The organism is Planomonospora alba (genome assembly GCF_039534085.1).
Taxonomy (GTDB): Bacteria; Actinomycetota; Actinomycetes; order Streptosporangiales; family Streptosporangiaceae; genus Planomonospora_B; species Planomonospora_B alba.
The window spans coordinates 1-42904 of the sequence record NZ_BAAAUT010000056.1 but is presented as its reverse complement, the minus strand read 5'-3'; the positions used below and the strand labels follow the sequence as shown (position 1 = coordinate 42904).

Here is a 42904-nt window from a genome sequence, read left to right as displayed (position 1 = left end):
GGCGGCCAGGGGCACCGGGCGGGCGACCGTGCGCGCCGGGCGCGGCGCCGCCGGCGCGACCCGCGGGCTCGGCCGGACGGCCCGGCGGCTGACCCACGCCCAGGGTGCCGGCCGCACCGGCCTCGGCCAGCTGATCGAGCTGACGGCCGCGCACAGCGCGGGCGACGCGCTGGTCACCGCCGCGCTGGCCGGCACACTGTTCAAACTGCCGGTGAACGAGGCCCGGGGCCAGGTCGCGCTCTACCTGCTGATCACGATGATCCCGTTCGTGGTGGTCGCGCCGTTCGTCGGACCGGTCCTCGACCGGTTCCGCTCGGGCCGTCGCCTCGTCATGGCGGGCACCCTGTTCGGCCGGGGGCTGCTCTGCTTCGCCATGGCCGCGGCGGTCGTCCCCGGCGACGTCTTCACCATCTTCCCGGCGGCGCTGGCCGTGCTGGTGCTGTCGAAGGCCTACAACGTCTCCCGCGCCGCGATCATGCCGAGCGTGCTGCCCGCCGACATCGCGCTGGTCACCGCCAACGCGCGGGTCGCGCTGTTCGCGCTGGTCTCGGCGGGGGTCGCGGCGGGCGCGGGCGCGGGCGTCAGCGCCTGGCTCGGCGCCGAATGGGTGCTGCGCGCCGCCACGCTGCTGTTCCTGCTCCAGGGCGTGCTGGCCGTACGGCTCCCGCGCCACGTGGACTCCCCCGACCTGGACGAGCTCCAGGAGGGCGAGGAGCGGCCGCCGCGCTGGCGCACCATGCTGAGCATCGGACCGGTCGTGGCCGAGTCGATGCTGGCCAACGTCGCCATCCGGTTCTACTCCGGCTTCCTGCTGTTCTACCTGCTCTTCCTGGTGCAGGAGAAGAAGCTCCCCGGCATGCCCGCGGCGGCCACGATCGGCGTGCTGCTCCTCGCCGCCGGGGCCGGCGGCCTGGCCGGGGCCGGGATCGCCTCCTGGGCGCGCAGCCACTCCCCGCAGGTGATCGTGCTGGTCACGCTCGCGGTGTCGGCGGCGGCCACGGTCGCGGCGGCCGCCGTGTTCACCCTGTGGACCGCGGTGGCCGTCGCGCTGACCGCCGCGTTCGCGCAGGGGCTGGGCAAGCTCGCGCTGGACGCGATCGTGCAGCGCGAGATCGGCGAGGAGGTGCGCTCGTCCACCTTCGGCGTGGTCGAGGCGCTCCTGCAGGTCGCCTGGGTGGTCGGCGGGCTGGTCGGGCTGCTGCTCTCGCTGTTCGCGCGCGGTCCCGGCGGACTCGCGACGATGGCCGCGGTGCTGGCGGGCTCGCTCGGCTGGCTGCTCCTGCGGCGCCGTCGCCGCCTGGAGACGACGGAGGCCCGGGCGCGGGCCGCCCGCGCGCAGACCGCAGCCGCCCGGACACCGGAACCGACCGGGCAGGAGGACGCGGCGGCGCCGCCGGAGCGGGTGCCGGACAAGCCGGTGCACCGCAAGCGGCCCGCGGGCACCACGACCGCCGTCATCCGGCACGACGACGCGCCCACCGAGAAGCGCACCAAACCGCTGACCAACCCCCACGGCTGAGCCGCCGCCCCGGGGGCCCGGCCTCCCGCCCGGGAGCGGGCGGGCCTGCCCCGGGCGGGCGCGCGCGGACGGCGGGCGCGCGCGAACGGCGGCGCGGAGAGGCGGCGGCCCCGCGGGCGGGGCCGCGTGCTCAGGCGTCCAGGTCGTCGGCCACCGCGCGGAGCACGGCCGCGATCTTCTTGGCGTGCGCCGCGTCCGGGTGCTTGCCCCTCTGGTAGGAGGTGGAGACCCCGTCGAGGAGCTTGATCAGGTCCTCGACGATGACGACCATCTCGTCGGGTTTCTTGCGCTTGCCCCTGGGCTTGGCGGTCCTCTCCAGGGTGGGCTGGTCGATCACTCGGACCGAGAGCGCCTGCTGGCCGCGACGCCCCTCGGCCACGCCGAACTCGACCTTCTGACCGGGCTTGAGGGAGTCCACGCCACCGGGCAGCGCGGAGGAATGCACGAAGACCTCACCGCCGTCGTCGCGGGTGAGGAAGCCGAAACCCTTGTCGGCGTCGTACCACTTGACCTTGCCACTCGGCACAGGGGTGACCTCGTTCAGACTGTGGTGTAGGGGATGGGAGTAGGTTATGCCCACACGCGGCTGAGGGCGACCGTGTAAACGGGTGCGAGTCACGCGATCTCCGCGGTGCCCCGCGCGGCCCGCCACCCGTCGAACCACCCGGCGAACTCCGTCAGATCCTCCAGCACGACCTCGGCTCCGTGTGCACGCAGCTCTCCCGCCGGGTAGGGACCGGTCGCCACCGCCACGCTGACGGCGCCTCCTGCTCGCGCCGCCTCGATGTCGGCGACGTGATCTCCAACATAGGCCGCCGCGCCGAATGACGCGAGAGCCGGGCCCTTGGCCGAGCCGAAAAGCGACCCGGCGATCCCGTCCACCTCCAGGCCGAGGAATCCCACCGTCCGCTCGGCGTCCCCGGTGCTCTTCCCGGTGACCACGATGACCCTGCCGCCCGCCCGCCGTACGGCCTCGACGGCCTCGCGGGCGCCGGGCAGGAGGGTGGTGGCGGGCACCGCGATCGAGGGGTACAGCGAGCGGAAGACGGCGGCGGCCGCGGGGATCTCCTCCGCGGGGAGCCAGTTGGCCAGTTCGAGCTCCAGCGGCGGCCCCAGCCGGGCCACCACCGCGGCGCTGTCGATGGGCACCCCGATCCGCAGCGACAGCTCGTCGTAGACGGCGGCGATCCCCGCACGGGTGTCCGCGAGCGTCATGTCCAGGTCGAATCCCACCGAGTGCATGAATAGCAGCATGCCAAACCGACATATCCCGCTGGTAATCCACCGTGCCGGCGGTGCCCCTCGCTGTACGCCGCGACCCCGGCTGTGGAACCCTTTGCAAAGGAGTCACTTACTCCCCGCCGTCGGGCCCATCGGCACCTGCCACCGCCCGGACCCGCCGGTTTCGTCCGGTGATCCCGCGACCTGCCGGGTTGTGCACTGGATAGGGTCATGACGGAGGTATCGGCAGAAAGATGAGCAGATCGACGCGCGAGCGGATCATCGACGAAGCCCTGCGCCTGTTCGCCGAGAAGGGCTACGCGGCGACCTCGGTCGCCGAGATCGAGGCCGCCGCCGGGCTGTCGCCCGGCGCCGGGGGGCTGTACCGGCACTTCAAATCGAAGTACGAGGTGCTGGCCGCGGCGATGCACGAGCACGCCAACCGGACCCGGCTGCAGATCGCCGAGACCCTGGCCGAGCTGAACGCCATGGACGCCTCCCTGGGCATCGAGGCCCGCCTGGCCCACCTGTGCCGGGCCGGACTCGCCAAGGTCCGCGAGGAGAGCGAGCTGACCCGCGTCTTCTTCCGCGACCTGAGCCAGTTCCCCGAACTGGTGGCCGTGGTGCGCGAGGGCCTGCTGCAGCCCATGTTCGACGCGTTCACCACCTGGATGCGGTCGCAGCCCGAGTACGCCGGGGCCGACCACGACTGGGCCGCGATCGGCGCGGTGCTCGGTGGCGCGGTCGTCCACTACCGGCTGTTCCAGGACACCGTGAGCGAGCCCCCCGGCCACGCCGGCAAGGACCGCTTCGTCGAGTCCTGGGTACGGCTCGCGCTCGGCCTCATGCCGACCCCCGCCGTCCAGACGATCGGCTGACGGCCCCCACCGGCCCTGTCAGCCGGTCCGCCCCCGATCCCGGCGGCCGGTCCCCCGGCGGCCCTGTCAGCGGGACCGCCCGGGCCGGGACCGTCCGGGGTCCGGGAGCGGCGGGTCCAGCAGCCGGCGGACCAGCCGGAACACCCCCGCCGCCGTCCCGAGCACGAACATGGGCCCGCTGACGTCGAAGAACTCGGCGACCGTCCGATCGGACCCGCCGCCGCTCCTGACCAGCGCCACCAGCGCGCCTCCGGCGGTGTAGGACAGCACCGGGGCCGCGACGCCTGCCACCCTGTCCGCCCGCTCCCAGCCGGGTGCGGACAGGACGACCAGCGCCCCGGCCGCCCACACCAGGAGGGGCAGGGGGACGATCCCGACCGGGACCGGCGCGAGCGGGACGAGCAGCCCGGCCAGGACGAGCACGGCCACCCCGGCCGTCTCGTGCCGGTGCGCGGCGAGCACCTCCACCGCGTCCAGCCGGTTCCGCGCCGCGCCGCCGGGCGGCGACCACGGTTCGCCGGGCCCGGCCGGGCCCGGCGGGGGCACGGAGGTGCGCCGCCACGGACCCGCACGCCGCACGATGCCGGGCCGCCGGACGGGCCGGGCGCCGGGCCCGTGGTCGGCCAGCCACCTCAGCGCCTCCTCCCGGGAGCGGGCCGCCTCCGGCGGCACCTCCCGACCGCGCCGCGCGGACGCCGGCGGCACCGGTGGCGGGGCCGGCGGAACCGGTGGCGGGGCCGCCGGGGCCGGGTTCTCCGCCCGGTCCGCCGGCGGCGGGGCCGCCTCCTCGGACAGGCGCCGGGCCTCGCGCCTCACCAGGGCCACCGGATCGCCGAACCCGGCGAGCACCTTCGCGACGGCGGCGGGGCTGTCGGCCCCCCGCCGCTCGGCGTCGATCCGCTCGCGGAGCCGCCGGACGAAGTCGAGCCGCTGGTCCTGGCGGAGGACGCCGTGCGCGGCGTCGGCCGCCCTGCTGACATACTCCAGGACGAGCTGGTCGGCACGCTCGATCACGCCGCCATCCTCCCCCGCCGCGCCGCCGCCCGCGAGCCCTTTCCCCGACCGCACGCTGTCGGTGAGGGCTCCTACCATTGGGTGAATGAGCACGGAGTTCACCAAGTGGCTGCGCGGCCGGAGCGACGAGCAGCTGCGGGAGCTGGTCGCCCTCCGTCCCGAGCTCATCACCCCCGTCCCCGCCCACGTCGAGGGGCTGGCCGGGCGGGCGAGCAGCCCGTCGGCGATCGGCCGGGTGCTCGACCGGCTCGACCGGTTCGCCTTCGCGGTCGTCGAGACGCTCGTCGTGCTCCCCTCCCCGATCGCCTACCGGTCGCTCCGCGCCCGGCTGGCCCGCGCGCTGTCCGGCCCGGCGGACCCGGTGTTCGAGGCCGGGGTCAGAAAGACCGTCGACCGGCTGCGGACGCTGGCCCTGGTCTACGGGCCCGACCGCGCCCTGCAGCCGGCCCCCGGCGTGCGGGAGGTCCTGGACGGACCCGCGGGCCTCGGCCCGCCGGCGCAGGACGCGTTCCGGCACTACCACCGGGAGCGGCTGGCCGAGCTGATCGACGACCTCGGCGGCACGGGCGACTCGGCGGAGGACCTCGCCGCGCTCCTGGCCGACCAGGACGTCGTGGCGCGGCTGGTCGAGGAGGTCTCGCCGCAGGCCCGCGCCGCGCTCGACGAGCTGGCCTGGGGCCCGCCCAGCGGCCGGGTGGCCAACGCCCGCCGGGACGTGCGGACGGCCACCGCCCGCTCGCCGATCGAGCAGCTCCTGGCCCGTGCCCTGCTCTGCGCGACCGGCGAGGAGTCCGTCGTGCTCCCCCGCGAGGTCGGGCTCTTCCTGCGCGGCGGCCGCGTCCACCGGGACCTGTGCCCCGTTCCCCCGCCGCTCGACGGCCCCGGGCGCAAGCGGGACCTCATCGACCGGACGGCGGCCGGGCAGGCGTTCGCGTTCACCCGCGCGGTGGAGGAGCTCTGCGAGCGGTGGGGCGCCGACCCGCCCGGCGTGCTCCGCGGCGGCGGGCTGGCCGTACGCGACCTGAAGCGCGCCGCGGCCCTGCTCGACCTGCCCGAGTGGGCCGCCGGGCTGGTCGTCGAGGTGGCGTACGCCGCCGGGCTCGTCGCCGCGAGCGGCGCGGTCGACGGCGACTGGCTGCCCACCCCGGTCTACGACGGCTGGCGGGTGCGCGGCACCGAGGACCGCTGGGTGACGCTGGCCTCGACGTGGCTGGCCATGGACCGGGCGCCGGGGCTGATCGGCGAGCGCGACGAGCGGGACCGGCTGCTCAACGCCCTCCACCCTGATCTGCGCCGCGCCGCCGCCCCGGAGGTCCGCGCCGCCGTGCTGCGCGTCCTCGCCGGAGCCGCGGACGCCGCGGGCCCGTCCACCGCGCCGACCCCGGAGTCGGTCCGCGAGCGGCTGGCCTGGGAGCAGCCGCGCCGCCGCGGCGCCCAGCGCGACCGGCTGGTGGAGCTCACGCTGCGGGAAGCCGAGCAGATCGGGGTCACCGGCCTCGGCGCGCTCTCCCGCCACGGCCGCGCCCTGCTGCCCGCGGAGGCGGGAGGGGGGGACGGCGCGGGATCGGCCGCCGGGCTGCTGGCCCCGCTGCTGCCCGTGCCGCTCGACCACGTGCTGCTCCAGGCCGACCTCACCGCGGTCGCCCCGGGCCCGCTCACCGGCGAGCTGAGCCGCTGGCTGGGGCTGGCCGCCGACGTGGAGTCCACCGGCGGCGCGACGGTCTACCGGTTCTGCGAGCGGTCGGTACGGCGGGCACTGGACGCCGGGCAGGGCGCCGACGAGATGCTGGCCGTGCTGGAGCGGCACTCGACCACGCCGGTCCCGCAGCCGCTCAGCTATCTGATCACCGACGTGGCCCGCCGCCACGGCCGCATGCGGGTCGGCTCGGCCAGCGCCTACGTGCGCTGCGACGACCCCTCGGCGCTCGACGAGGTGATGGCCGACAAGCGCGCCGCCCCCCTGCGGCTGCGCCGCCTGGCGCCCACCGTGATCGCGTCCAAGACCTCACGCGCGACCCTGGTCGACTCGCTGCGCGCGATGGGTTACGCCCCGGTGGCCGAGTCCCTGGAGGGTGACGTGATCATCACCCGGCTGGACGTGCGGCGGACCGAGGGCCCGCCGCAGTCCCGGACCCCGGCCGCGTTCACCGGCCTGGACGCCGAGGTGGTCACGGCGGCCGTGCGCGCCGTACGGGCCGGCGACGCCGCCCACCGGGCCCGCCGCAAGCCCGCCGACGCCCCCGACGGCCAGGTGCCCCGCTCCCCGGCGAACGCCACGATCAGCGCGCTGCGCGAGGCCATCCGGCAGGGGACGCAGGTCTGGATCGGCTACCTCGACTCGCAGGGCAACGCCACCAGCCGCATCCTGGAGCCCGCCCGGATGGAGGGCGGCTACCTCACCGCCTACGACGAGACCCGGGCCGCGGTGCACCGCTTCGCCCTGCACCGCATCACCGGGGTCTCCGAGCTCCGGCCGTAGCCCTCCGGCGGCCCCGGCAGCCGGGTCCCGGCCGTTCCGGCGAGCGGCGACCGGCCCCTCCGGGGCGTGGTATGTGTTGACGCAACCGGTTCCGCACAGGCGAGACGAGTCCCCCACGTGAGCAGTGACACCCCCGAAGGCTCCCAGGCGCGTCCTGGAGACCGGAACGGCTACGAGAGCTACGAGACGGTGCCCGTCGTCCGGCCGCCCGGGCCCGGTGGCCGGCCCCCGGGCGGGGACGACCCGTTCGCGCCGCCGGTGCACCCGTCCGGGCCCGCCCCGTCCCGGCCGTTCCACACCCCCGGGGAGCGGGTCCCCGGTCCCGCCGCGGTGCCGTACGGCCCGGCCCGGCGGCCCCACCCGGACGCCGAGGGCGTGCGCAGGCACGCGCTCGTCGCCCTGGCGGCCGGCATCGTGCTGGCGATGAGCTGCTTCCTGAGCCCCGGCGGCGGCGTCGTGACCGTCCTGGCGGCGAAGGCCCTGGGCGGGGTCGAGACCGACCCCGCCCACGCCCGGACCCTGCTCCGGTGGGCCTGGAGCGCCGTCGCCGTCAACGCTGGGCTGATCGTCGCGGGGGCCGCAGCCTTCGTCGTGGCGGGGCTCGGCGGCGCCTGGGCGGGGAGCTGAGCCGATCCGGGACTTCCGGCGGGCCCGGTTGTGTTGGATATGCGGTAGCCGTACACGAGGGAGAAGCCTGTGGCCGACGGCCCGCTGATCGTCCAGTCCGACAAGACACTGCTGCTCGAGGTCGAGCACCCCGCGGCCGACGAGTGCCGTAAGGCGATCGCTCCGTTCGCCGAGCTGGAGCGTGCGCCCGAGCACGTGCACACCTACCGCGTGACCCCGCTGGCGCTGTGGAACGCGCGGGCGGCGGGCCACGACGCCGAGCAGGTGATCGACGCGCTGATCACCTACAGCCGCTACCCGGTGCCGCACGCGCTGCTGGTCGACATCGCCGAGACGATGGCGCGCTACGGCAGGCTCCGGCTGGAGAAGCACCCCGTGCACGGGCTCGTCCTGACCAGCACCGACCGGGCCGTGCTGGAGGAGGTGCTGCGGTCGAAGAAGATCCAGCCGCTGCTCGGGGGGCGGCTGGACGCGGACACCGTGGCGGTCCACCCGAGCGAGCGCGGCAACGTCAAGCAGCTGCTGCTCAAGCTGGGCTGGCCTGCCGAGGACCTGGCCGGATACGTCGACGGCGAGCACCACCCGATCACGCTGGCCGAGGACGGCTGGAGCATCCGCCCGTACCAGCGGGAGGCCGCCGACGCGTTCTGGAACGGCGGCTCGGGCGTGGTCGTGCTGCCCTGCGGCGCCGGCAAGACGATCGTGGGCGCGGCGGCGATGGCGCACGCGCAGGCCACCACGCTCATCCTGGTGACGAACACGGTCTCGGCCCACCAGTGGAAGCAGGAGCTGATCAGGAGGACCTCGCTGACCGAGGACGAGATCGGCGAGTACACCGGGACCAAGAAGGAGATCCGGCCGGTCACCATCGCCACCTACCAGGTGATGACGACCCGGCGGCAGGGCGTCTACCGCCACCTGGAGCTGTTCGACGCCCGCGACTGGGGGCTGATCGTCTACGACGAGGTGCACCTGCTGCCCGCACCGATCTTCCGGATGACCGCCGACCTCCAGGCCCGGCGGCGGGTGGGGCTGACCGCGACGCTGGTGCGCGAGGACGGCCGGGAGGGCGACGTGTTCTCCCTGATCGGGCCGAAGCGCTACGACGCGCCGTGGAAGGACATGGAGAACCAGGGCTGGATCGCCCCGGCCGACTGCGTCGAGGTCCGGGTGACGCTCGGCGACGACGAGCGGCTGGCCTACGCGATGGCCGAGGCCGAGGAGCGCTACCGGTTCTGCGCCACCACGCCGGCCAAGCTCCGGGTCGCCGAGGCGCTGGTGCGGCGGCACGCGGGCGAGCAGGTGCTGGTCATCGGGCAGTACATCGACCAGCTCGACGAGCTCGGTGAGCACCTGGGCGCTCCGGTGATCAAGGGGGACACCAAGGTCAAGGAGCGGGAGCGGCTCTTCCAGGCCTTCCGCGAGCGCCAGATCCAGGTGCTGGTGGTCTCCAAGGTCGCCAACTTCTCCATCGACCTGCCGGAGGCGTCGGTGGCCATCCAGGTGTCGGGGACGTTCGGCTCACGCCAGGAGGAGGCGCAGCGGCTCGGCCGGGTGCTGCGGCCCAAGTCGGGCGGGGGCGGGGCGCGCTTCTACTCGGTGGTCAGCCGGGACACCGTCGACCAGGAGTTCGCCGCGCACCGGCAGCGCTTCCTGGCCGAGCAGGGGTACGCCTACCAGATCATCGACGCGGACGACGTGCTCGCCGGCGACTGAGGTCCGGTCTGGAGACGACGTGCTCGCCGGCGACTGAGACTCGCCGGCGAGCACCGTGTGGTCCGTGTCAGATCCACGAAATCCCGCGGGTCTTCGACAAAGAGACCACCCCCTCCTTTGGACCGCGACAATCAGTGGCGGCATACCCCACATTCTGCACACTTCACCAGATTTGCCCGCCTTTTTCGCCATACATCGAAGAATGACAGAGGGTTACTAATTAGTAACACAACGTGTATTCCTTCGATGGATCGCCCCCTTTTTCCGCGAACATCCCGGCGGGTGCGCTCCCCTGCCGGAGCCGTACGGCGGGTCGCGCCGCACCCGGCCCCGAGCGGTGGCCGGACCGGGGCCGCGGGCAGGCCACGGAACCGATCAAGGCATGTGAGCAGGGGGGCCGGCGACTCCGGCGGCACGGCCGACGCCGGACCGGAGGACACGCGCCCCCCGCCGGGATCGGCCTGGCTCGTTCCCGGAGACGGGCGGCTCCGGCGGACGGCGCCGGGGAGCAGCCCCCGCGCCACCGCCGAAATGCCCACGCCACCGGGCCCGCCGCCGGAGAATCAATCCTTTTGAGCGCCGTCCGGCCCCTCGGTAAGCTAGTCGATTCGCTGCCAGATGACCACCACCTCCGTTTACCGAATGAGAGGCGCTTTCCGCATGCCCGCCGAACAATTGCTGCCGGACATACCCTCCGGCCCTTCCGCCGCGGCCCTTCCCGAGGCCGGTCCCGCCCTCTCCGGTGCCCGCGGCGCCCCCACCGTCTCCGGCGGCGCCCCCGGCAGTGCCTCCGACGGCGCCCCCGGCAGTGCCTCCGACGGCGCCCCCGGCGGTGCCCCCGATCCGGGCGACGATCCCGCCCGGATCCTCGCCGCCGAGCGCGAGCACCTGGCCGTCTCCCGGGCCGCCCTGCGCGCGATGCGCGAGCACGCGCAGTCCCTGTCCGCCGACGCCGCCGGAGACTGGGTCTCCCAGCAGGTCCTGCAGGCGCTGCTGGACCAGCGGGTGGCCGCGCTCGCCGACCACGCCGGCACGCCGCTCTTCTTCGGCCGCCTCGACCGGACCGCCGGCGACGACCTGCCCGGCACCATCTACGTCGGCCGCCGGCACGTCCACGACGAACGCAGCCGCCCTCTGGTCGTCGACTGGCGCGCCCCGGTCTCCCGGGCGTTCTACCAGGCCAGCCCGGCCGACCCGATGGGCGTCGGGCTCCGCCGCCGGTTCGGCTACCACGGCGGCGACCTGACCGCCTTCGAGGACGAGCACCTCGGCCGCGGGGAGGCGCTCCGGCAGTCGAAGATCCTCACCGAGGAGATCGAACGCCCCCGCTCGGGCCCGATGCGCGACATCGTCGCGACCATCCAACCGGACCAGGACGAGATCGTCCGGGAGGACCTGGCCAGGACGGTATGCGTCCAGGGCGCCCCCGGCACCGGCAAGACCGCCGTCGGCCTGCACAGGGCCGCCTACCTCCTCTTCACCCACCGGGAGAAGCTCGCCCGCTCCGGCGTGATGATCGTCGGCCCCAACCGGGCGTTCCTGTCCTACATCTCCTCGGTGCTCCCCGCCCTGGGCGAGGTCAAGGTCGACCAGACCACGGTCGCCGGGATCCTCGGCGACCACGCCGCCGCCGAGGACCCCGCGGTCGCCGCGATCAAGGGTGACGCGCGGATGGTGCCGGTGCTGCGGCGGGCGCTGTGGGCGCACGTCGTCAAGCCCGCCGAGGGCCTGCTGTTCACCAAGGGCGCCAACCGCTACCGGGTGGCCGACCACGAGGTCCGCGAGATCGTCGCCTCCCTGCGCGGCACCACCCGCTACAACCCCGGCCGCGCGGCCCTCGCCCAGCGCCTGGCCCACCAGGTGCTCGTCCGGATGGAGCAGCGCGGCGAGTCCCCCGACGACCGGGTGCAGGACGCGGTCGCCCGCTCCAGGCCGGTCAAGCAGCTCGTGGAGCAGGTCTGGCCCAAGCTCACCCCCCAGCAGGTCCTGCACCGGCTGCTGAGCGACCCCGCGTTCCTGGCCGCCGCAGCGAAGGACGACCTGTCCGCGCAGGAGCAGGCCGCGCTGCTGTGGGCCAAGCCGCCCAAGTCGTTCCGCTCGGCGAAGTGGTCGGCGGCCGACGGCGCGCTGCTGGACGAGCTCGGCGACATGATGGAGCGCACGCCGTCCCTCGGCCACCTGGTCGTGGACGAGGCCCAGGACCTGTCGGCGATGCAGCTGCGCGCCCTCGGCCGGCGCTGCCGCAACGGGTCGGCCACCGTCCTGGGGGACCTCGCCCAGGGCACCACGCCCTGGGCGGCGCGCTCCTGGAGCGAGGTCCTCGAGCACCTCGGCTTCCCCGAGGGCGGCTCCGCCGGGGACGGCGGCAGCGGGGGCACGGTCACCGAGCTCACCCTGGGCTTCCGCGTGCCGCGCGAGGTCCTCGACTACGCCGCCCGCCTGCTGCCCTCCGTCGCCCCCGGCCTGGCCGTACCCCGCTCCCTGCGCCCCGGCGCGGGCTCGTTGACCGTACGGCACGCGCCGGACCTGGCCGCGTCCCTGGCCGAGGCGGCCGGGCAGGCGCTGCGGCGCGAGGGCTCGATCGGCGTCATCGTCCCCGACGCCCGCGTCTCCGCCGTCTCCGAGGCGCTGGCGGACCTCGACCACCGCGTGCTGGCCCCGGACTCCGTCGAGGAGCACCGCCTCCTGGTCGTCCCGGCCACCCTGGCCAAGGGTCTGGAGTACGACCACGTCATCGTGGTGGAGCCGGCCGACATCGTGGAGGCCGAGCCGCGGGGCCTGGCCCGCCTGTACGTGGTGCTGACCCGTGCGGTCACCTCCCTGACCGTGCTGCACTCCAGGGATCTTCCGGCCGAGCTGACCGGCTGATCCGGTTCCGAGGCGGCTGGTAGCGTGCCGCGCATGGAAGTGATCATCCGGCACGGGCGGATCGAGGACGTCGAGGCGCTGCTGGCCTTCTGGCTGACGGCCGCCGAGGGGACGGACCGGCACGACGATCCGGCCAAGGTGGCCGCGCTCATCGAGCGCGACCCCGAGGCGGTCCTCGTCGCCGAGGTCGACGGGGAGATGGCCGGCACGCTGATCGCGGGCTGGGACGGCTGGCGGGCGCACCTGTACCGGCTGGCCGTGGACCCCGCCCGGCGGCGCCGGGGCATCGGGAGCGCGCTGATCCGGGCGGCCGAGGAGCGCTTCGCGGCGTTCGGCGCGTTCCGCGCCGACGCCATGGTGCTGCACGGCAACGAGCTCGCCCACCGCGCCTGGGGCGCGGCGGGTTACGCCCCCCAGCCGCAGTGGGCCCGCTGGGTCAAGCCGCTGACCTGACGGGCCGCGGGAACGCGGATCACCGCCGCCTTCCCGCCGGAGGGGCCGGGGCCTCCGGCCGTCCGGGAGGGGCCGCGAGGAGCACCGGGGCGGAAAAGAAAGGGCCGGTCCCCGAGGGGACCGGCCTCTTCTGTCACGCGGGAGAGGGACTAGAAGTCCATGTCGCCGCCGCCACCGGGCATGGCGGGGGCCTTCTCCTTCTCGGGCTTCTCGGCGATGACGGCCTCGGTGGTGAGGAACAGCGCCGCGATGGACGCCGCGTTCTGCAGAGCGGAACGGGTCACCTTGGCCGGGTCGATGATGCCCGACTCGAACATGTTGACGTAGTCGCCGGTGGCGGCGTTCAGGCCCTCACCCGGGGTGAGGTTGCGCACCTTCTCCACCACGACGCCGCCCTCGAGGCCGGCGTTGACGGCGATCTGCTTGAGCGGCTCCTCCAGAGCCTTGCGGACGATCGCGGCACCGGTGGCCTCGTCGCCGTTGAGCTCCAGCTTGTCGAAGGCCTTGGCGCCAGCCTGCAGCAGCGCGACACCACCGCCGGGGACGATGCCCTCCTCGACCGCGGCCTTGGCGTTGCGGACGGCGTCCTCGATGCGGTGCTTGCGCTCCTTGAGCTCGACCTCGGTGGCGGCACCGGCCTTGATGACGGCCACGCCGCCGGCCAGCTTGGCCAGACGCTCCTGGAGCTTCTCGCGGTCGTAGTCGGAGTCGGTGTTCTCGATCTCGGTGCGGATCTGGTTGACCCGGCCCGCGATCTGCTCGGCGTCACCGGCGCCGTCGACGATGGTGGTCTCGTCCTTGGTGACGATGACCTGGCGGGCGCGGCCGAGCTGGTCGAGGGTGGTGCTCTCCAGCTTCAGGCCGAGGTCCTCGCTGATGACCTGGGCGCCGGTGAGGATGGCGATGTCGGTCAGCATGGCCTTGCGGCGGTCGCCGAAGCCCGGGGCCTTGACCGCGACCGAGCGGAACAGGCCGCGGATCTTGTTGACGACCAGGGTGGCCAGGGCCTCGCCCTCGACGTCCTCGGCGATGATCAGCAGCGGCTTGCCGGCCTGCACGACCTTGTCGAGAACCGGGAGCAGGTCCTTGTTGGCGGAGACCTTGGAGTTGACGACGAGGACGTACGGGTCCTCGAGAACCGCCTCCATGCGCTCCGGGTCGGTCACGAAGTAGGGCGAGATGTAGCCCTTGTCGAAGCGCATGCCCTCGGTGAGCTCCAGCTCCAGGCCGAAGGTGTTGCTCTCCTCGACGGTGATGACGCCTTCCTTGCCGACCTTGTCCATCGCCTCGGCGATCATCTCGCCGATCTGGGCGTCGCCGGCGGAGATGGAGGCCGTGGAGGCGATCTGCGCCTTCGTCTCCACGTCCTTGGCCAGCTTGGCCAGCTCCTCCGAGACGCGCTCGACGGCGGCCTCGATGCCCTTCTTCAGGGCCATCGGGTTGGCGCCGGCGGCGACGTTGCGCAGGCCCTCGCGGACCAGCGCCTGGGCGAGGACGGTGGCGGTGGTGGTGCCGTCACCCGCGACGTCGTCGGTCTTCTTGGCGACCTCCTTGACCAGCTCGGCGCCGATCTTCTCCCACGGGTCCTCGAGCTCGATCTCCTTGGCGATGGAGACACCGTCGTTGGTGATCGTGGGGGCGCCCCACTTCTTCTCCAGCACGACGTTGCGGCCCTTGGGGCCGAGGGTCACCTTCACGGCGTCGGCGAGCTGGTTCATACCGCGCTCGAGACCGCGCCGGGCGTCCTCGTCAAACGCGATCATCTTGGCTGCCATACGGCTAGACCTCCCAAACACAGGGTGGCGTGCACCGGATCGAGCCGACGCCCGCGACGGCATGTGGGTCCGCGGCTCCGTTCGGCGGACCCCATCGCCTCGATCCAGGGTTGGCACTCTCGCACAGAGAGTGCCAACGAACTGTTTAGCACTCTACCCTGCCGAGTGCAAGCCGCGGCGCGCTGAGCTGGGCTTCGCTCACAGCAAAGAGGTCAAACCGTACGATCCCCAAACTTCGCGGACGTATCCCCCAGAGTGGATGCGAGCCTCCCGGGGAGGCCGCGATCCCGGACACGCGAAAGCCCGGCCCCCCGGGTGAACCGGGCGACCGGGCCGACGCGCGGGAGGGTCCACACGGACTGCGGTGCCGCCGGACCCTCCGGTCATCTCCTCCGGCCGATCCGCCGGACGTCCGGGCTCAGACGGTCCTGACGGACTCCGCCTGCGGCCCCTTCTGCCCCTGGGTGATCTCGAACTCGACCCGCTGGCCCTGCTCGAGCGCCCGGTAGCCGTCCATCAGGATCGCGGAGTAATGGACGAACACATCCTTACCACCGTCTACCGCGATGAAGCCGTAGCCCTTGTCCGCGTTGAACCACTTGACGGTGCCCTGCGCCACTTCCGTCTCCTCTTACCGACCTTGAAGACCACGCCCATTCCACTCGCGAGGTCTTCGATCTCCGCGGCGAAGGACATCGCCCCATCGATCGTTCTCGACCATACCTGTGGGACACCGTAGGGCAACAGAGTCAATCCACTAATCATCCGTTTACCCGTGACTTTGGCACGAGAACAAGCTTTTGCTCGCACTGCAATTTAGTTCAACATTGCATTATTTCCTGATGTCACACATATGAACCCCCGCCACAAAACACGACACCCGCACGCGGCCGGAGCCGGTGCGGGTGTCGTGGCGGGCCCCGCGGGCGCCCGGAGGGGCACCCGCGGGGATCGGATCAGGCGGGCGGTCAGCCGCCGGCGACCGCCGGGATGATGGAGACCTGGACGCCGGACGGAGTGGCGGTGTCGAGGTTGTCCGCGAAACGGACGTCCTCTTCACCCACATAAACGTTGACAAAACGCCGGATCTTGCCCGTTTCGTCGAGGATCCGGGCACCGATGCCGGGGTAGTCCGCGTCGAGCTTCTCCAGGACCTCCCGGAGGGTCGCCCCTTCTCCGCTCACCTCGGCGGCACCATTGGTGTATGTCCGGAGAATCGTCGGAATTCGCACAGAAACGCTCATAATCCAGTACCTTTCGCGAGTTCTCAGGCGAGCGCGGCGCGGAATGCGTCGAGGGACGGCCGGATGACCGCGGTGGGCCGCGCCCGGTCCGCCACCGCGTCGAGGGTCTTCAGCCCCTCGCCGGTGTTCAGCACGACCGTCTCGCCGTCCGGGTCGAGCCGGCCCTCGGCGACCAGCTTGCGCAGCACGCCGACGGTGACGCCGCCCGCCGTCTCGGCGAAGACGCCCTCGGTCCGGGCCAGCAGCCGGATCGCGTCGACGATCTCGGCGTCCGTGACGTCCTCGACCGCGCCGCCGGTGCGCCGGGCGATGTCCAGCACGTACGGCCCGTCGGCCGGGTTGCCGATCGCCAGCGACTTGGCGATCGTGTCCGGCTTGACCGGGCGGATCACGTCGTGGCCCGCCTTGTAGGCGGCGGAGACCGGGGAGCAGCCCTCGGCCTGAGCCGCGAAGATCTTGTACGGCTTCTCCTCGACGAGCCCGAGGGCGATCAGTTCCCGGAAACCCTTGTCGATCTTCGTGAGCTGGGAGCCGGAGGCCACCGGCACGACGATCTGGTCGGGGAGCCGCCAGCCGAGCTGCTCGGCGATCTCGTAGGCGAGCGTCTTGGAGCCCTCGGCGTAGTAGGGGCGGAGGTTGACGTTGACGAAGCCCCACCGGTCGCCCAGCTCGTCGCCGATGAGCTCGGAGCAGAAGCGGTTCACGTCGTCGTAGGTGCCCTCGATGCCGACCAGGCGCCCGCCGTAGACCGAGGCCATGACGATCTTGGCCTCCTCCAGGTCGGCGGGGATGAAGACGCAGGCGTCCAGGCCGGCCCGGGCCGCGGCGGCGGTGACCGCGCCGGCGAGGTTGCCGGTGGAGGAGCAGGACAGGGTGTGGAAGCCGAAGTTGCGGGCCGCCTCGACCGCGATGGCCACCACCCGGTCCTTGAAGGAGTGCGTGGGGTTGCCGGAGTCGTCCTTCACGTGGAGGGCGCGGACGCCCAGTTCGCGGGCGAGGTTGTCGGCCTTGACCAGCTTGGTCCAGCCGGGCGCCATGTTGCGCTTGGCGGTGACGTCCGCCGGGACCGGCAGGAGCGAGCGGTAGCGCCAGATGTTGGCCGGTCCGGCGGCGATCTGCTCGCGGGTCACCCGGGGGAACTCGTAGGCGATCTCGAGAGGACCGAAACACTCGGCACAGGCGAAGCTGGGGCCGAGGTCGTAGCGGGCACCGCACTCGCGACAGGACAGGGCCACGGCGGGGCCGAAGTCGAGCGACGTGGTGGTGGTTTCAGCGGTTGCAAACGCCATGAAGCGAGGCCTTTCCCTCATCTTCGTCTGCGACCACCTTGATCGCAGACCGGAATTGGCACCTGTCCCGGCCGACCTCGTCAGATCACGAGTCTTGAACCGGGAGGGTTGCCGGGGCTTCGCAGGGCCGGTCCCTCCACCCCTCTGGATGAGCACGTATTCAGTTGTCGGACCTGCTGAGCAGGTTGAAAGCACTCTACCCCGGCGGCTCACCGCCCTGACCACCCGTCTCATTTCCCGAGACGGATCGTGTTAGCCGGTGGACGCCCTCCGCAGGGAGCACCCGCCCCCGGAGCACGGGGTCAGGAGCCGTAGGCCTCGCCCAGCGCGCCCTGGACGTACTTGCGCGCCTGGTGGATGCGGGACTTGGCGGTGCCGAGCGGGATGCCGAGCTGCTCGGCCACCTCGTTGTAGTCGAGCTGGCAGATGTCGCGCAGCACCAGCGCCTGGGCCAGCTCCGGCTTGGATGCCTCCAGCGCCTCCATCGCGTCGAGCAGGTCCAGCCGGGAGCCCGCGATCACGCTCACCCGGGCGACGTCCGGCTTCTGCAGCGGCAGCTCGTCGGAGCTCTGCTCGGCCGCGCGCCGCTTCAGCGAGCGGTAGGTGGTCCGCGCGCAGTTGGCCGTCACGATGTGCAGCCACGTGCTGAAGCGGGCCCGGCCCTCGAAGCGGCCGATGTTGCGGGCCACCGCCAGCAGCGTGTCCTGGCACGCCTCCTCGGCGTCCTGCCGGTAGGGCAGGATCCGGCCGCAGTGCCGCAGCACGTCGGGCTCGATCCGCCGCAGCAGCTCACCCAGCGCGCGGTGGTCCCCCCGGGCGGCCGCCCGGGCCAGCTCCTCGGTCGTCTCGTCCAGCGCCATCACGAGCCCCCATCAGCGATCACTGTCGCTGGACATCCTAGGGTCGGAGGCAATGTTTGGTTAACCTCGGAGGCAAGCGTGCCCCAGGACGGGCAGACCTCCCGGCGTCCGCAGTAGTCCTAGAAGCTGAGGGGCGTGTTTCCCGTAGGCGAGGAAAGCTCATGAACACGATCCTGGTGGCGTCCAATCGTGGCCCCGTCTCGTTCACCGTCTCGGAGGACGGCTCGCTGTCCATGCGTCGGGGCGGCGGCGGACTGGTGTCAGGTCTGTCGGAGGTGGCCAAGGAGCTGGACCTGCTCTGGGTCTGCGCCGCGCTCTCCGACGGCGACCGCGCCGCCGTACGGCAGGCGCCCGGCGGCCGCCTCGACCAGACGGGATACGACACCGGCGCGCTGCGCATGCTCGACATCCCCCCGGCGACCTTCCACCGCGCCTACAACGCGGTGGCCAACTCCACGCTCTGGTTCGTCCACCACCTGCTCTACGACACCGCCAACACCCCGCACTTCGACGCCCGCTTCCGCCGGGAGTGGGAGTCCTACCAGTCCTACAACGCCGCGTTCGCGGTGGCGCTGGCCGAGGAGGCCGCGCACGGCGCGCAGGTGCTGGTGCAGGACTACCACCTCAGCCTGACCCCGGCCATGCTCCGCGTCGAGCGTCCCGACCTGCGCATCGGGCACTTCTCGCACACCCCGTGGGCGCCGCCGGAGTACTTCGCCCTGCTCCCGGACGACGTCGCCGCCGAGCTGCTGGAGGGCGTCCTGGGCGCCGACCACGCGGGCTTCCTGACCGTGCGGTGGGCCGAGGCGTTCATGGACTGCTGCGAGACGGTGCTCGGCGCGCGGGTGGACCGCCAGGGCCACACCGTCTCCCACTGCGGCCGCACCACCCGGATCGGCGTGCACCCGCTGGGCGTGGACGGCGAGGCGCTCTGGGCCCGGGCGAGCGAGCCCGACGTCGAGTCGCACATGGCCGCCCTGCGCGACCAGGTCGGCGACCGCAGGCTGATCGTGCGGATCGACCGGACCGAGCTGTCGAAGAACATCGTCCGCGGGCTGACCGCCTACCGGGAGTTCCTGGCCGCCCATCCGGAGTGGCACGGCCGGGTCGTGCACCTGGCCTTCGCCTACCCGTCCCGGCACGACCTGCCGGAGTACCGGGAGTACACCGCGGCGGTGCAGCGCTGCGCCAAGGAGATCGAGGACGAGTACGCCACCGAGGACTGGGATCCGCTCATCCTCAACGTCAACGACGACTATCCGCGCTCCCTCGCCGCCTACCGGCTGGCCGACGTGCTGCTGGTCAACCCCATCCGCGACGGCATGAACCTGGTGGCCAAGGAGGGCCCGATCCTGGCCCCGCGCAGCGCGCTCGTGCTCTCCCGCGAGGCGGGCGCGGCCGCCGAGCTGGGCGTGGACGCCCTGCTGGTCAACCCCTACGACGTCTCGGCCACCGCCGAGGCCCTGCACCGGGGGCTGGTCATGCCGGAGGAGGAGCGGCACCGGCGGGGCGCACGGCTGGCCGCCGCGGCCGCCGCGCTCCCCCCGCACCTGTGGTTCGCCGAGCAGCTGGCCGCCCTCGGCTGGTCACCCGACCAGGTGAGATAGTTTCAGTGGACATCCCACCTTTTTTCGTCCACGCGGGGGAAGCACTTGGCCACGATCACACCCGTCCGGCTGACCCGTGATCGCGCCACCTGGCTCATCTACCTCCAGCTCGGAGCCTTCGCCACCTACCTGTACGGCCTCAGCGCGGCCCTGCCGCTGCTCCGCCTCGACCTGGGGATCTCGCAGGCGGTCGCCGGGCTGCACGGCACCGCGATGGCGGCCGGCGCCGTCCTCACCGGCCTCGCGCTGCCCTGGCTGACCCGCAGGGTGGGCCGCCGGGCCGTCACCTGGACCGGTCTGGCGGGCATGAACGCCGGTGTGCTGCTGGTGATGGCCGGCAGCGCCCTGGCCGCCCTCCCTGTCACGCTGCTCGGCTACGCCGTCGCCAGCGGGATGGCCTCGATCACCCTCTACTCGGGCATGGCCGCGCTCAGCGACCACCACGGCCCGGCGGGTCCCGCGGCGATCAGCGAGGCCAACGCGCTCTGCGTGGCCGTCGGCGTCGCGGTGCCGTTCGCGGTCAGCGTCGCCGCGCAGAGCGCGCTCGGCTGGCGGACGGCGCTGCTGCTCACCCCGGCCGTGACCGTCGTGCTCGCGCTGACCATGGGGCGCGTCTGGATCCCCGAGGACGGCCGGTCCCCCGGCGGCGCGGCCGGTGCGGACGGCACGGCCCCGGCGGAGGGCGGCCGGTTCGGCGGGCGGTTCTACCTGGCCGGCGGGGTGCTGTTCTGCTGCGTCGCGCTGGAGTTCTGCTTCAACCTGTGGGCGGCGAAGCTGGTCTCCGACCAGACGGGGCTCTCGGCCGAGGTGGCGGCGACCGCGCTGACCGCGTTCACCGCCGGCATGGCGGCCGGGCGGTGGGGCGGGGCCCGGCTGGCCCTGCGCGTGCGGCCCGGCGCCCTGCTCGTGGCCGCGCTCGCGGTCACCGGCGCGGGCTGGGCGCTGCTGTGGGCGAGCGGGAACCCCGTCGTGTCCTATCTGGGCCTGCTGGTGTCCGGGCTGGGGGTCGCGCTGCACTTCCCGCTGGCGCTCTCCCGCGTGCTGGCCGCCTCCGGCGGCCGTCCGGACCGGGCCTCGGCGACGGCCTCGGTCTTCTCCGGCGTCGCCATCGGCGCCGGGCCGTTCCTGCTGGGCGCGCTGGCCGACGGGTTCGGCACCCGGCAGGCGTTCCTCCTGGTGCCCACCCTGATCGGCCTGGCCGTCGGCGGGGTCCTGGCGGCCGCCCCGCGGAGCGGCGTCCGGACCGGCGCCGCCGCGGGCGGGCGGCGGGACCCCGAGACGGCGGACGGGACCGCCGACGGGCGGTGAGGACCGGGCGGGCGCCGCGGAGTCCGCGGCCCGCCCGCCCCTGACCGTCAGCGCCAGGCGGCGTTCCTCAGCGCCTTCGCCAGCCCCGGGGTGTTCCACACGTCCACCACCAGGATCTTCGAGGAGGGCAGGTACCACTCCCGCTGGGTGAAGCTCCTGGTCTTCCTCCCGGACGGCGTCACGCAGGTGTTGCCCCAGGCGGAGTACTTCGCCCGGTGCCCGCGCCCGACCTGGCGCAGCCCCGCCGAGACGCGCCGGTCGGCGGCGTTCCACTGCTCCTCGGCGTCGAAGGGGCACTGGATCACGCCGCTGAACGGGTGGAACTGGCTCTCGCCCGTGTAGGTGACGTAGCCGCCCCCGACCGGGACCTTGGTGATCGCCTTCCCGCCGAACACCCAGAACCCCTCGCAGCCCGGCAGGAAGGGCTCCGGATATCCGCACGCGCCGGTCACCACCACGGCGTAGTCCTTCTGCCGGTGCACCTTCCAGCCCGAGGGGATCTTCAGGGTCATGCCCCGGAAGGTGAAGGTCCGGGTTGCGGAGGTCCCCGAGGGTCCGGCCGCCTGCGTCCCCGCGGCGGCCGGGGCCGCTGCGGGGGCCGCGAGTACGGCGGCTGCGGCCGCCAGCGCGGCGAGGACGGAAGATCTCTTTCTCATGCCGGAGAAGCTAGTGATCTCCGCTTGGCGATCGCTTGCGGACCGGTTGCGGCCCGGCCCCGTACCGGCCCCCGGTCACCTCCAGGCGGCGTTCCTCAGCGCCTTCGCCAGCCCCGGGGTGTTCCACACGTCCACCACCAGGATCTTCGAGGAGGGCAGGTACCACTCCCGCTGGTCGAAGACGGCCGTCTGCCGGGCGCCGCTCCGCGTCACGCACCGGCCGAACCAGGAGACGTACTTCGCCTTGTGCCCGCGCCCGACCTGGCGCACGCCGGCCGCCGTGGGCTTGCCGACGACCTGGTCGGTCCTGGCGCTGAAGGGGCAGGGCTGCACGTCGCCGGCCGGATAGAACGGCTGCTCCCCCGTGTAGCGGGAGCCCTCGTCGCCGTACTTGATCGCCTCGGGACCGAGGATCCAGAAGCCCTTGCAGTTCGGGGCGAAGTAGGCGGGCCGGTCGCAACGGCCGGTCTGCACCAGCATCCAGTCACCCTGGCGGTGCACCTGCCAGCCGGCCGGGACACGGAGCCTCATCCCGCGGAAGGAGACGGTCTTGGAGCCCGAGGACGGCGTCCCCGCGGCCTCCGCGGCCCCCGACGGTCCCGAGGCGGCCGAGGCGGCGGCCGGAGCGGCGAGCACGGCGGCCCCGGTCAGCGCGGCGAGGACGAAAGATCTCTTTCTCATGCCGGGGAGGCTAACGGCCGCCGCTTGCCGCCCACTTGACACCGGGTTGGACGGCGGCCGCACCGGCGCGGGAGCGCGGGTCAGCGCGAGGCGATGGCGTCGCCGATCGAGCCGAGCAGCTCGACCACCCCGGCGGGCCCGTCCACCACGATGTCGGCCTCGACGCTGAGCTCCGCCGACCCGCTGAACACCGTCACCCCCGGCAGCCCGCAGGTGCGGACGGCCTCGAAGGCCGCGATGTCGCCCAGGTCGTCCCCGGCGAACAGCACCGAGCGCGCCGCCCGCTCGGTGAGGAAGTCCTTCAGCGCCACGCCCTTGTCCGTGCCCGGCGGCCGCAGCTCCAGCACGAGCTTGCCCGGCTCGACCGCCAGGCCGGTCTCGGCGGCCAGCTCCGCGATGAGGCCGGCCAGCTCGTTCAGCGCGGCCTGCGGCGAGGCGGCCTGCCGGGTGTGCACGGCCACCGCCCGCCCCTTGTCCTCGATCCGGACCCCGGCGATCCCGGCGACCAGCGTGGGCAGCTCGGCCCGGACGGTGACCAGGCCGGGGTGGGGCGGCGGGGTGGACAGCTCGCCAGCCTCCCAGCGTTCGAGGCCGTAGTGGCCGAGCACGACCAGCCCCGGCACCTCGGCCAGCGAGCCGTACTCGACGGCCGTGGCGGCGGGGCGGCCGGTGATGACGACCAGGGAACCGACCAGTTCCCCGAGCCGGGCCAGCGCCTTCGGGCCGTCGGGGTGGATCCTGGCCGCCTCGGGGTCGGGCACGATCGGCGCGAGCGTGCCGTCGAAGTCGCATCCGATCACCGCCCCCGCGGGATCGGCCAGGATCGCTTCCAGTCCTTCGGTCGTCTTCACTTTCTCGGCCCGTCCTGTCGAAAACCCCGCCCCCGGCTCGTCTTCCGGGGGCACCTCGCCGCGGTGGGATCCGCGCGGTCCTCCGCTGGCCGTACCCCCGGATCAGGGACGCAAGCCCAGCCGCCGCGCGGCGCGGTCGCGCCTGCGGCCGTCGCGGAGCCGGCGCAGGCGCTTGACCAGCATCGGGTCGTGGGCGAGTGCCTCCGGCCGCTCGATCAGCTCGCTGAGCAGCTGGTAGTAGCGGGTGGCGGACAGGTCGAAGGTCTCGCGGATGGCCTGCTCCTTGGCGCCCGCGTAACGCCACCACTGGCGTTCGAAGGCGAGCAGCTCCTTCTCCCTGTCGGTGAGGGCCCGCGCGACCGGTTTCCGGGCAGCACTGTCACCGGGGATCGGCGCAGTGTCCATCGGTTGCCTCCCGGGTGGAGACCCCGGCCGGGACCGGGGAGGAAACGCGGCGCGTGCCGCGCGGCCTGTTGACATCGGCGTGCGGTTATCCAATGTAGCCCGGCCGTCTCCCCGCCAGCGAGCGAATCGTACATACGGTATACGGGTGTGCTGGACGGTATTGATGTGACTAAAAGCAATAACCGTCCGTACTGTCTTGTATACCCAAAGCGCCGGATTGAGCGGACGGCCCCGTGTCAGAATCCCCCTGGCATCTCCCCTCCTCCCCCCTGACGAGGTCGCCGTGTCCTGTCCCCGCGTGCTCGGCGCCGCCCTGGCCCTGGCCGCCCTGACCGCCTCCGCCTGCCCCTCCGCCTGGTCCTCCGCGGCCTTCCCCGGCGGAGCACCCGCGCATGCGGCACGGCCGGACGCGCGGGCGGAGACGCGGCCGGACCGGCAGTGGGCGCTCGACGCGGTGGACGCACCCCGCGCCTGGCGGACCACCCGGGGCGAGGGGGTGACCGTCGCGGTGCTGGACACCGGCGTCGACGCCGGCCATCCCGACCTGGCCGGCGCGGTGGTCGAGGGCCCCGACCTGACGGGCACGGGCAGGAAGGAGCCCTTCTGGGGACGGCACGGCACCGCCATGGCCAGCGTCATCGCCGGACGCGGACGCGGCGGGGGCGGCTCCCGGGGCGTGACGGGCGTCGCCCCCGCCGCGACGATCCTGTCGGTCCGGGTCGCGCTGGAGAACGACGACCCCCGGCGCGGCCGCGCCCGCGAGCGGCGCGGTGACGCCCTGGCCCGGGGCATCCGCTACGCCGTGGACCACGGCGCCCACGTGATCAGCATGTCCCTGGGCGGGAGCGGCGGGTCCTGGCAGGGCTCCCGCGCCGAGGAGAGCGCGGTGCGGTACGCGCTCGACCGCGGCGCGGTGCTGGTCGCCTCCTCCGGCAACGACGGCGCGGGCCCGAACCGGAAGAACTTCCCCGCCGCCTACCCGGGGGTGATCGCGGTCGGCGCGGTCGACGAGGACCTGCGCGTGCCCGCCTTCTCCAACCGGCAGGACTACCTGTCGGTGGTCGCCCCGGGACGCAGGATCCTCACCGCCGGCGCGAAGGGCTCCTACGTGGTCGGGGACGGCACGAGCGCCGCCGCCGCGCTGGTCGCGGGGGTGGCCGCGCTGATCAGGTCCGAGTTCCCCGGGCTGGGCCCCGCGCAGGTCCGCCGGGCCATCGAGCGCGGCGCCGTCCGCGCCCCTGACCACGTCTCCGACCGCACCCCCGGCCATGCCTCCGACCCCGGCTCCGACCGCACCCCCGGGCGCGGGCACGACCCCGCCTACGGCCACGGCGTGGTCAACGCCGCCCGCGCACTGGAGCAGGCCGCGGGCATGCGCCGCCGGCCGCTGCGGGCCACCGCACCGCGGTGGTCCCCGCCCGGCGGGATCCTCGGGGAGGGGTCCCGGCGGGCCGTCTGCGCCCTGCTGGTCCTGGCCGTGCTGGTCATGGCGGCCCACCGGCTGCTGAGGAGCCGGCCGGGCGGCCGGGGCCTCCCCGGCTCCCCCGGTGGCCGGTAGGACCCGCCCTCCGCGCGGGCCCGGCGGAGCCCCCGAACTCCAGCGGACACTCCCCCGACGGTCAAGATCCGGGCCGGTTCCGCCGCCGAGCATGGTCGTTCGGTCACGGCTCGGCCATCATCGCCATCGCCCTTCGACGTTCCCCCCCTGCCGCGACGGCCCGCTCCCCATACTGCTAAGCGCCAGTTCGGCGTCACACCGGCCCGGCGCGACCTCATCTCACGCGCCCGGCCCAGAATTCTTCGGGGGAAGAACAACCATGATCCGTCGTATCCTCGCGGCCACCGCCATCGTCGGCGTCGCCGTCACCGGCACCGCGACCCTCGCCTCGGCGAGCGTCTTCGACAGCCCCAACCCGCTCGAGCGCATCCTCGGCGAGAGCGGCCCGCTCGGCCGGCTCCTGGGCGGCGCCGACGGCCCGCTCAGCGGTCTCCTCGGCGACGCCGGCGGCCAGAGCGACCGGTTCCCCGGCCAGGAGGGCCCGCACGGCCCGCAGGGGCCGCAGGGTCCGTACGGCCCGCACGAGCAGTACCCGGGTGAGGGCCCGCACGGCCCGCACGGCCAGTACCCGGGTGAGGGCCCGCACGGCCAGTTCTCCGACGGCGGCCCGCACGAGGAGTACCCCGGCGGCGAGGGCTACGAGCAGTTCCCCGGCCGCTTCCCCGGCGGCGACCGGTAGGCCCCGCCCGGACGGCCTCGCACCCCGGCGGTGAAGAACATCTCCGCGCCCGCCGCCGGGGGCGGCCCCCGTCGCCCCGGGCTCAGCGGCGCCGGGGAACGGGGTGGATCTCCGGGTAGTGGCAGGCGCTCTCGTGCGAGGAGCCCGGCCGTACCCGCAGTTCCGGCTCCCGCTGGGCGCAGGCCTCCGCGGCCTTCCAGCACCGCGTGCGGAACCGGCAGCCCGACGGCGGGTCCGCGGGGGAGGGCGGGTCGCCCTGCAGGATGATCCGCCTGCGCCGCTCGCGCCCGTCCGGGTCGGGGACGGGGACCGCCGACAGCAGCGCCTGCGTGTAGGGGTGCTCGGGGCGGTCGTAGATGTCGGAGTCCCGGCCCAGCTCGACCATCGTGCCCAGGTACATCACCCCGACCCGGTCGGAGATGTGCCGGACCACCGACAGGTCGTGGGCGATGAAGACGTACGACAGCCCGAACTCGCGCTGCAGCCGGGCCAGCAGGTTGACGACCTGGGCCTGGATCGACACGTCCAGCGCCGAGACCGGCTCGTCGCAGATGATGATCTCGGGCCGCAGCGCCAGGCCGCGCGCGATGCCGATGCGCTGGCGCTGGCCGCCCGAGAACTGGTGCGGGTAGCGGTTGACGTGGTCGGGGTCGAGCCCCACGATCTCCAGCAGCTCCTGCACCCTGCGCCGGCGGTGCTGCCGGGGCAGCACGTCCGGGTGGATCTCGTACGGCTCCCCGACGATGTCCCCCACGGTCATCCTCGGGTTCAGCGACGTGTACGGGTCCTGCATCACCATCTGGACGTTGCGGCGGAGCTCCTTGAGCTCGGCGCCCCTGGCCGCGGCGATGTCCCGGCCGCCGATCCGCACCGAGCCCGAGGTCGGCCGCTCCAGCCCCATCAGCAGCCGGGCCAGGGTGGACTTGCCGCAGCCCGACTCGCCCACGATGCCGAGCGTCTCCCCGCGGCGCAGGTCGAAGGAGACGCCGTCCACGGCCCTGATCGAGCCCACCTGCTTCCTGAAGAGGGCGCCCTGCGTCAGCGGGAAGTGCTTGACCAGGTCGCGTACCTGCAGAACCGGGTCACCCGTGGCTGCCATCGAGGACCTCCCTCCAGTAGTGGCAGGCGCTGCCGCGCGTCGGCCCGATCCGGTGCAGCGGCGGGACCTCGGTGGCGCAGTCCCCCTGCCGGTAGGGGCAGCGGGGCGCGAAGGCGCACCCCCGCGGCATGTCCAGCGGGTTCGGCGGCGTCCCGGCGATCGCGTGCAGTTCCCGGCCCTTGCGGTCGATCCGCGGGATCGACTCCAGCAGGCCCCGGGTGTACGGGTGCGCCGGGGCCCGGTAGACGTCGTGCACGAGGGCGTGCTCGACGATGCGCCCGCCGTACATCACGGCGATCCGGTCGGCGACGCCGGCCACCACGCCGAGGTCGTGGGTGATCAGGATCATCCCCATGCCGCTCTCGCGCTGGATCTCCGCGAGCAGCTCCATGATCTGCGCCTGCACGGTCACGTCGAGCGCGGTGGTCGGCTCGTCGGCGATCAGCACCTCCGGGTCGAGCGCGATCGCCATCGCGATCATGATGCGCTGCCGCATGCCGCCGGAGAACTCGTGCGGGTAGTCGTGGAGCCGCCGCCGGGCGCCGGGGATGCGGACCCGGTCCATCAGCTCGACCGTCCGGCGCTCGGCCTCCTTCCTGGAGGCGCCCTGGTGCACCCGGAACATCTCGCCGATCTGCCACCCGACGGTGAAGACCGGGTTCAGCGCGGAGAGCGCGTCCTGGAAGACCATCGCGATCCGGCGGCCCCGGATCTGCGTGCGGGCGTCCTCGTTCAGCCTGAGCAGGTCCGTGCCGCGGAAGCGGATCCGGCCCCGGGTGATCCGGGTCTGAGGCCCGTCCAGGATGCCCATGATCGCCTGCGCGGTCACCGACTTCCCCGAACCGGACTCGCCGAGCACGGCCAGCGTCTCCCCGGCCTCCAGGGAGTAGCCGACCCCGTTGACCGCCCTCACGACGCCCCGCCGGGTGGTGAACTCCACGTGCAGGTCCTCGACGGCCAGCAGCGGCTCGCTCTGCGCGCCGCCCCAGGGCGGCAGCACCGGCGGCGTTCCTCCTGTGATCCCGTTCACGCTCCCCCTACCGCAGCTTCGGGTCGAGGGCGTCGCGCACCGCGTCGCCCAGCATGATGAAGGCCAGCACGGTGACGCTCAGGAACCCCGCGGGGAACAGCAGCGGCCACGGGGCCTCGTGGAATCGCGCCCGGGCGTCGGCGATCATCATCCCCCAGGAGATCTCCGGCGACTGGATGCCGAGACCGAGGAACGACAGGCCCGCCTCGGCGGCGATGAACACGCCGAGGTTGATCGTGGCGACCACGATCAGCGGGGCGATCGAGTTCGGCAGGATGTGCCGGAACATGAGCCGCCCGGGGGAGGCGCCGAGCCCCCGGGCCGCGACCACGTAGTCCTGGTTGCGCGCCGTGATCACCGCGGCCCGCATGACGCGGAACGTCATCGGCCACGACAGCACGGCCAGCGCGAGCATGACCGTCCACACCGTGCCGGTCCGGAAGATCGACAGGATCAGCAGCGCGCCGAGGACCGACGGGACGGCGAAGAAGACCTCGGCCACCCGGGAGAGCAGCGCGTCCGGCCACCCGCCGCGGAAGCCGGCCAGCAGGCCGAGCAGGCCGCCGGCGAGCGCCGTGGCGACCGCGCTGCTCAGGCCGACCAGCAGCGAGTTGCGGGCGCCGTGCACGACGCGGGCGTAGGTGTCGCAGCCCTGGTTGTCGGTGCCGAACCAGTGGGCGGCGCTCGGTCCCTGCCGGGCGTCGCCGAGCACGCAGCCCGCGGCGTCGTACGGGTCCACGGAGGTGAACAGCCCCGGCACCGCGGCCGCCAGGAGGATCACCCCGATCAGGACGGCCGAGACGGCGAACAGGGGCCTGCGCCGCAGGTCGTGCCAGGCGTCGTGCCAGAGGCCTGCGGGCCTGGCCGCCCTCGGGTTCCGGCCGCGCCTGGCGTGCCGGGCGCGGCGGGCCTTCGGCGGGGCGACGCTGCTACGCATAGCGGATCCTCGGGTCGAGCACGGCGTAGAGCAGGTCGACGACCAGGTTGGCCAGGATGTAGACCAGCACCAGGAGCGTCACGATGCCCACGACGACGGGTTGCTGCCGCTCGTAGATCGAGCGGAACAGCTCCTGCCCGAGGCCGGGCAGGTTGAAGATGGTCTCGGTGATGACCGCGCTGCCCATCAGCGTGCCGAGGTCGGCGCCGAGATAGGTGACCACCGGGATGAGCGCGTTGCGCAGCGCGTGCCGCCCGACGATGCGGCGCCGGGGCAGTCCCTTGGCCACCGCGGTGCGGATGTAGTCGGCGCGCAGCGTCTCCGCCAGGGTGGTCCTGGTCAGCCGGGTGAGATACGCGATCGAGGTCCCGGCGAGCACGAAGCCGGGCAGCAGGTAGCTCCGCCACCCGTCGTAGGCGCCCGAGATGGGGAAGAAGTCGATCCCGGTGCTCCGCTTGAGCTCGACGCCGAGCAGGAGCTGGAGCACGAAGCCGGTGACCAGCGTCGGGACGGAGATCAGCAGGAGGGTGGCGGCGAGCACCATCGTGTCCTGCGCCCGGCCGCGGCGCAGCGCCGCGTAGAAGCCGAGCCCGACGCCGATGACGGTCTCCAGGACCAGCGCGGTGAGCGCGAGGTTGAGCGAGACCTGGAACTTGCCCGCGATGATCCCCGAGACGGGGACGTTCGAGAACGTCCTGCCGAAGTCGCCCTGGAAGATCCCGGAGACGTAGTACCAGTACTGGACGAGGAAGGGGTCGTCCAGGTGGTACTGCTCGGTGAGGGCGGCGGCGATGTGGGGCGGCGTGCGCTTCCCGCCCGACATCCACTCGAACGGGTTGCCCGGCAGCTTGAAGACGATGAAGAAGATGAGCAGTGTGGCGCCCAGCAGCACGGGGACGGCCTGGAGCAGGCGCCGGATGACGTAGCGGCCCATCGGACGCGGTCTAGGCGGCCGCCGGGGTCGACCGGCGGGGGAGTCGCTTCACTGGGGTGCCTTTCGCGTGTGGAGGCCCTCCGGGGTGCGGAGGGCGGCGGGCCGCCCCGCCGGGGGCCCCGTCCGGGGCCCGCCCGCGGCGGACTAGAGCGCCGAGGCCTTCTCGACCGAGGTCCACTCGATCAGGTTGAGCAGGTTGATCTTCACGCCCCGGACGTGCTCGGAGAACGCCGCGTTCATCCGGTAGAAGAAGACCGGGATGAGCGGCAGGTCACGCAGGAGCAGGTCGTCGGCCTGCTGGTAGTACCGCAGGCCCTCCTCCGGGGTGGCGGCGCTGTCGCCCTTGGCCAGCAGCGTGTCGAACTCGGGGTTGGAGTAGCCGGCGAAGTTCGAGCCGGTCTTGATCGCGCCGGTGGAGAACATCGGCGTCAGGTAGTTCTCCGCGGACGGGTAGTCGATGCTCCAGCCCATCCGGAACATGCCGGTGTACTTCTTGGCCTGCAGCTCGTCGAGGATCAGGCCGAGGGACTCGAACGGCCTGACCTCGACCTCGATCCCCAGGTTGGAGCGGAGGTTGTTGGCGACCGCCTCGATCCACTCCTTGTGGCCGTTGTCCATGTTCGAGGCGATCTCCAGCCGCTTGGGGCCGTTCGCCTCGTCGTAGATCTTCTTGGCCTGGGCCGGGTCGTAGACGCAGGCCGTGCAGGCGCCGGCGCGGTAGCCCTCCAGCAGCGGGTTGATGAAGTCGTCGGCCGGGGCGCGCGTGCCGGAGAAGACCGTCTGCGTGATGGTCTTGCGGTCGATCGCCATGGAGATGGCCCGGCGGATCTGCGGGTTCTCGTAGGCCTTGTTGGCGATCAGCGGGAAGCCGATGTAGCCGACGCTGGCGTCGGCCTGGTCGATGTAGCGCTCGCCCAGCTCCTCGGCGGTGGAGATCGCCGAGGGCGGGAGCTGCTCCAGGATGTCCAGGCTGCCGGCCTGCAGGTCGTTCCAGGCCGTCTCGGCGCTGCTGTAGATCCTGAACTGCAGCTTCTCGAACTTCGGCTTCTCGCCGGGGAAGTCCTCGTAGCGCGTCAGGTCGATGGTCTGGTCGGTGCCCTTGTCGAACGGCTCGTCGATCTTGAAGTAGCCCTGGCCGATCGGCTTCTTGCCGTACTCCTCGGTGATCTTCCCGTCCGGGCCGAAGGCGGCCTCCGGCAGCGGGTAGAAGGTGGTGTACCCGAGCAGGTTCTTGAACTGCGAGAACGGCTGCTTGAGGGTGATCCGGAGGGTCGTCTTGTTGACGACCTTCAGCCCCTTCAGCTCCGTGGCGGTGGGGGTCTTGCCCTCGCCCGGGTTCAGGTCCTCGTAGCCCGCGATGCGGGAGAAGAAGTGGTTGCCGCCCTGGGCGTTCTCCTGGTTGGCCGCGTAGTTCCAGGCGTCCGCGTAGTTCTGCGCGACCAGCGGCTCGCCGTTGTGCCAGGTGAACCCGGACTTGATCTTGATCGTCCAGACCTTGTTGTCGGTCGACGTGATCGAGTCGGCGACGAAGTCGACGACCTGCTTCTCCTCGTTGAACTTCACCAGGGGGGCGAAGATCGCGGCCATGACCTCCGCGCCTTCGACCTCGGTGGTGTCACCGGGATAGAACAGCTTCTGCGGTTCGCCGATCTTCACGCGCACGGCATCACCGGTCGCGGCCGGCCCGCCGTCGGAGGTCCCGCCGCCGCAGGCGGCGAGCCCCATCGCCAACAACACCGTAGCGGCGACGATCTTCGCGCCCTTGGTGACACGCATTTGTGGTAAATCCTCCCTTTACAGGTGGGCGTCGATACTGAGCTCCGACGTCCGAGACCGCCCGGCGGAGGATGCGTGTCCCCCGGTCCCCGCCGACTCGGCAACGCACAGACGCCACACCAGTCGGACGCGACTATCCCGTATCAGCCCATACCGGGTCATCTCCACGGCATTGCAGTTCGGTCACACGCGAGCCGATCCGGCGTCACACGGCGACCGAGCCGCATGACATAGACTCCCACATGCAGACGAATCAGACATTAATGCATATGTGGTACAGGGATGGCCAGGCCAACGTACCCGCGTGGCCGGGCTGCTCGCGCCGTCACCCGCGCGCGACTTCTCCCTGGGCTACCGTTGACCAGGACGCAGGGACCTGAGCCCCGGGAGAATCCACCCAATCCACATGGAACCTCCCGACCGGAGCCTCCGTCCAATGTGCGGCGGGCCACCCGCCGCAGGCATGTCATCCACCCGCATCCAATAGAGTCCTTGCCATGAGCCAGCCGGAATCCGCCATCGCGGACGCCCAGGCGGGCGGCCCTAGTGACGGCACCCCCGCCAAGGGGCAGGAGCCGCTGGCCAAGCTCGCCGCGCGTTACGGACTTCGGCGTGCCATCGCACGCCCCAGTCTCCCCGTCTACCTGCGCCAACTGTGGGAACGACGGCATTTCGTCATGACGTACGCGACCTCGCGCAACGTCTCGAAATACAGCAACTCCGCCCTCGGCCAGCTCTGGCAGGTCCTCACCCCGCTGCTCAACGCGGGCATCTACTGGGTGATGTTCGGCCTGATCCTCGGCGCGAGCAAGGACATCGACAACTACCCGGCGTTCCTCATCACCGGGATGTTCGTCTTCACCTACACCCAGCGCGCGGTGAGCGGCGGCGCCAAGTCGATCTCCGGCAACCTGTCGCTGATCCGCGCCCTGCACTTCCCGCGCGCGGCGCTCCCGCTGGCCTACACGATCCAGGAGTTCCAGCAGCTGCTGATCTCCATGGGCGTGCTGCTCGTGCTGATGCCCGTCACCGGGGAGTTCCCGACGTGGCTCTGGCTGCTCGTCCCGGTCGCCCTGCTGCTGCAGACCATGTTCAACGTCGGCGCCAGCCTCGTGCTGGCCCGCGTCGGCGCCACCGCCCGCGACCTGAACCAGCTGCTGCCGTTCATCATGCGCACCTGGCTCTACACCTCCGGCGTGTTCTTCGCCATCGAGCAGCGCGTGCTCAGCGCCGGGCTGCCGGAGTGGGTGGCGAACATCATGTACCTCAACCCCGCCGCCGCCTACATCGAGCTCATGCGCGACCTGCTCATGACCTCCTACGACGGCCCGTCCGCAGGACCGACGCACATATGGATCGTCTGCGTATTCTGGGCCCTGTTCGCCCTGTTCGGCGGCTTCTGGTACTTCTGGCGAGCCGAGGAGAAGTACGGCCGTGGCTGAGTTGACCGAGGAGCTGTCCGGAGTGAAGGCCGAGGAGCCCAGCGCCCCCCACAAGGACGTCAGGGTGCATCCCGATCCCGAACCGCAGGGCGGCACCGCCGAGCGCGTCCCCACCGTCGTCGTCGACGACCTGCACGTCATCTACCGGGTGTACGGCGCCGCCACCGAGGCGGAGAAGGGCAACGCCGCCAACGCGCTGCTCCGGCTGCTCAAGCGCCAGGGCCGCCCCCAGATGAAGGAGGTGCACGCCGTCCGCGGCGTCTCCTTCGTCGCCTACCACGGCGACGCGATCGGCATCGTCGGCCGCAACGGCTCCGGCAAGTCCACCCTGCTGCGCGCCATCGCGGGCCTGCTCCCCCCGCACTCGGGCGCGGTCTACACCGACGGCCAGCCGTCCCTGCTCGGCGTCAACGCCGCCCTGATGCGCGAGCTCACCGGGGAGCGCAACATCGTGCTCGGCTGCTACGCGATGGGCCTCAACCCCCAGCAGGTCAAGGAGAAGTACGACGACATCGTCGACTTCTCCGGCATCGGGGAGTTCGTGCAGTTCCCCATGTCGACCTACTCCTCCGGCATGGGCGCCCGGCTCCGCTTCGCCATCGCCTCCGCCAAGGCCCACGACGTGCTGCTCATCGACGAGGCCCTGGCCACCGGCGACCGCGAGTTCAAGCGCAAGAGCCAGCAGCGCATCAAGAAGATGCGTGAGGAGGCCGGCACGGTCTTCCTCGTGGCGCACAACCTGGATGTGATCGAGGAGACCTGCAACCGGGTCATCTGGCTGCACAAGGGCAAGATCAAGATGGACGGCGACCCGAAGACGGTCCTCGCCGCCTACAACAAGGCCTGACTGCCGGGCGCGATCCGGGCAAGATGAGGAGCGTCCGAAACGACGCTTCCCATCGGAGGTGAACGGTGTCCCAGCGGCCGCCGATCCCGTACGACTTCCTGCCCCCCGTCCCCGCACTGACCGTCGCCAGCGACGACGTGCGCGACGGAGAGACGATGTCCGACGCCCACGTCTTCGACGACTGGGGCATGTCCGGGCAGAACATCTCGCCGCACCTGCGCTGGTCGGGCGCCCCGGAGGGCACCCGGAGCTACGCGGTGACCTGCTTCGACCCCGACGCCCCCACCGGCAGCGGGTTCTGGCACTGGCTGCTGTACGACATCCCGGCCGACGTCACGGAGCTGCCCAGGGGTGCGGGCACCGCCGACACCCGCTTCGGCACGCACGGCCGCAACGACTACAGCCGCAAGGAGTACGGCGGCGCCGCCCCTCCGCCCGGCTGGCCGCACCGCTACCTGTTCGCCGTGCACGCCCTGAGCGTGGAGAAGCTGGGCGTGGACGCCGACGCCCCGCCCGCGGTGATCGGCTTCAACATCACCGCCGGCACCCTGGCCCGCGGCTACATCGCGCCCGTGTACGAGGTGCGCTGAGCCGCGGCGGCGTGTCCGGGGGCGATCGACTGACATTGGGACTGGTGTTCGGTTATGATTCGAACGCTGTTTCGATCAGGGCTTTTGACCTAGGAAGCCGTCATGGAGTGGGGGCGCGCGATGCGAGAGCTGTCGACCGCGATCGACCACCTGGCCGCAGAGGACCCCTCCGAGGTCCCCCCGCTCCAGCTCACCGAGCAGCTCATCGAGTTGCACTGGCAGATGGCCAGACTCCAGGCCCAGATCGCCCGCCGTACGTCCGTGCGGATCCCGGACGACCGGGATCCGGCCCGGCCGTACGGCCCGGACCCGTCCGGGGCCTGAGAGCACGTGGAGACAGAGAGACCGGCCGGTGCGCACCGGCCGGTCTCTTGTCGTCGTCGCGCCCGCGGCTACCGGGTCAGGTCGTCCGTGACGCCGCGGACGGCGCCCGTCACCGACCGGAGCGTGCCCGCGGCGGCCTCGCCGCTGTGCGCGCTCCCGCTGTCCAGCAGCGGTGAGAGCTCGTCGATGGAGGCGGAGCGGGTGACCGGCTCCACCGCGCCGACCAGCGACCCCGCCTCGGACGGCGCCAGGTTCCCGACGAGCGGGGCGAGCGTGCCCGCCCGCTCGGCGCCCTGCGGGACCGCCTGGTTCAGCCCGTCCACGAGCCCCTCGACCCGGGGCCGCTGGTAGGTGAAGCCCTCGGCGCCCTCCACGGTCCCCTGGACGTTCTCCACCGCACGCGCCCCGGAGTGCGTCAGGCCGTTGGTGGCGCCGATGATGTGCCCCGCGCTGTCGGTGGCCCCGGCCAGCGGGTCCGCCCCGCCGGTGAGGTTCTGCACCGGTCCGCTGCCGGTGAGGCCCCGCAGCGGCGCCCCGCCGGTGACGTCCCGCAGCGACGCGCCGCCGGTCAGGTCGCGGATCGGCCCGCCGGAGGTGAGGTGCTCGGCGGAGATGCCCAGCAGCCGCTCGATGGTGCCCGACGCCTTCCCCATCACCCCGGGGGCGGCGGGGGCTCCCTGGCCGCCCGTCAGCCCGTCCAGCGCCGCCCTGCCGTTGGTGAGGCCGCCGGCGAGCCCGCGGACCGCCATGGAAACGGTCTCGACCGGGTTCTGACCCCCGAGGGAGGGGATCTCCCGCGCCTGCGCGGGCGTGCAGATCGCCGCCGCCAGACCGAACGCCGCAACGGCCACGGCCGTCTTGATGCCTCGCTTCATGATTGCCTTCCCAGCTCGTGATCAGCCCGATTCCTCCGGACGATTCAGAGAATCCGGGCTCCAGGGCTCCGTTTTTCGCCGGTGGCGCGATTGCGAACACTGCAGGGGGTGCACCGACCGGAAGCTGTCCTGGAGTTTGTATCACCGCCCAGATCGGCTTCTCGGCCGGTTTACGATGACCAGAGCACCTGTTGGCGCAAGGGCGAGGGCCCCTTTCCACCCGTACGGGAGGACCGCACGGCCCGTCCCGCACGAGACGAAAACGGAAATGTCGCAATGAATGAGGGCTCATTCATGGGTCATGCGCCGGGAATATCCGCAGCACCGGAGAACGGTCCGCCGAACCGCGGGCGGACCGCCGGACAAGGAGCGGGAAAAGAACTCCGGTGGGCCGGGGAGTCGTTTTCCCGTCACCGGACGCCCGCTTGACCGGACGGGCGCGCCCGGACGGCGGCGCGGCGGTCCACGGATCCCCCCGGAAGCGGCCGGAAGGCCGGTCGCCCGCACCGCTACGGATCTCGCGATATATCTCAAAAATGCCTAAGCTGGGGTGATGAACGCTCTCGACCCCGCGCTGCGCGCCTCCGACGCTGACCGCGACCGCGTGGCCGCCGTCCTCGGGGAGGCGCTCGCCACCGGCCGCCTGACCAGCCTCGAGCACGCCGACCGCCTGGACGCCGCCTACGACGCGGTGACCGTGGGCGACCTCGTCCCCCTCACCCGCGATCTGCCCGACGTCACGGCCGCGGCCGCCGTCCCGGCCACCGAGCGCCAGGAGGTGGCGGCCGTCTTCAGCAAGGTCGTCCGGGGCGGGCGGTGGGTCGCCGCCCGCCACACCACACTCCGCGCCGCCTTCGGCGCGCTGATCGTCGACCTGTCCGAGGCGGTGCTCCCCGGCCGGGAGATCACCCTGGCCGTCGACTCCCGCTGCGCCAAGCTGATCGTCCGCGTCCCGCCCGACGCCCACGTCATCGACGAGATCGGCTCGCTCTTCGCCAAACGGCACGTCTCCGGCGGCACCGGCGGGGAGGGCGGCCCGGTGATCCGGGTCACCGGCAAGGCGACCTTCGGTAAAGTCATCGTCTCCCGGGACAGAACCGACTGGAACATCCCGAGCGCTCCCTGATCCCCCGCCTGTGTGACTCGCGGTAACAGCCCATACGATGCGGGAACGCCGCCCCGCACGAGGTGACCACCGATCCGGCACCACGGCGCCTACGATGCGGGTCCCCTTCCCGTACGAGGTGACCGCTTGCCAGACACCCCCGGCGCCCCCGTCGCCCTGGACGCCATGGGCGGTGACCACGCCCCCGGCGAGGTCGTGGCGGGGGCCGTACAGGCCGTCCGGGAGCACGGCGTGCCCGTCGTCCTCGTCGGCGCCCCCCGCCCGATCCACGAGGCGCTGGCCCGGCACGGCGCGGCCGCGGAGATCCCGATCGTGCGCGCCGAGGAGACCCTGGCGATGGACGAGGGTGCCCTCGCGAGCCTGCGCCGCCCCCGCTCCAGCATCGCCGTCGCCTGCCACCTCGTACGGCGGGGCGACGCCGCGGCCGTGGTCTCGGCCGGCTCCACCGCGGGGATCGTCGCCACCGGCAAGCTCCGGCTCAAAGGGCAGCCCGGAGTGCTCCGGCCCGCCATCGCGGTGGCCCTGCCGACCCTGCCCCGCCCCACCGTCCTGCTGGACGCCGGCGCGAACGCCGAGGTCAAGCCCGAGATGTTCGCCCAGTTCGCGCATCTCGGCGCGGCCTACGCCGAGACCGCGTTCCGCGTCGCCGAGCCCCGCATCGGCCTGCTGACCATCGGCAGCGAGCCCGGCAAGGGCAACAAGCTCGTCAAGCGGGCGCACGAGTTGCTCTCCGCCGCGCCCGGCCTCCGCTTCGCAGGCAACATCGAGGGGCACGACCTGCTCACCGGCGTCGTGGACGTCGTCGTCACCGACGGCTTCACCGGAAACGTGGCGCTCAAGACCATGGAGGGCAGCGTCCGCTACGCCTTCTCCGAACTCCGCGGAACGATCCAGGAGAGCCGGACGGCCCGGCTGGGCGGCCTGCTCCAGCGCAAACGCATCCAGGAGCTCCGCCGCCGGCTCGACCCCGAGGCGTACGGCGGAGCCGTGCTGCTCGGGCTGAACGGCACGGTGGTCATCGCGCACGGGGCCTCCCGCGCCTCGGGGATCAGCGCCGCCTGCGTGCTCGCCGCCGAGCTGGCCGCCCAGGGCGTGGTCTCCCGCATCGGTGAGCGGCTCGGCCCCGCCCACCGCCAGCACCGCCTCTGGTGACCGCACCGCTCCGGCGGCCGCGTCCCGGGCCCCGGCCCGGCACGCCCGTCCTCCCGGGCCCGGCCGGCACGGCCCGCGGGCCGCCCCCGGCGGCCGGCGACGGCCCGAGAATACGGTTGCGCTACCGATATCCTTGGACCATGACCGACCCGCAACTCGTCCTCACCGAACGCGTCCAGCGGGCACTGGGCGCCGCCTTCGGTGCCGAGTACTCCGACGCAGACCCGCTGATCCGTCCCTCGCAGTTCGCCGACTACCAGGCGAACGTCGCGATGAGCCTGAGCAAGCGCCTGCGACGGGCCCCGCGGGAGGTCGCCCAGGAGATCGCCGACCGGCTGTCCGCCGACTCCGCCTTCCCGGCGACGGTCGAGGTCAGCGGCCCCGGCTTCCTCAACATCACGCTCGACGACTCCTGGATCGCCGGCCGGGCCGCCGAGTCCCTGGCCGACCCGCGCTCCGGCGTCGGCCACACCACCCCGCCGCAGACCGTCGTGATCGACTACTCCGCGCCCAACGCCTCCAAGGAGATGCACGTCGGCCACCTGCGCACGACCATCGTCGGCGACGCACTGGCCCGCATGCTGGAGCACCTGGGCAACCGCGTCATCCGGCAGAACCACATCGGCGACTGGGGCACCCCGTTCGGCATGCTCATCGAGCACCTGCTGGACATCGGCGAACAGGCCGCGCTCGCCCGCCTGGAGGCCGGTGAGAGCAGCGAGTACTACAAGGAGGCCCGCGCCAAGTTCGACTCCGACCCGGAGTTCAAGCAGCGCTCCCGGCGGCGCGTGGCCACCCTCCAGGCCGAGGACCCGGAGACCATGCGGCTGTGGCACCTGTTCATGGACGCCACCATCCGCTACTTCGACAAGGTCTACGCCATGCTCGGCGTCACGCTCACCGACGAGGACATCGCCGGCGAGAGCATGTACAACCCGATGCTCGCCCGGACCTGCGACGACCTCGAGGCCGCCGGCGCCGCGGTGGTGAGCGAGGGCGCGCTCTGCGTCTTCCCTCCCGGCTTCACCGGGAGCGACGACAAGCCGCTCCCCCTCATGATCCGCAAGAGCGACGGCGGGTACGGCTACGCCACCACCGACATGGCCGCCGTCCGCTACCGGGTCAACGACCTCAAGGCCGACCGCATCCTGTACGTGGTCGGCGCCGACCAGGCGCTCCACTTCCGGATGATCTTCGCTGCGGCCCGGATGGTGGGCTGGCTGCCCGACACGGTCTCCGCCGAGCACGTCCAGATCGGCATGATGCTCGGCACCGACGGCCGCCGCTTCCGCACCCGGAGCGGGGAGACCGTCAAGCTGACGGACCTGCTCGACGAGGCCGTCGACCGGGCCAGGGCGGCGATCGCCGACCGGGGCTACGACGAGGCGACCCAGGGCGAGATCGCCCACGCCGTCGGCATGGGCGCGGTGAAGTACGCCGACCTGTCGGTCAGCCACGACACCGAGTACGTCTTCGACTTCGACCGGATGCTCGCCTTCAGCGGCAACACCGGACCCTACATGCAGTACGCCACGGCCCGGATCCGCTCCATCTTCCGCAAGGGCGGCATCGACCCCGCCACGGCGACCGGCACGATCACACTGGGCAACCCGGCCGAGCGCGCCCTGGCCCTGCAGCTGCTGGGCTTCGGCGCGGTGGTCGAGCAGGCCGCCGCGTTGGCCGAGCCGCACCGCCTGTGCGCCTACCTCTTCGAGACCGCGAGCGCGTTCACGACCTTCTACGAGAACTGCCCGGTCCTGAAGGCGGACGTCGACGAGGCCGTCCGCGCCTCCCGGCTCGCGCTGTGCGCGCTCACCCTGCGCGTGCTGGAGACCGGTCTGGACCTCCTCGGCGTCCCGGTCCCCGAACGCATGTGACCCGCCCGCCGGATGATCACCCGGATTCGCCAAATCCGGGTGATCATCCGGCAAAGACCGATACGGCGCGCCTCCCGACAGTGATCTCCGCCGCGGACTACGCTGGCGCGGTCAAAGGTCACGATTTCGAAAGAGTTCTCTGCCCTTGAGCACGGACCTGACCGCGACCCCCCAGGCCGGGGCGGAGCTGCACCGCTACGCCGACGCGCTCCTGGCCGCCCTCTCCGCGGAGGCACCTCCGCCACCCCTGCCTCAGCACGCCGAACCGCCCGGTCCCTGGCTGCCTCCGGCCGTGGAAGCGCTGGCCGCGCTCGTCCGCGGCGACGACGCCCTGGAGGCCCTCGGCCGCGCCGCCCAGCTCGACGGGAGGAAGACCGCGCTCTTCCTCTGCCTCGCCCTCGCCGCCTCGGGCCAGGGCGACCGGATCCACGCCTCCTGGTTCGGCACCGCCTTCGGCGACCTCGCCGCCGGCCGACCCGTCACCCCCGGCCAGCGCGCCCTCTGGCTCGCCGCGGCCCGGGGTGCCTACGGCCCCGCCGGAAAGATCTTCGTCCTGCGCAAGCTCGACGCGGTCGCCGTCTCCGCTGCCTCCGACCCCTCCCAGTGGCTCCGCGCTCTGGCCCCCGACGAGCCGTCGATCGCGGTGCCGCGGTCGCTGACCGACTTCCCGGAGATCGCCCAGCTTCCCGAACTGGCCCGGCCGGTGCACGCGGCCATCCAGCTCTCCCGGCTCCGCGGCCGCTGCGTCGAGATCACCACGGTCCGCGAGGAGCGCGACGGCGGTACGCATCGACCCCGCCCGTCCGGCACGGACGCCGAGGGCGAGCCCGCAGCCGTACTGCGCCGACTGGTCGTCTCCGGTGAGGCCGACGGCACCGCGCGTCCGCTCACCGATTACCTCCTCGCCGATCTGCGCCCCGGCTCCGACCCCCGCCTCGCGGCGATCGCCCTGCACGTGGCGGCCCCGATCGTGCGGAGCGCCGCCGAAGGTCTCGTCCAGGCCACCCAGGCCGCCCCTCCCGCGGAGATCACCATCTCGCTGCTCGGGCACGACGTCGTCCTACGGCCGGAGGGCCCCGATCCTGCGTCACTGGCCGCCGCCGAGAAGCAGCTGACAGCCGAGAGCACGCCCACGCGCGGCCTGCCCTGGCCCGCCTACGGGCTCTTCACACTCGGCGCGGTGCTCGTGGTCGCCGCCTTCCTCGTCCCGGCGCTTCCCGCCGCCGCGGTCGCGCTCCTGCTCTCCGCCGCAGGCGCCTACCTGCTCTGGCAGCGGCGCGCCCGTGAGCAGGAAGACGCCGAGTACGTCGCGACCAGGCTCTCGGAGCTGCACGAGCTGGCCGAAGGCGCCGTGTGGGCCCTGCACGAGTACGCCCGGGAGGCCGACAAGCGCGCGCAGACCGCCGCCTCGGACCTGGCCGAGCTGACCCGCCTGCTCCGCCGCGGTCCCCGGGCCGCGTGACCGGCCGCGTCCCGTAAGGCGTGCTCCGCGTGGCGGCGCATCCGGCAGGAGGCGACGAGACGCTTGAGTCCCGGTCTCGCCCGGGGTTCCGGAGGGCTCCCCGGGAGCGGACACGGATCCGGGCCGCACCCGGCGCGGGGTCCTTCTCGGAGGACTCTCCGCGCCGGGCCGACCCGGGAGAACGAGGTGATGATGGGCGCCCCGGGGGGCGTGGGGCCGCCCGCCGGATCACCCGGAGGTGATCTCCATATCCGCCGGAGCCAGCAGGAAGACCTTCTCCGCGATCCGCTCGATGCGGCCCTCGCAGCCGTAGGCCAGTCCCGCCGCGAAGTCCACCATCCGCGTCGCCTCGGCGGCGCTCATCTGGTTGACGTCCATGATGACCGCCTGCCTGTCGCGGAAGTGCCGGCCGATGGTGGGAGCGTCGTTGTACTTCCGCGGCGTGATCATCACGATCCGCGACGGCTCACTCACCGCCCGCCAGCGCTTGGCGGCACGCTCCGAAGCCGGCCGCCACTGCTCCTCCTCGGCTTCGATCTCTTCCTCGTAGTCGTAGTCGTAGGCGTCGTCGTAGTGCTCTGCCTCGCCCAGGCCAAGGTAGGTCGCCACCTTACGCACTGCCCCCATTGGCACGTCCTTTCCGTAGGACCACACCGCGTTCGGCGTGTGTCCCTACACCTTTGACGCTAGCCGACGGCCGGAAGTTCGCCGCGCGACACGCCCAGCATGAATTTCCAATTCGTACGGCCAACGCCCAGGCTTGCCTGCCCCCCAGGCCCGCCCTCAATCCCCGTCGATGACCCCCCTAGTATCTCGTCATGCGCATCTACACTGTCGACTCTTTTACCGATGAGGTTTTCCGTGGCAACCCGGCCGGGGTCTGCCTGCTCGACTCCGCGATGCCGGATGCGTGGATGCAGTCCCTCGCCGCGGAGATGAGGCACTCGGAGACCGCCTTCCTGCTCCTCGGGGAGAACGGCGGCCCGCATTCCCTCCGCTGGTTCACCCCCGCGGCCGAGGTGGCTCTCTGCGGACACGCGACACTGGCGACCGCGCATGTGCTCTACTCCACCGGAATCGCGTCCGGAGCCCTCGAATTCTCGACGAAGAGCGGAATCCTCCGGGTGACGCGCGACGGGAACGGAGTGATCACCATGGACTTCCCGGCGAAGGCCGTAACGGAGGCCGCTCCTCCGCGGGGCCTCGTCGAAGCACTCGGGGTCGAGCCCGTCCGGGTCGGCAAGAACGTCTGGGACTACCTCGTCGAGGTCGAGGACGAGGAGGCCGTACGCGCCGCCTCTCCCGACTTCACCGCGTTGGAGGCCGTGGACGCCCGTGGCGTCATGGTGACCGCCGAGGCCTCCGGGGAGGGAGCGGACTACGTGTCCCGTTTCTTCGCCCCCAGGGTCGGCGTGCCGGAGGACCCGGTGACCGGCTCGGCCCACTGCGCCCTCGCTCCCTACTGGTCGGCGAGGCTCGGCCGGGACGCCTTGACCGGCCGGCAGCTCTCGAAGCGGGGCGGCGAGATCCGCACCACCGTGCGTGGCGACCGGGTCGAGCTGGCCGGGCGCGCGGTGACCGTGCTCTCGGGTGAGCTCCACGTCTGAGCTCCCCGGCATCCGGACCCCAGGACCGCCCTGCGAACGGAAGAACCCCCGCACGCGTCCCCAGGAGGCACACGGAAAAAGGGGGCCGCCCCGGAAGACGACCCCCCACACCCCGAAAACAGAAAGGGCCGCCCCGAA

General features: G+C 72.6%; 39 protein-coding genes and 1 riboswitch. Of the genes, 20 read left to right on the top strand and 19 right to left on the bottom strand.

What is annotated here, in order from left to right:
* Positions 1 to 1519: MFS transporter (locus ABD823_RS27550; protein ID WP_344864585.1), on the top strand; the 1519-nt coding region annotated here is incomplete at its 5' end.
* A gap of 130 nt (positions 1520 to 1649) precedes the next feature.
* On the opposite strand, the gene ABD823_RS27545 is transcribed toward ABD823_RS27550, so the two are convergent.
* Positions 1650 to 2045, bottom strand: a complete 396-nt coding sequence (locus ABD823_RS27545; protein ID WP_344864583.1) for a cold-shock protein — start codon at positions 2043 to 2045, stop codon at positions 1650 to 1652.
* Positions 2046 to 2134: 89 nt separating this feature from the next.
* On the bottom strand, positions 2135 to 2761 hold the full coding sequence (locus ABD823_RS27540; RefSeq protein ID WP_344864581.1) for an HAD family hydrolase: 627 nt from the start codon (positions 2759 to 2761) through the stop codon (positions 2135 to 2137).
* Positions 2762 to 2994: 233 nt separating this feature from the next.
* Here ABD823_RS27540 and ABD823_RS27535 point away from each other — a divergent pair, with 233 nt between their 5' ends.
* The gene (locus tag ABD823_RS27535) at positions 2995 to 3618 is read left to right on the top strand and encodes a TetR/AcrR family transcriptional regulator (protein ID WP_344864579.1); all 624 of its coding nucleotides are present in this window, start codon (positions 2995 to 2997) and stop codon (positions 3616 to 3618) included.
* A 66-nt stretch (positions 3619 to 3684) separates the two neighbouring features.
* Here the strand turns inward: ABD823_RS27535 and ABD823_RS27530 are convergent, their stop codons facing one another.
* Positions 3685 to 4632: a hypothetical protein gene (locus ABD823_RS27530; RefSeq protein ID WP_344864577.1), complete on the bottom strand. Its 948-nt coding sequence runs from the start codon at positions 4630 to 4632 to the stop codon at positions 3685 to 3687.
* A gap of 85 nt (positions 4633 to 4717) precedes the next feature.
* Between ABD823_RS27530 and ABD823_RS27525 the strand changes: the two genes are divergently transcribed.
* The 5 genes from ABD823_RS27525 to ABD823_RS27505 all read left to right on the top strand — a co-directional run bounded on the left by ABD823_RS27525 (position 4718) and on the right by ABD823_RS27505 (position 12775).
* Entirely contained in the window at positions 4718 to 7111 is a 2394-nt protein-coding gene (locus tag ABD823_RS27525) for a helicase-associated domain-containing protein (protein ID WP_344864575.1), read from the top strand.
* A gap of 117 nt (positions 7112 to 7228) precedes the next feature.
* The gene (locus ABD823_RS27520) at positions 7229 to 7738 is read left to right on the top strand and encodes a hypothetical protein (protein ID WP_344864573.1); all 510 of its coding nucleotides are present in this window, start codon (positions 7229 to 7231) and stop codon (positions 7736 to 7738) included.
* A 69-nt stretch (positions 7739 to 7807) separates the two neighbouring features.
* Positions 7808 to 9454 (top strand): DNA repair helicase XPB, encoded by a 1647-nt coding sequence (locus ABD823_RS27515; RefSeq protein ID WP_344864571.1) that lies wholly within the window; start codon positions 7808 to 7810, stop codon positions 9452 to 9454.
* 642 nt (positions 9455 to 10096) lie between these two features.
* A complete protein-coding gene (locus tag ABD823_RS27510) occupies positions 10097 to 12322 on the top strand; it encodes a HelD family protein (RefSeq protein ID WP_344864569.1) in 2226 nt (741 codons plus the stop codon).
* Positions 12323 to 12355: 33 nt separating this feature from the next.
* Positions 12356 to 12775, top strand: a complete 420-nt coding sequence (locus tag ABD823_RS27505; protein WP_344864567.1) for a GNAT family N-acetyltransferase — start codon at positions 12356 to 12358, stop codon at positions 12773 to 12775.
* 149 nt (positions 12776 to 12924) lie between these two features.
* On the opposite strand, the gene groL is transcribed toward ABD823_RS27505, so the two are convergent.
* The 5 genes from groL to ABD823_RS27480 form a co-directional block, all read right to left on the bottom strand.
* Complete coding sequence (gene groL, locus ABD823_RS27500; RefSeq protein WP_344864565.1) at positions 12925 to 14550, bottom strand: chaperonin GroEL; 1626 nt, start codon at positions 14548 to 14550, stop codon at positions 12925 to 12927.
* A 418-nt stretch (positions 14551 to 14968) separates the two neighbouring features.
* Positions 14969 to 15169 carry a cold-shock protein gene (locus ABD823_RS27495; protein WP_055507665.1) on the bottom strand — a complete coding sequence of 67 codons (201 nt, stop codon included), beginning with the start codon at positions 15167 to 15169 and terminating at the stop codon, positions 14969 to 14971.
* Between the two features lie 349 nt (positions 15170 to 15518).
* Positions 15519 to 15794, bottom strand: coding sequence for a MoaD/ThiS family protein (locus ABD823_RS27490; RefSeq protein WP_344864557.1), 276 nt, complete (start codon positions 15792 to 15794; stop codon positions 15519 to 15521).
* 23 nt (positions 15795 to 15817) lie between these two features.
* Entirely contained in the window at positions 15818 to 17083 is a 1266-nt protein-coding gene (gene thrC / locus ABD823_RS27485) for a threonine synthase (protein ID WP_344864555.1), read from the bottom strand.
* Positions 17084 to 17097: 14 nt separating this feature from the next.
* Positions 17098 to 17238: riboswitch (SAM riboswitch) on the bottom strand.
* A 147-nt stretch (positions 17239 to 17385) separates the two neighbouring features.
* Positions 17386 to 17943 (bottom strand): RNA polymerase sigma factor, encoded by a 558-nt coding sequence (locus ABD823_RS27480; protein ID WP_344864553.1) that lies wholly within the window; start codon positions 17941 to 17943, stop codon positions 17386 to 17388.
* Between the two features lie 161 nt (positions 17944 to 18104).
* Here ABD823_RS27480 and ABD823_RS27475 point away from each other — a divergent pair, with 161 nt between their 5' ends.
* The gene (locus ABD823_RS27475) at positions 18105 to 19550 is read left to right on the top strand and encodes an alpha,alpha-trehalose-phosphate synthase (UDP-forming) (protein ID WP_344864551.1); all 1446 of its coding nucleotides are present in this window, start codon (positions 18105 to 18107) and stop codon (positions 19548 to 19550) included.
* Between the two features lie 45 nt (positions 19551 to 19595).
* Positions 19596 to 20858 carry an MFS transporter gene (locus tag ABD823_RS27470; RefSeq protein ID WP_344864549.1) on the top strand — a complete coding sequence of 421 codons (1263 nt, stop codon included), beginning with the start codon at positions 19596 to 19598 and terminating at the stop codon, positions 20856 to 20858.
* 47 nt (positions 20859 to 20905) lie between these two features.
* Here the strand turns inward: ABD823_RS27470 and ABD823_RS27465 are convergent, their stop codons facing one another.
* From ABD823_RS27465 to ABD823_RS27450, 4 genes are all read right to left on the bottom strand, one after another.
* Positions 20906 to 21514: a hypothetical protein gene (locus ABD823_RS27465; RefSeq protein ID WP_344864547.1), complete on the bottom strand. Its 609-nt coding sequence runs from the start codon at positions 21512 to 21514 to the stop codon at positions 20906 to 20908.
* A gap of 75 nt (positions 21515 to 21589) precedes the next feature.
* On the bottom strand, positions 21590 to 22195 hold the full coding sequence (locus ABD823_RS27460; protein ID WP_344864545.1) for a hypothetical protein: 606 nt from the start codon (positions 22193 to 22195) through the stop codon (positions 21590 to 21592).
* A gap of 80 nt (positions 22196 to 22275) precedes the next feature.
* Positions 22276 to 23046 (bottom strand): trehalose-phosphatase, encoded by a 771-nt coding sequence (gene otsB / locus ABD823_RS27455; protein WP_344864543.1) that lies wholly within the window; start codon positions 23044 to 23046, stop codon positions 22276 to 22278.
* 102 nt (positions 23047 to 23148) lie between these two features.
* On the bottom strand, positions 23149 to 23451 hold the full coding sequence (locus ABD823_RS27450; RefSeq protein ID WP_344864541.1) for a DUF3263 domain-containing protein: 303 nt from the start codon (positions 23449 to 23451) through the stop codon (positions 23149 to 23151).
* A gap of 283 nt (positions 23452 to 23734) precedes the next feature.
* Between ABD823_RS27450 and ABD823_RS27445 the strand changes: the two genes are divergently transcribed.
* Positions 23735 to 25009 (top strand): S8 family serine peptidase, encoded by a 1275-nt coding sequence (locus tag ABD823_RS27445; protein ID WP_344864539.1) that lies wholly within the window; start codon positions 23735 to 23737, stop codon positions 25007 to 25009.
* A gap of 259 nt (positions 25010 to 25268) precedes the next feature.
* Positions 25269 to 25688: a collagen-like domain-containing protein gene (locus tag ABD823_RS27440; protein WP_344864537.1), complete on the top strand. Its 420-nt coding sequence runs from the start codon at positions 25269 to 25271 to the stop codon at positions 25686 to 25688.
* 82 nt (positions 25689 to 25770) lie between these two features.
* On the opposite strand, the gene ABD823_RS27435 is transcribed toward ABD823_RS27440, so the two are convergent.
* The 5 genes from ABD823_RS27435 to ABD823_RS27415 all read right to left on the bottom strand — a co-directional run bounded on the left by ABD823_RS27435 (position 25771) and on the right by ABD823_RS27415 (position 31464).
* Entirely contained in the window at positions 25771 to 26787 is a 1017-nt protein-coding gene (locus ABD823_RS27435; protein ID WP_344864535.1) for an ABC transporter ATP-binding protein, read from the bottom strand.
* Positions 26771 to 27787: an ABC transporter ATP-binding protein gene (locus tag ABD823_RS27430; protein ID WP_425566668.1), complete on the bottom strand. Its 1017-nt coding sequence runs from the start codon at positions 27785 to 27787 to the stop codon at positions 26771 to 26773. The genes ABD823_RS27435 and ABD823_RS27430 overlap by 17 nt, the downstream gene beginning before the upstream one ends.
* A 37-nt stretch (positions 27788 to 27824) precedes the next feature.
* Positions 27825 to 28754, bottom strand: coding sequence for an ABC transporter permease (locus ABD823_RS27425; protein ID WP_344864533.1), 930 nt, complete (start codon positions 28752 to 28754; stop codon positions 27825 to 27827).
* Complete coding sequence (locus ABD823_RS27420; RefSeq protein ID WP_344864531.1) at positions 28747 to 29688, bottom strand: ABC transporter permease; 942 nt, start codon at positions 29686 to 29688, stop codon at positions 28747 to 28749. Before ABD823_RS27420 ends, ABD823_RS27425 begins: the two co-directional genes overlap by 8 nt.
* Before the next feature lie 144 nt (positions 29689 to 29832).
* Complete coding sequence (locus tag ABD823_RS27415; protein WP_344864529.1) at positions 29833 to 31464, bottom strand: peptide ABC transporter substrate-binding protein; 1632 nt, start codon at positions 31462 to 31464, stop codon at positions 29833 to 29835.
* A gap of 497 nt (positions 31465 to 31961) precedes the next feature.
* Here ABD823_RS27415 and ABD823_RS27410 point away from each other — a divergent pair, with 497 nt between their 5' ends.
* The 4 genes from ABD823_RS27410 to ABD823_RS27395 all read left to right on the top strand — a co-directional run bounded on the left by ABD823_RS27410 (position 31962) and on the right by ABD823_RS27395 (position 34667).
* Positions 31962 to 32906 carry an ABC transporter permease gene (locus tag ABD823_RS27410; protein WP_344864527.1) on the top strand — a complete coding sequence of 315 codons (945 nt, stop codon included), beginning with the start codon at positions 31962 to 31964 and terminating at the stop codon, positions 32904 to 32906.
* Between the two features lie 64 nt (positions 32907 to 32970).
* On the top strand, positions 32971 to 33753 hold the full coding sequence (locus tag ABD823_RS27405) for an ABC transporter ATP-binding protein (RefSeq protein ID WP_425566669.1): 783 nt from the start codon (positions 32971 to 32973) through the stop codon (positions 33751 to 33753).
* A 65-nt stretch (positions 33754 to 33818) separates the two neighbouring features.
* Positions 33819 to 34343 (top strand): YbhB/YbcL family Raf kinase inhibitor-like protein, encoded by a 525-nt coding sequence (locus tag ABD823_RS27400; RefSeq protein ID WP_344864523.1) that lies wholly within the window; start codon positions 33819 to 33821, stop codon positions 34341 to 34343.
* A gap of 102 nt (positions 34344 to 34445) precedes the next feature.
* Positions 34446 to 34667 carry a hypothetical protein gene (locus ABD823_RS27395; RefSeq protein ID WP_344864521.1) on the top strand — a complete coding sequence of 74 codons (222 nt, stop codon included), beginning with the start codon at positions 34446 to 34448 and terminating at the stop codon, positions 34665 to 34667.
* A gap of 68 nt (positions 34668 to 34735) precedes the next feature.
* Here ABD823_RS27395 and ABD823_RS27390 read toward each other — a convergent pair whose 3' ends face one another.
* Complete coding sequence (locus ABD823_RS27390) at positions 34736 to 35542, bottom strand: hypothetical protein (RefSeq protein WP_344864519.1); 807 nt, start codon at positions 35540 to 35542, stop codon at positions 34736 to 34738.
* A gap of 553 nt (positions 35543 to 36095) precedes the next feature.
* On the opposite strand from ABD823_RS27390, the gene ABD823_RS27385 reads away from it, so the two are divergent.
* The 4 genes from ABD823_RS27385 to ABD823_RS27370 all read left to right on the top strand — a co-directional run bounded on the left by ABD823_RS27385 (position 36096) and on the right by ABD823_RS27370 (position 41159).
* Positions 36096 to 36668, top strand: coding sequence for a DUF1707 SHOCT-like domain-containing protein (locus tag ABD823_RS27385; RefSeq protein WP_344864517.1), 573 nt, complete (start codon positions 36096 to 36098; stop codon positions 36666 to 36668).
* A gap of 126 nt (positions 36669 to 36794) precedes the next feature.
* Positions 36795 to 37820, top strand: coding sequence for a phosphate acyltransferase PlsX (plsX, locus tag ABD823_RS27380; protein ID WP_344864515.1), 1026 nt, complete (start codon positions 36795 to 36797; stop codon positions 37818 to 37820).
* 140 nt (positions 37821 to 37960) lie between these two features.
* Complete coding sequence (gene argS / locus ABD823_RS27375) at positions 37961 to 39697, top strand: arginine--tRNA ligase (RefSeq protein WP_344864513.1); 1737 nt, start codon at positions 37961 to 37963, stop codon at positions 39695 to 39697.
* A gap of 145 nt (positions 39698 to 39842) precedes the next feature.
* Positions 39843 to 41159 carry a hypothetical protein gene (locus ABD823_RS27370; protein ID WP_344864511.1) on the top strand — a complete coding sequence of 439 codons (1317 nt, stop codon included), beginning with the start codon at positions 39843 to 39845 and terminating at the stop codon, positions 41157 to 41159.
* 228 nt (positions 41160 to 41387) lie between these two features.
* Here ABD823_RS27370 and ABD823_RS27365 read toward each other — a convergent pair whose 3' ends face one another.
* Positions 41388 to 41786 (bottom strand): cell division protein SepF, encoded by a 399-nt coding sequence (locus tag ABD823_RS27365; RefSeq protein WP_344864509.1) that lies wholly within the window; start codon positions 41784 to 41786, stop codon positions 41388 to 41390.
* Between the two features lie 191 nt (positions 41787 to 41977).
* Between ABD823_RS27365 and ABD823_RS27360 the strand changes: the two genes are divergently transcribed.
* Positions 41978 to 42766, top strand: coding sequence for a PhzF family phenazine biosynthesis protein (locus ABD823_RS27360; RefSeq protein WP_344864507.1), 789 nt, complete (start codon positions 41978 to 41980; stop codon positions 42764 to 42766).
* The last annotated feature ends 138 nt before the right edge of the window (positions 42767 to 42904 follow it).

Coding starts and splice junctions, on each gene's coding strand:
- ABD823_RS27540 (WP_344864581.1), bottom strand. CDS start 2,761: ATGCACTCGGTGGGATTCGACCTGGACATGACGCTCGCGGACACCCGT.
- ABD823_RS27535 (WP_344864579.1), top strand. CDS start 2,995: ATGAGCAGATCGACGCGCGAGCGGATCATCGACGAAGCCCTGCGCCTG.
- ABD823_RS27525 (WP_344864575.1), top strand. CDS start 4,718: ATGAGCACGGAGTTCACCAAGTGGCTGCGCGGCCGGAGCGACGAGCAG.
- ABD823_RS27510 (WP_344864569.1), top strand. CDS start 10,097: ATGAGAGGCGCTTTCCGCATGCCCGCCGAACAATTGCTGCCGGACATA.
- ABD823_RS27505 (WP_344864567.1), top strand. CDS start 12,356: ATGGAAGTGATCATCCGGCACGGGCGGATCGAGGACGTCGAGGCGCTG.
- groL (WP_344864565.1), bottom strand. CDS start 14,550: ATGGCAGCCAAGATGATCGCGTTTGACGAGGACGCCCGGCGCGGTCTC.
- ABD823_RS27490 (WP_344864557.1), bottom strand. CDS start 15,794: ATGAGCGTTTCTGTGCGAATTCCGACGATTCTCCGGACATACACCAAT.
- thrC (WP_344864555.1), bottom strand. CDS start 17,083: ATGGCGTTTGCAACCGCTGAAACCACCACCACGTCGCTCGACTTCGGC.
- ABD823_RS27480 (WP_344864553.1), bottom strand. CDS start 17,943: ATGGCGCTGGACGAGACGACCGAGGAGCTGGCCCGGGCGGCCGCCCGG.
- ABD823_RS27475 (WP_344864551.1), top strand. CDS start 18,105: ATGAACACGATCCTGGTGGCGTCCAATCGTGGCCCCGTCTCGTTCACC.
- ABD823_RS27465 (WP_344864547.1), bottom strand. CDS start 21,514: ATGAGAAAGAGATCTTCCGTCCTCGCCGCGCTGGCGGCCGCAGCCGCC.
- ABD823_RS27460 (WP_344864545.1), bottom strand. CDS start 22,195: ATGAGAAAGAGATCTTTCGTCCTCGCCGCGCTGACCGGGGCCGCCGTG.
- ABD823_RS27450 (WP_344864541.1), bottom strand. CDS start 23,451: ATGGACACTGCGCCGATCCCCGGTGACAGTGCTGCCCGGAAACCGGTC.
- ABD823_RS27440 (WP_344864537.1), top strand. CDS start 25,269: ATGATCCGTCGTATCCTCGCGGCCACCGCCATCGTCGGCGTCGCCGTC.
- ABD823_RS27435 (WP_344864535.1), bottom strand. CDS start 26,787: ATGGCAGCCACGGGTGACCCGGTTCTGCAGGTACGCGACCTGGTCAAG.
- ABD823_RS27425 (WP_344864533.1), bottom strand. CDS start 28,754: ATGCGTAGCAGCGTCGCCCCGCCGAAGGCCCGCCGCGCCCGGCACGCC.
- ABD823_RS27420 (WP_344864531.1), bottom strand. CDS start 29,688: ATGGGCCGCTACGTCATCCGGCGCCTGCTCCAGGCCGTCCCCGTGCTG.
- ABD823_RS27415 (WP_344864529.1), bottom strand. CDS start 31,464: ATGCGTGTCACCAAGGGCGCGAAGATCGTCGCCGCTACGGTGTTGTTG.
- ABD823_RS27410 (WP_344864527.1), top strand. CDS start 31,962: ATGAGCCAGCCGGAATCCGCCATCGCGGACGCCCAGGCGGGCGGCCCT.
- ABD823_RS27395 (WP_344864521.1), top strand. CDS start 34,446: ATGGAGTGGGGGCGCGCGATGCGAGAGCTGTCGACCGCGATCGACCAC.
- ABD823_RS27390 (WP_344864519.1), bottom strand. CDS start 35,542: ATGAAGCGAGGCATCAAGACGGCCGTGGCCGTTGCGGCGTTCGGTCTG.
- ABD823_RS27385 (WP_344864517.1), top strand. CDS start 36,096: ATGAACGCTCTCGACCCCGCGCTGCGCGCCTCCGACGCTGACCGCGAC.
- argS (WP_344864513.1), top strand. CDS start 37,961: ATGACCGACCCGCAACTCGTCCTCACCGAACGCGTCCAGCGGGCACTG.
- ABD823_RS27365 (WP_344864509.1), bottom strand. CDS start 41,786: ATGGGGGCAGTGCGTAAGGTGGCGACCTACCTTGGCCTGGGCGAGGCA.
- ABD823_RS27360 (WP_344864507.1), top strand. CDS start 41,978: ATGCGCATCTACACTGTCGACTCTTTTACCGATGAGGTTTTCCGTGGC.